58 protein-coding genes and 1 tRNA gene (1 of these 59 only partly in view) are annotated in these 54,999 nt (G+C 63.2%); 26 read left to right on the plus strand and 33 right to left on the minus strand.

Annotation, left to right across the window (positions count from 1 at the left end; translation table 11 throughout):
* From IVA75_RS25395 to IVA75_RS25410, 4 genes are all read right to left on the minus strand, one after another.
* A protein-coding gene (locus IVA75_RS25395) for an AAA family ATPase (protein WP_247289378.1) crosses the window boundary here: on the minus strand, positions 1-178 show its start. Its footprint begins 1,556 nt before the window's first position; the window shows 178 of its 1,734 coding nt (coding positions 1-178); it begins with the start codon at positions 176-178; its stop codon lies off the left edge, out of view.
* A gap of 109 nt (positions 179-287) precedes the next feature.
* Positions 288-902: a hypothetical protein gene (locus IVA75_RS25400; protein ID WP_247289380.1), complete on the minus strand. Its 615-nt coding sequence runs from the start codon at positions 900-902 to the stop codon at positions 288-290.
* A 62-nt stretch (positions 903-964) separates the two neighbouring features.
* On the minus strand, positions 965-1,135 hold the full coding sequence (locus IVA75_RS25405; RefSeq protein ID WP_247289382.1) for a hypothetical protein: 171 nt from the start codon (positions 1,133-1,135) through the stop codon (positions 965-967).
* Positions 1,136-1,343: 208 nt separating this feature from the next.
* Complete coding sequence (locus IVA75_RS25410) at positions 1,344-1,559, minus strand: hypothetical protein (protein WP_247289384.1); 216 nt, start codon at positions 1,557-1,559, stop codon at positions 1,344-1,346.
* 655 nt (positions 1,560-2,214) lie between these two features.
* Here IVA75_RS25410 and IVA75_RS25415 point away from each other — a divergent pair.
* Complete coding sequence (locus tag IVA75_RS25415) at positions 2,215-2,976, plus strand: phosphatidylserine/phosphatidylglycerophosphate/cardiolipin synthase family protein (protein ID WP_247289386.1); 762 nt, start codon at positions 2,215-2,217, stop codon at positions 2,974-2,976.
* A gap of 291 nt (positions 2,977-3,267) precedes the next feature.
* Here the strand turns inward: IVA75_RS25415 and IVA75_RS25420 are convergent, their stop codons facing one another.
* The 9 genes from IVA75_RS25420 to IVA75_RS25460 form a co-directional block, all read right to left on the minus strand.
* Positions 3,268-3,684, minus strand: coding sequence for a hypothetical protein (locus tag IVA75_RS25420; RefSeq protein ID WP_247289387.1), 417 nt, complete (start codon positions 3,682-3,684; stop codon positions 3,268-3,270).
* Positions 3,685-3,877: 193 nt separating this feature from the next.
* A complete protein-coding gene (locus tag IVA75_RS25425; RefSeq protein WP_247289389.1) occupies positions 3,878-4,363 on the minus strand; it encodes a hypothetical protein in 486 nt (161 codons plus the stop codon).
* Between the two features lie 706 nt (positions 4,364-5,069).
* Positions 5,070-5,411 (minus strand): hypothetical protein, encoded by a 342-nt coding sequence (locus IVA75_RS25430; protein WP_247289391.1) that lies wholly within the window; start codon positions 5,409-5,411, stop codon positions 5,070-5,072.
* Positions 5,408-5,704: a hypothetical protein gene (locus IVA75_RS25435; RefSeq protein ID WP_247289393.1), complete on the minus strand. Its 297-nt coding sequence runs from the start codon at positions 5,702-5,704 to the stop codon at positions 5,408-5,410. Before IVA75_RS25435 ends, IVA75_RS25430 begins: the two co-directional genes overlap by 4 nt.
* Entirely contained in the window at positions 5,701-5,868 is a 168-nt protein-coding gene (locus IVA75_RS25440; RefSeq protein ID WP_247289395.1) for a hypothetical protein, read from the minus strand. Before IVA75_RS25440 ends, IVA75_RS25435 begins: the two co-directional genes overlap by 4 nt.
* A 27-nt stretch (positions 5,869-5,895) precedes the next feature.
* A complete protein-coding gene (locus IVA75_RS25445) occupies positions 5,896-6,570 on the minus strand; it encodes a hypothetical protein (protein ID WP_247289397.1) in 675 nt (224 codons plus the stop codon).
* Positions 6,571-6,620: 50 nt separating this feature from the next.
* A complete protein-coding gene (locus IVA75_RS25450) occupies positions 6,621-6,833 on the minus strand; it encodes a hypothetical protein (protein WP_247289398.1) in 213 nt (70 codons plus the stop codon).
* 79 nt (positions 6,834-6,912) lie between these two features.
* The gene (locus IVA75_RS25455; protein WP_247289400.1) at positions 6,913-7,188 is read right to left on the minus strand and encodes a hypothetical protein; all 276 of its coding nucleotides are present in this window, start codon (positions 7,186-7,188) and stop codon (positions 6,913-6,915) included.
* Positions 7,185-8,606 carry a site-specific integrase gene (locus tag IVA75_RS25460; protein ID WP_247289402.1) on the minus strand — a complete coding sequence of 474 codons (1,422 nt, stop codon included), beginning with the start codon at positions 8,604-8,606 and terminating at the stop codon, positions 7,185-7,187. Before IVA75_RS25460 ends, IVA75_RS25455 begins: the two co-directional genes overlap by 4 nt.
* 334 nt (positions 8,607-8,940) lie before the next feature.
* Between IVA75_RS25460 and IVA75_RS25465 the strand changes: the two genes are divergently transcribed.
* Positions 8,941-9,633, plus strand: coding sequence for a hypothetical protein (locus IVA75_RS25465; protein ID WP_027567252.1), 693 nt, complete (start codon positions 8,941-8,943; stop codon positions 9,631-9,633).
* Between the two features lie 6 nt (positions 9,634-9,639).
* On the opposite strand, the gene IVA75_RS25470 is transcribed toward IVA75_RS25465, so the two are convergent.
* Both IVA75_RS25470 and IVA75_RS25475 read right to left on the minus strand, forming a co-directional pair.
* Positions 9,640-10,440, minus strand: a complete 801-nt coding sequence (locus IVA75_RS25470) for a tetratricopeptide repeat protein (RefSeq protein ID WP_249799462.1) — start codon at positions 10,438-10,440, stop codon at positions 9,640-9,642.
* Between the two features lie 330 nt (positions 10,441-10,770).
* On the minus strand, positions 10,771-11,010 hold the full coding sequence (locus IVA75_RS25475) for a hypothetical protein (RefSeq protein WP_007611067.1): 240 nt from the start codon (positions 11,008-11,010) through the stop codon (positions 10,771-10,773).
* A gap of 331 nt (positions 11,011-11,341) precedes the next feature.
* Between IVA75_RS25475 and IVA75_RS25480 the strand changes: the two genes are divergently transcribed.
* From IVA75_RS25480 to IVA75_RS25490, 3 genes are all read left to right on the plus strand, one after another.
* On the plus strand, positions 11,342-12,250 hold the full coding sequence (locus IVA75_RS25480) for a dihydrodipicolinate synthase family protein (protein ID WP_247289405.1): 909 nt from the start codon (positions 11,342-11,344) through the stop codon (positions 12,248-12,250).
* 146 nt (positions 12,251-12,396) lie between these two features.
* Positions 12,397-13,368 carry an SDR family NAD(P)-dependent oxidoreductase gene (locus IVA75_RS25485; protein ID WP_247289408.1) on the plus strand — a complete coding sequence of 324 codons (972 nt, stop codon included), beginning with the start codon at positions 12,397-12,399 and terminating at the stop codon, positions 13,366-13,368.
* A gap of 264 nt (positions 13,369-13,632) precedes the next feature.
* Entirely contained in the window at positions 13,633-14,745 is a 1,113-nt protein-coding gene (locus IVA75_RS25490; protein WP_027567248.1) for an alpha/beta hydrolase, read from the plus strand.
* 10 nt (positions 14,746-14,755) lie between these two features.
* On the opposite strand, the gene IVA75_RS25495 is transcribed toward IVA75_RS25490, so the two are convergent.
* On the minus strand, positions 14,756-15,262 hold the full coding sequence (locus IVA75_RS25495) for a MarR family transcriptional regulator (RefSeq protein WP_027567247.1): 507 nt from the start codon (positions 15,260-15,262) through the stop codon (positions 14,756-14,758).
* 403 nt (positions 15,263-15,665) lie between these two features.
* Here IVA75_RS25495 and IVA75_RS25500 point away from each other — a divergent pair, with 403 nt between their 5' ends.
* Positions 15,666-17,222, plus strand: a complete 1,557-nt coding sequence (locus IVA75_RS25500; RefSeq protein WP_247289410.1) for a porin — start codon at positions 15,666-15,668, stop codon at positions 17,220-17,222.
* 343 nt (positions 17,223-17,565) lie between these two features.
* Here the strand turns inward: IVA75_RS25500 and IVA75_RS25505 are convergent, their stop codons facing one another.
* The 3 genes from IVA75_RS25505 to IVA75_RS25515 all read right to left on the minus strand — a co-directional run bounded on the left by IVA75_RS25505 (position 17,566) and on the right by IVA75_RS25515 (position 19,457).
* Entirely contained in the window at positions 17,566-18,045 is a 480-nt protein-coding gene (locus IVA75_RS25505; RefSeq protein ID WP_027567245.1) for a GcrA family cell cycle regulator, read from the minus strand.
* A gap of 72 nt (positions 18,046-18,117) precedes the next feature.
* Complete coding sequence (locus IVA75_RS25510; RefSeq protein ID WP_007603456.1) at positions 18,118-18,315, minus strand: hypothetical protein; 198 nt, start codon at positions 18,313-18,315, stop codon at positions 18,118-18,120.
* A 200-nt stretch (positions 18,316-18,515) separates the two neighbouring features.
* A complete protein-coding gene (locus IVA75_RS25515; RefSeq protein ID WP_247289412.1) occupies positions 18,516-19,457 on the minus strand; it encodes an acetamidase/formamidase family protein in 942 nt (313 codons plus the stop codon).
* A 183-nt stretch (positions 19,458-19,640) separates the two neighbouring features.
* Between IVA75_RS25515 and IVA75_RS25520 the strand changes: the two genes are divergently transcribed.
* The 3 genes from IVA75_RS25520 to IVA75_RS25530 are packed head-to-tail and all read left to right on the plus strand — an operon-like array spanning position 19,641 to position 22,429.
* Entirely contained in the window at positions 19,641-20,390 is a 750-nt protein-coding gene (locus IVA75_RS25520) for a YdcF family protein (protein ID WP_247289414.1), read from the plus strand.
* Between the two features lie 57 nt (positions 20,391-20,447).
* Positions 20,448-21,230: a DUF169 domain-containing protein gene (locus IVA75_RS25525; RefSeq protein ID WP_027567242.1), complete on the plus strand. Its 783-nt coding sequence runs from the start codon at positions 20,448-20,450 to the stop codon at positions 21,228-21,230.
* Positions 21,231-21,244: 14 nt separating this feature from the next.
* Complete coding sequence (locus IVA75_RS25530; protein WP_247289416.1) at positions 21,245-22,429, plus strand: saccharopine dehydrogenase NADP-binding domain-containing protein; 1,185 nt, start codon at positions 21,245-21,247, stop codon at positions 22,427-22,429.
* A 96-nt stretch (positions 22,430-22,525) separates the two neighbouring features.
* Here IVA75_RS25530 and IVA75_RS25535 read toward each other — a convergent pair whose 3' ends face one another.
* A complete protein-coding gene (locus tag IVA75_RS25535) occupies positions 22,526-23,722 on the minus strand; it encodes an FAD-dependent monooxygenase (RefSeq protein ID WP_247289418.1) in 1,197 nt (398 codons plus the stop codon).
* A gap of 146 nt (positions 23,723-23,868) precedes the next feature.
* On the opposite strand from IVA75_RS25535, the gene IVA75_RS25540 reads away from it, so the two are divergent.
* A complete protein-coding gene (locus IVA75_RS25540; protein ID WP_051462695.1) occupies positions 23,869-24,345 on the plus strand; it encodes a MarR family transcriptional regulator in 477 nt (158 codons plus the stop codon).
* Here the strand turns inward: IVA75_RS25540 and IVA75_RS25545 are convergent.
* The 3 genes from IVA75_RS25545 to IVA75_RS25555 all read right to left on the minus strand — a co-directional run bounded on the left by IVA75_RS25545 (position 24,314) and on the right by IVA75_RS25555 (position 28,541).
* On the minus strand, positions 24,314-25,570 hold the full coding sequence (locus IVA75_RS25545) for an O-antigen ligase family protein (RefSeq protein WP_027567238.1): 1,257 nt from the start codon (positions 25,568-25,570) through the stop codon (positions 24,314-24,316). The two genes, IVA75_RS25540 and IVA75_RS25545, sit on opposite strands and share 32 nt — an antisense overlap.
* A gap of 166 nt (positions 25,571-25,736) precedes the next feature.
* Positions 25,737-27,287 (minus strand): undecaprenyl-phosphate glucose phosphotransferase, encoded by a 1,551-nt coding sequence (locus IVA75_RS25550; RefSeq protein ID WP_247289420.1) that lies wholly within the window; start codon positions 27,285-27,287, stop codon positions 25,737-25,739.
* 120 nt (positions 27,288-27,407) lie between these two features.
* Positions 27,408-28,541: a glycosyltransferase family 4 protein gene (locus tag IVA75_RS25555; protein WP_247289422.1), complete on the minus strand. Its 1,134-nt coding sequence runs from the start codon at positions 28,539-28,541 to the stop codon at positions 27,408-27,410.
* 203 nt (positions 28,542-28,744) lie between these two features.
* Between IVA75_RS25555 and IVA75_RS25560 the strand changes: the two genes are divergently transcribed.
* Positions 28,745-31,009 (plus strand): exopolysaccharide transport family protein, encoded by a 2,265-nt coding sequence (locus IVA75_RS25560; protein WP_247289424.1) that lies wholly within the window; start codon positions 28,745-28,747, stop codon positions 31,007-31,009.
* Positions 31,010-31,191: 182 nt separating this feature from the next.
* Here IVA75_RS25560 and IVA75_RS25565 read toward each other — a convergent pair whose 3' ends face one another.
* A complete protein-coding gene (locus tag IVA75_RS25565) occupies positions 31,192-32,373 on the minus strand; it encodes a GNAT family N-acetyltransferase (protein ID WP_247289426.1) in 1,182 nt (393 codons plus the stop codon).
* Between the two features lie 127 nt (positions 32,374-32,500).
* On the opposite strand from IVA75_RS25565, the gene IVA75_RS25570 reads away from it, so the two are divergent.
* Entirely contained in the window at positions 32,501-33,544 is a 1,044-nt protein-coding gene (locus IVA75_RS25570) for a polysaccharide deacetylase family protein (RefSeq protein WP_247289428.1), read from the plus strand.
* 21 nt (positions 33,545-33,565) lie between these two features.
* On the opposite strand, the gene IVA75_RS25575 is transcribed toward IVA75_RS25570, so the two are convergent.
* Positions 33,566-33,787, minus strand: a complete 222-nt coding sequence (locus IVA75_RS25575) for a DUF2842 domain-containing protein (RefSeq protein WP_247289430.1) — start codon at positions 33,785-33,787, stop codon at positions 33,566-33,568.
* 93 nt (positions 33,788-33,880) lie between these two features.
* Between IVA75_RS25575 and IVA75_RS25580 the strand changes: the two genes are divergently transcribed.
* Positions 33,881-34,963, plus strand: coding sequence for a COX15/CtaA family protein (locus IVA75_RS25580; RefSeq protein WP_247289432.1), 1,083 nt, complete (start codon positions 33,881-33,883; stop codon positions 34,961-34,963).
* Between the two features lie 13 nt (positions 34,964-34,976).
* On the opposite strand, the gene IVA75_RS25585 is transcribed toward IVA75_RS25580, so the two are convergent.
* From IVA75_RS25585 to IVA75_RS25600, 4 genes are all read right to left on the minus strand, one after another.
* Positions 34,977-35,321 (minus strand): hypothetical protein, encoded by a 345-nt coding sequence (locus IVA75_RS25585; RefSeq protein ID WP_247289433.1) that lies wholly within the window; start codon positions 35,319-35,321, stop codon positions 34,977-34,979.
* 120 nt (positions 35,322-35,441) lie between these two features.
* A complete protein-coding gene (locus tag IVA75_RS25590; protein WP_027567230.1) occupies positions 35,442-36,722 on the minus strand; it encodes an O-acetylhomoserine aminocarboxypropyltransferase in 1,281 nt (426 codons plus the stop codon).
* Positions 36,723-36,860: 138 nt separating this feature from the next.
* Entirely contained in the window at positions 36,861-37,445 is a 585-nt protein-coding gene (locus IVA75_RS25595; RefSeq protein WP_247289435.1) for a CoA-binding protein, read from the minus strand.
* A 104-nt stretch (positions 37,446-37,549) separates the two neighbouring features.
* The gene (locus IVA75_RS25600; protein ID WP_247289437.1) at positions 37,550-38,374 is read right to left on the minus strand and encodes an enoyl-CoA hydratase; all 825 of its coding nucleotides are present in this window, start codon (positions 38,372-38,374) and stop codon (positions 37,550-37,552) included.
* Positions 38,375-38,460: 86 nt separating this feature from the next.
* On the opposite strand from IVA75_RS25600, the gene IVA75_RS25605 reads away from it, so the two are divergent.
* The 6 genes from IVA75_RS25605 (at position 38,461) to IVA75_RS25630 (ending at position 42,148) form a co-directional block, all read left to right on the plus strand.
* Entirely contained in the window at positions 38,461-38,889 is a 429-nt protein-coding gene (locus IVA75_RS25605) for a PaaI family thioesterase (RefSeq protein ID WP_007603483.1), read from the plus strand.
* A 158-nt stretch (positions 38,890-39,047) separates the two neighbouring features.
* Positions 39,048-39,512 carry a 50S ribosomal protein L13 gene (rplM, locus tag IVA75_RS25610; RefSeq protein WP_007603484.1) on the plus strand — a complete coding sequence of 155 codons (465 nt, stop codon included), beginning with the start codon at positions 39,048-39,050 and terminating at the stop codon, positions 39,510-39,512.
* Between the two features lies 1 nt (position 39,513).
* Positions 39,514-39,993 carry a 30S ribosomal protein S9 gene (rpsI, locus tag IVA75_RS25615; protein WP_007603485.1) on the plus strand — a complete coding sequence of 160 codons (480 nt, stop codon included), beginning with the start codon at positions 39,514-39,516 and terminating at the stop codon, positions 39,991-39,993.
* A 229-nt stretch (positions 39,994-40,222) separates the two neighbouring features.
* A complete protein-coding gene (locus tag IVA75_RS25620; RefSeq protein ID WP_247289439.1) occupies positions 40,223-41,455 on the plus strand; it encodes a GGDEF domain-containing protein in 1,233 nt (410 codons plus the stop codon).
* A gap of 57 nt (positions 41,456-41,512) precedes the next feature.
* The gene (locus IVA75_RS25625) at positions 41,513-41,749 is read left to right on the plus strand and encodes a hypothetical protein (protein WP_027567226.1); all 237 of its coding nucleotides are present in this window, start codon (positions 41,513-41,515) and stop codon (positions 41,747-41,749) included.
* 102 nt (positions 41,750-41,851) lie between these two features.
* On the plus strand, positions 41,852-42,148 hold the full coding sequence (locus tag IVA75_RS25630; RefSeq protein WP_027518288.1) for an antibiotic biosynthesis monooxygenase family protein: 297 nt from the start codon (positions 41,852-41,854) through the stop codon (positions 42,146-42,148).
* Positions 42,149-42,154: 6 nt separating this feature from the next.
* On the opposite strand, the gene IVA75_RS25635 is transcribed toward IVA75_RS25630, so the two are convergent.
* A complete protein-coding gene (locus IVA75_RS25635) occupies positions 42,155-43,291 on the minus strand; it encodes an AI-2E family transporter (protein WP_247289986.1) in 1,137 nt (378 codons plus the stop codon).
* 136 nt (positions 43,292-43,427) lie between these two features.
* Here IVA75_RS25635 and IVA75_RS25640 point away from each other — a divergent pair, with 136 nt between their 5' ends.
* Both IVA75_RS25640 and IVA75_RS25645 read left to right on the plus strand, forming a co-directional pair.
* Positions 43,428-44,132 (plus strand): hypothetical protein, encoded by a 705-nt coding sequence (locus IVA75_RS25640; protein ID WP_247289441.1) that lies wholly within the window; start codon positions 43,428-43,430, stop codon positions 44,130-44,132.
* A gap of 91 nt (positions 44,133-44,223) precedes the next feature.
* Complete coding sequence (locus IVA75_RS25645) at positions 44,224-44,997, plus strand: gamma-glutamyl-gamma-aminobutyrate hydrolase family protein (protein WP_247289442.1); 774 nt, start codon at positions 44,224-44,226, stop codon at positions 44,995-44,997.
* Between the two features lie 318 nt (positions 44,998-45,315).
* On the opposite strand, the gene glnA is transcribed toward IVA75_RS25645, so the two are convergent.
* Positions 45,316-46,725 carry a type I glutamate--ammonia ligase gene (gene glnA, locus IVA75_RS25650; RefSeq protein ID WP_007603494.1) on the minus strand — a complete coding sequence of 470 codons (1,410 nt, stop codon included), beginning with the start codon at positions 46,723-46,725 and terminating at the stop codon, positions 45,316-45,318.
* A gap of 149 nt (positions 46,726-46,874) precedes the next feature.
* Positions 46,875-47,213, minus strand: coding sequence for a P-II family nitrogen regulator (locus IVA75_RS25655; protein ID WP_007603495.1), 339 nt, complete (start codon positions 47,211-47,213; stop codon positions 46,875-46,877).
* Positions 47,214-47,594: 381 nt separating this feature from the next.
* Between IVA75_RS25655 and IVA75_RS25660 the strand changes: the two genes are divergently transcribed.
* Positions 47,595-49,094 carry a bifunctional ADP-dependent NAD(P)H-hydrate dehydratase/NAD(P)H-hydrate epimerase gene (locus tag IVA75_RS25660; RefSeq protein WP_027567221.1) on the plus strand — a complete coding sequence of 500 codons (1,500 nt, stop codon included), beginning with the start codon at positions 47,595-47,597 and terminating at the stop codon, positions 49,092-49,094.
* A 4-nt stretch (positions 49,095-49,098) separates the two neighbouring features.
* Here the strand turns inward: IVA75_RS25660 and IVA75_RS25665 are convergent, their stop codons facing one another.
* Positions 49,099-50,415, minus strand: a complete 1,317-nt coding sequence (locus tag IVA75_RS25665; protein ID WP_247289444.1) for a multicopper oxidase domain-containing protein — start codon at positions 50,413-50,415, stop codon at positions 49,099-49,101.
* Positions 50,416-50,567: 152 nt separating this feature from the next.
* Here IVA75_RS25665 and IVA75_RS25670 point away from each other — a divergent pair.
* The 4 genes from IVA75_RS25670 to clpX all read left to right on the plus strand — a co-directional run bounded on the left by IVA75_RS25670 (position 50,568) and on the right by clpX (position 54,854).
* A tRNA-Leu gene (locus tag IVA75_RS25670) sits at positions 50,568-50,652 on the plus strand.
* Positions 50,653-50,825: 173 nt separating this feature from the next.
* Positions 50,826-52,187, plus strand: coding sequence for a trigger factor (tig, locus tag IVA75_RS25675; protein ID WP_247289446.1), 1,362 nt, complete (start codon positions 50,826-50,828; stop codon positions 52,185-52,187).
* Between the two features lie 318 nt (positions 52,188-52,505).
* On the plus strand, positions 52,506-53,141 hold the full coding sequence (locus IVA75_RS25680) for an ATP-dependent Clp protease proteolytic subunit (RefSeq protein WP_007603501.1): 636 nt from the start codon (positions 52,506-52,508) through the stop codon (positions 53,139-53,141).
* 441 nt (positions 53,142-53,582) lie between these two features.
* The gene (clpX, locus tag IVA75_RS25685; protein ID WP_007603503.1) at positions 53,583-54,854 is read left to right on the plus strand and encodes an ATP-dependent Clp protease ATP-binding subunit ClpX; all 1,272 of its coding nucleotides are present in this window, start codon (positions 53,583-53,585) and stop codon (positions 54,852-54,854) included.
* Positions 54,855-54,999 lie beyond the last annotated feature (145 nt).

The raw sequence follows: 54,999 nt of genomic DNA on the forward strand, positions 1-54,999 counted from the left end.
CGAAGCCTTCCGAGTTGGGCCACTGGCGATGGATGTCCCATCCAAGAGCTAGTGGAGGCGACATTTCCGGCTCGTACTTGCCACCGCACCACCAGTAGGTGAGATCGTGAAGCGCATCGATGCTAAGGCTGGCGGAAAGGCGTTCGGCCTCGTCGATTTCCAACAGACTCAAACTCATGGGTACTCCTTTACTATGGAGCCCCGAACCAAGTTCTGATTGCAAAAATCGCGGATTGTGCTAGGTAAAGGCCGCCAAGCTATTTACCGAGACGTCCGCGGCCCTGCGATCAGTCCTGATCCGGGGCCGTTTCGTTTGCTGCCAATTTTTCGAACACGGCGCGATGAAGGCGCGTGATCCGCTCGATTGCGGCGATACCTGCTGCCTTGTTGGGTTCAAAGATGAACACCGCCGAATTGTTCGTTCGCGGTCGATCGATCATCATCGTGACCGATCTGTCCCCGTGGAAGTCGACTACGATGTCCGCGGGGTTCTCGCCTTCCCAATCTGCAAAAGCGCTTGTGCGGATGCTACCGACTAGTCCGTCCAGCGCTGTACCTAGGTCATCGAACTTAGTGAGCCCTTTCACGAATTGGAATGCGGCCCGTGCGCTGTCCTCCGCGACCAGTTTTGACCGCAGCGGACTGTAAGTCGCGCTCGAAAGTTCAAATCGCCTGACCCGCTGCACGTGTGCCACGCGTGACTCGCCTCGGGGCGGATCGAACGCGAACCCGAGCAGCGTGTTGACGCGGTCGGTGTCGGTCATGACTACGCCGCCGTAGCGGCCGGGCGCGCCCTTCGAGACCAACTTGCCGGATTGAAGATCTCGAAAGTGGTCGGCGGCGGTGCCGGCGGCAAGCGATGTCAGTTCGGCGGCTGTTGCCTTGAGGAGACTGGCTTTCATGTTGCCGACAATAGCTGGTTAAATATTGAAAGTCAACATTTAGACTAATCCGAGCTGCCGGGCTACGACCAGAGTCGACGAGTAATGTTGAACAGCGCCGCCACCGGCACGCCGACCAAGATACCGACAGTGCCGTAGGCAACCATCAGCATTGTCGCCGACCATTGTCCCGAACTCGTCGCGAAGCCATAGAAGGTGCCCAATGCGCAGAGCGTGCCGGCGATCAAGAACACGTTGCGATCGTTGCGCGCCTCGACGTTATGGATGGGCGTTCGCCTTGGACCAAGCTTTGGAAGGCCGAAGGGATGCCGTGACCCGCAACTGGGGCATGCGGCCGCGTTCCCCGAGATTGGATGTGCGCAGTCGTGGCAATTGATTAGCTTTTTGATCGAGACCATTGTGGCCATCGTGAGTGTCGGGTCGCCGTCCCGCAAGCGAAGATCATTCCGCGCACATCGCCGGCAACTTCCGGCCGGGATAGCTCGCCAAGATCCGAATCTGATCCGCCGGAATCCCGAGCCCCATCAGAGACGTCATTAATTGGACGCGGCTTCCACCGCCGGCGAATGTCTCGATCGCGGCCTCGTACTGGTCGAGGTCGCCGAGAGTGCGCAGCGCAATGAACCCGGGATAGTTAGAACGGATCGTGTCGAGCATGGTGATGCAAGCCCCTGTTTTGATTCCCAGGGGCAAGGAACCACATTGGCGGCCGCGCGTCAAACAGAAATTCGGATTTACGGAATTTGTCAACATGCAGTGCTGCTGACACGATCGCAAAAGACGTCGGGCTGAGAATTCATTCGCAGACCCTGCGGGAAACATGGTATCAATTCATCTTTTGGATGTGGGAGAAGAATTTGCATGCTAAGAATCATTTCAAGTTTGGTCATCATCACCGTTTGTTTTACCGGTAGCGCTACCGCAGCTGATCTGCGTGCAAAACTAAAAGGGCGAATGTCATGCGTGGAGTTCTTCCCTGGAAAATACTACTGTCATCAGCAAGACATTAGTTTAAGCTGCGACAAGCCAGGATTTCCTCCGATCCCGCCGACTCCTCCGCTACCTACGCCAAGGGACTCTTTTGCAGTGCTCCTGCCACCGCCCGGCGCTAAATTTATTCTTGGCACGGGGTTCTGCAGAATTACAGAGCAACGAGGCGAATCGCACCTGAATCTGACTCAGTTCAATGAGAGACAGATGACGGTCGATTGGGGTTGCAAAGCTAGTGTTCAGAATGACGCGTTTGTCTACGGCTACTGCGACGCTAGGGCAGAGAAGCCTTGACGGCAAAACTTACGTGTTAAGAGGGGCTTTGAAAAATCCATTACGCAAAATGCCTGCTAACGCGCTTTACGCGCAGTTGGGTAGGATCATAGAGAGCACGCCCGCTCTGGCGCAGAAGTATCCGCCACCACTTACCGGGTACTTGCCCTTCGGAGCCATGGAGCACCAGTGGCTCGGACGCGCTGAAGCGTTGGTCAGTGAGGCGCTGGGTGCAGAGGGCGCTATCGAGTTCAAGTCAGCCTTAAACAACTCCGCCCAGTACCGGAATTGGTTCCCTGGCGAAGTGCAGCGTATCCTATATCGAGCCTTGGCCGTGGTCGAAATGGAGCTACCCGCGCCTGCTACCGGGGCCTTTATTCCGGCTGGCAATTCGTTCGATGCCCTCAAGGCTATTCAACGCATTTTTGAGTTAGCCCGGATCGATGTTCTGGTCGTTGATCCCTACATGGACGAAAAGATGCTGACCGAGTTTGCGCACTTCATTGGAGAAAACGTGCAAATCAGACTCCTGGCGGATGCGTCCGCCGTAAAAGCAGGCTTGGCTCCAGCAGTGAACGCGTGGCAGAAGCAGTACGGTGCATCGCGGCCGGTCGCAGCCAGGCTTGCGCCAAAGCGAAGTCTCCATGATCGCCTGATTGCGATTGATTCATCGAGGATCTGGACGGTCGGCCAATCGTTCAGAGACCTTGCCGCTCGCGCTCCAACGACTTTTGTCGAGGTCGACAAAGAGACGGCAGCGCTAAAGATGCAGTCCTACGCGGACACCTGGACTTCAGCGTCTCCCCTGTAAACCCCGGTTCTTTGAACGAAGGCTTGACGCAACGCTGTGTAAATCCGATGCGGTGCACGTGGTGAGTTGCTACCTGAGCGGCCGACAAGCTTAAAGCCGAGCGTTTGAAGGAAGAAGCTGAGGCGGCTGGATTCTCGATTCGAGTCCGCCGACTCCGGTTAAACTACAAAGGTGGACTTGCAGAGTTCATCCAAGGCGCCTACGAACAGAAAGAGGTTCGGCGCAAACATCGGAATGACGTCTGAGCCCGAGTTGAGTGAGCTGCTCTATGCCGCGCGACGATCGCTCTCGCTAATATGCGGCGCGACATACACATTCGCCGCACTGGCCGGCTAACGCGCCTGCAATAGAGCCACCCACAATGCCGCCCAGACGGCCCGCATCGCGGGCGATTTCCTCGCATTCGCCCTGGTCGCGAAATGCTCCTCTATCTTTGGCAGCCTTTACGAGCGGCAGTGCAGCCGCCATCACTGGGGCTGAAACAGTATTTGACCAACAAACGCCAGCGGCAACAAAACCACAAGCTGGTCCTCCTAATAACATCTCGCGCTTGGGCTCGATGCAGACGGTTATCTTCTGATCGTCCAGCTCGATGGCTTGACAAGGAAGCGTTCTCACCGACGTGCCGCCAATCTGCGTTTGCTGTGCATATGCTGAGGCCGCGGTGAGCGTGCTGAGAAACAAAATCAGTTGAGCCAAACGATGCATGAGAAGCTCCTGTAGAAGTGTCAGGTCTAACGGGCGGAACCGGTACCCAGCTATAAAATGGGGGAATAGCAGGCGCACGGTGCTCCTACAAAAGCGGGCGCAAGTGCAAAAACTCCCAAAGGGGGAGCAAAGCAGCGGCGGCCCGTTCTATCTGTATAACTCGTCGGAGCACCTGCAACAGGCGCCGCTGTCGTCACAAGAAGCGCAACGCCGTCTCCAGTTGCGTCTTCAGATTATTTCTGAAGGCTACATACGCGCCATAGCTCTGAGGATCTTCTCCGTGCGCGCCTCCAGAGCAATTTTCGTGCAGACCGTTGATTAAGGAGTCGTACTGACCCAGGCCAGAATTGAGCTGTTGAATTGCGGCCTCTGTCTTGCCCGTCGCCAAGGACGTTCTTGCTTGGCTGAATGCATTCACGGCCGTGTGACCATGCACCTGCAACGCGCCCCAGCTCTCTGGGGGCCTGCCGTGGCTACCACCTGAGCATCCTTCGCTCATCGAGCCCATCTGACTTTGGATCGCCGGGATTGCCTCTCCCAGTATCTTGTCCACGACGACCTTGGCGTCGGCAGCGGAGGCCATGTTGGCGACCGGAGTAAAAAGCAGAATCCCATAAACAATCGCGGCAGTTTTAGACCGGAGCGAGCGAGCGACTGAGTTTTTGAAGTAGGACATCATCGAGGTATCCTCCTAGACTATGATTTCCTCATAGAACCGCCAGCCCAGGCTGGAGAACTTAGGAGCGAATTCTCAATCCAAAAACTAATAGGTTAGGGCTGACGGCAGCGACAATTTCCTAAGGGAATAATATCGCGATTACGACCTTGAGTAAATTGCTGATTTAAATGGATACATTAACTTTATAAAACCCATTCACTAATACAGATCCAAGTTCCTCCTTTTATGCACGCTCATAGTTCCCGCCTTTTCTTGGCGCTCTGAACGATGCGAATGGTGTCCGCATAGCGAGCGGCCTTGTCCCGCGCCAATTCTTCGCGCAGTTGCAACACGGTGTCAGCGGATGCGCCCTGGCCGATAGCTGATCGAATGCTTTGTCGCGGATCTTTACCAGGCCGGCTTCATCGGCACCGCCGCGAACGCCGATCAGCAGAGCAGCTTCGAAGTTGAGGACGATCGTTTGGAGTTGGCTGGCCACTACACCAGCCTCACGTTCGCGGCCATTGGCTTTTCGGTGCGCTCGTTTAAGCCAATCTCGAAGCCAACGTGCTGCCCACTTCCAGCGCTCGCGTGCCGAGCGGAAGCGCCGAGGCATGGCAAAAGACATCGTCCGCGCGAAGGAAGCCGAACCCGCGTTCGCCGTTCCAATTCTTAACCAAGCCAATTTTCATCTCGTGTCCCCGTTGGGAAGCTGCCTGAACGCCGATCAGGCGAAGTCGCCGCCGGTCAGGTACTCAATGTCTGCGGTGAGTCCGAAGTTGCCGCCTGTGCGTTGCATCACCATGAGCGAGCCGGTCTGGTACTGAGTGGAAAGCACCGTCTTGACGGATCGATTGACGACATGCGGGCTCGCAGCAAGGGTGATCGTCCCGGTGCTGTACATCACGAATCCAACGTTGAACCCGATGTGCAGGTCGTTGCTAACGGTCACTGTGACGTTTGAGGTGTCGTCAGAACGAAAGATCTTCCCTTCGTCGTTGCGGGTGATGGTCAGATTCCCAGTGAACGGCACGATAAGACCGCGGTCGGTTGCGTAATTGTAGCTCACGGCTTGAATCCTTCGATCTGCTTGTTGGACAGTTCGACAGCGCGATCGTGCCAGTCGTTGACGATCAATCGCGGTGCAAATTCGATGTGCTGCAGCGCGCGAAGGGCGTCTTCCAACCCGTTGCGGGACTTGAAGTGCCAGGAGCGAATAGTTTCACCTTGCGCTACGTTCGCATTCGAAAGAGTGCGGTCGATCGCCGCGAGGCGTGCCCATGCCTCACGGAAGGCGTTGAGCGCTTCGACGTAGGCCGGGCCGGCGGCATCCCGCTCGGCTGTGAGCTGTTGCCGGTTCATCGCTCGGTCTGCCCCAAGGCGCGCGCGAGGTCGGCTGGGAGCGGCTTCTTGGTCGGCTCCGCCTGGCGCGGGTCACGCGTCGGCGTGATCTTGATGTCGACGACCGGCTGCAAGGCTTCGGTGACCTGCTTCGCCGCGCTGTCGGTGTTCAGTTTCTGGACCATTTTGGAGTTGTCCTTTCGGATTGAGAGTTACGCTGCGAGTTCGGATTCGATCGCGGCCTCGATGTGTCGCTGATCGGGCACGCTTTTGTTCAGGAAATCGCCGAGCGCGTGCACGTTCGGCAGCTCGGCCAGTTCGCGAGCCGCCTCGGACATGGCCGCGGTCGCATTGGCCAGGAGCCGCACCGCGTCTCGCTCCCCGTCTAGCTCGGCCGATTTGCCGGGGTGCACGAGGTCGATCGCCCGACCGCGGGCCGCCTCGACCGTCTCACGATCGCCGCCAACGAGTTCGGGGGCCTCAAGGATGGCCTGCAGATACAGCAGGGACATTGTCGGGATGGTCGCCCGCAGTTCCTTCGCCGACTTCGGCAAGCGATCGCGAACCTGGCCACGCAGAAACGCTCCCGCTGCATCGGTCTTGTCGATCGCGGGCAACTGGATATTGGCGCGCTTCTCGTCGATCCTGGCGCTGAGCCGCTGCACGGCCAGGTTCGCGCGGATCAGCTCATGCGCCTTCTTTTTCAGTTCGTCCCGGCCTTCTTTCGTCTTCCCCTGCGCGCTGAGATCGGCGTTGCCGCGAACTCTGGTTGAGGTGGCCAGAATATCGCGATGCAGTTTTGAGAGGCGGGAGAGTGAGCCGCGCACCGCGACGTCTGACACGCTGGCGGCCTGCGTTTCGATCGTAGCGAAATAGCGTTCATTCATTTTGGGTGTGACCTATGTTGTGGATTTGCTTGCGAGGTTAATTGTCAACATCAGGCCGCAATGGGCTGCCGACGCGCGGCGACGGAGCGCTCCCAAGCGGCAAGCTCTGCAAGGCGCCAAAAGCGGCGTTTGGCGATGTAGAGCGGGCGAGGGAAGTCGGAGTCGTCTTTCAGACGACGCTCGACCCACATATGGCTCACGCCGCCATAACGGGCGCGGAGCTGCGACGTGGGGATCAGGGCGTGGGGATCGTCAGCGGACATCGTGACCTCATGTGTTACGCACATAAGGGCACAGTCGGCGAGTAATGTAGCCAGCAGCTAAATGACGATTTTGCAGCAGTTAATTATCGTCTGGGCCACCTTCGAAATGACCAATGGGGCCGCGCCTGCGAGCGCGTCGCAACCAATCGCTCAGGCTTTGCTCTTGCACCTTGAACTCGTCGGCGGCCTTTGTCAGGGCTTCGGCGCGCGACATCCCCTCGCGCACTAGGATCCAATACCTGTTCGCTGCCGGCCAAGTCTTGTCGTATTTCCCGACCTGCAGCCATTCGTCGCCATTTAGAGGGTGCGGCACGATTATGTTTTGCGAGGGGCGTCCTGCGCGTCGCTTGGTCATGCCGGCTCCCTCTGGAACGCGATCACGTTGCTCGCCGTCCGGCCGTTCACCAGATCGTCGACATATCGAGCCCACGCCGTGAACGCCTGTGTTTTTTCCCGCAGGTATTTGTGGCGAGCGTAGACCTTGGCCACGCCACGGATGCTGCCGGACGAATGGTTGACGCAAGCCTCTGCGACCTCAATTGAGAATCCGAGCGCTTGCAGACCGGAATAAAAGGTCCGGCGCAGGTCATGGAGTGTCCAAGGCTCTATAGTCGCGTCCGGATCGGTATTGCGCAGTTCCGCAAGCATGGCCTCGTCAAAGCGCTTCTTTGCTTTCGACAATCCACTTATCGGCGTTTCGCCGGTCGTCGTGAAGAGAAGGCCCTTTCCCTTGATCGTCGGAAGGGATTTCAACAAGTCGGTGGCCTGTGGGCTCAGCGGGACGAGGTGTTCGCGCCCGTTTTTCGTTCGCTCTTTGGGGATTGTCCACAACGGCTCACACCAGCGTCCACCATCGTCGAGCACGATCTGAGTGCCGCGCAAGTCCAGTTCCGACCGAGGTAGCTCGCGCAGCTCATCCCGGCGCTGGCCGGTCAGGATCAAGGATTGTATGAGGCGCCCGAAAGGGTAGCCCTCGCGATCGGCTACTTTCCACGCTGCCACCAGTTCGGGCGCGCTCAGTTTGCGCTCACGCTCTGTTTCGTGGGCAAACGCGTCTAGCGACACGACCGGCGAGGACTCGCGCAGGTCGCGATCGACGCACCAGTCGAAAAAGGTTTTGAGCACCGTCAGCGTGCGGTTAGCTGTGACGCCGCGTCCGGAATCGACCAGGCCGTCGAGCAGCGTGATTGCATCATATTTGGTGAGTGAGGCCAGGGGGCGCCCCGACCATTTTCCAAGTACGCTGTTCCCCGATTTCACCCAATCGCCCGAGTTCTCCGGATCCGGCTTCAGGCCAAAATAGTGAGCGGTCAGCAGCCGGGTCGAGTCCCGCAGCCCTTGGCGCTTCCGCCCTTTGTACCGCTTAAGGAACTCGACCATGGCAGCGTCGATCGTGTCGTCCCGGACAGCTTCCCGCTTGGCCTCCGCCTTTTCCTGACGGCGCACATGCGTCGGGTCAATCCCGCGCCGGACGTCCTCCGCGGCGGCCGTGGCGAGCATCCTGGCTTGGCTGGGTGTCAGCGGATGACCGATTTGCGGCTGAGCCGGTGAGGGCGTGAGCGCCAGCGGCCCGAGGGTGAGCTTCTTGGGAGCGCGCTGCCCAGCTTGGTCGCATGCCACAGGTGACCGGAACCGAAACACCCACGATTTGAGGCCGGAGGGGTGCACCACCAGAAACAAGCCGGCCGCGCCGCCGTCGGATTTTTCGTATCGCACGGCGCGCGGCTTGAGCTGCTCGATCGCGAGGCTGGATAGCGCCCTAGTCTTAGCCATGCCGTTACCCCAAGGTGCTGCAGGGTAACGTCTCGATGGCGTTAGCGGCTGTTACCCTGCGTTGGTAACATGCCTTATAAAATCTTCAAAAGTCAATGAAAACAAAGCATTTTTTGCAGGTAAGACGTTCAGTCTGGTTACGCTACGTTACGGGATCACCTTCGTCTGGGAGACTAGGGGTCGGAGGTTCAAATCCTCTCGCTCCGACCATTTTGTTGGTAGACTCGGCTGAGTCCACGCGCGAAAGCATCGCGATACGCGCTTTGCCTGTCCGCGATGAGGCTCACGGTGCGCGCGCGGCGACAATGGGAGCACAGAAGTGCCCGACGAGCCGATGACCCTCAAGTTCCGCTGTCCGCCGGGTCTTGAAGACAAATTGCCGCCACCGGTCCCTGCGAGTTTAGGCCTGCCTGCCTGGCTGAAGGCGATGCCGACGCAGGCCTTCAACGCGATCAATCAGCGCGAGGAGGATACGGTCAAGCGGTGTCCTCCGGTCGTCGATGCCATGACGAGCGGCTTCCTGATCCCATTGATGTGCGATGTCAGGTTTGAGAACGGGGAAATTTCCTGGGACAATGACCTGCCAGCCGGTGGTGAGCTCGATTTCCCGCGCTCTCCCGTGGGATTTCACGACTCGAGTCAGGTCACGGGATCGCCGTTGTTCGAGCCGGACCGGCTTCTCATCAAGTTTCGTAACCCATGGCTGATCGAAGCGCCGGAAGGCTATTCGGTTCTGTTCATGCATCCGATCAATCGGTTCGATCTGCCCTTCACGACGCTCACCGGCCTCGTCGATTGCGATCGATATCGTGACAGTTGGATCCATTTCCCGGTGCACTGGCACGACGTGAATTTCAACGGCGTGCTGCAGAAAGGGACGCCGATCGCGCAATGCATGGCGGTGAAGCGGGAAACCTGGGTCGCTCAGACCGCACCACTGACCGCAGAGGAGATGCGGCGGGTGTTCGAGGTGACGAAGTCGGTCGCGCAGGAGCCTGGCGCCTATCGACGGCAGTTCCGTGCGTGAGCCGTATTACGGCACCTCGCCTTGCAGAAACTTCTTGAGCGAGCTCGGGCGGAAGAAGAAGCGGCCGTGCGATGAATGGGCAAGCGTGTAGGCGGCTTGTGCCAGCATTCGAGGGCGGCCTTGTAAGGCCGAACGAAGGCTCGCCTCGCCCGCTTCGCGCTCACCCAACTCGAATAGGCAAGCCGCGAGGTTGGCCCGTGCCATGGCATCGTCAGGGCGCAGCGCCAGCGCGAGCCGGTACATCTCTGCGGCTGCGGCATAATCACCGTCCTGGCGCAGCACGCGTGCAAGTAGGGTCGAGATATCAGGACGCCCAGGCGCGGCCCCGTGAGCCTTGACGAGAATCGCGCGCGCCTCACCGCGCGTATTGCGCTCGAGATACAGGCGCGCAAGATCCAGTTGCAGGTCGATGCTTTCCGGCGCGAGCGCGAGAGCGTTGCCGATCACCGCGATAGACTCATCGAGGCGCCGATCCTTGGCAAGCTGGCCGGCGAGTTCCTGGAACGCCGGCAGGAAAGGCGGGCGACGCGCCGCGGTCCGGCGCAATTGTTCGACGGCTTCCGTGCGACGTCCGGATTCGCCCAAGGCCGCGCCAAGCAGAGTTTCAATGCCCGGATCGCTCGTTCGGCGCGCCGCCTTGTCCAAGGGCAGGATGGCTTCCGCTGCGCGGTTCTGAGCGAGCAAGGCGCGGCCGAGAACCCATGTCGCGACGATATCGTTCCGGCTCATCTTCAAGACTTCGGCTGCAAGCCGCTCAGCCTCGGCGAAATTCTGCATCCGCAGCGCGAGCGTGGCGCGCTCGCGCAATTCGGCCTGTTGAGGTCCGCGGCTGGGGGGAAGAACAGGGCGCTTCGACACCGGGCTCGCAATCGACGACTATCGAGGCGCCAAGTATGGCCTCGGCTCCAACGTCGGGCAACCGCTATTCGCGTTCGCGCGCTGACGCCGGATGGGCGGCGTGCGCGTGTGATCATCTTGCGAGCAGTGGCTTAAGGGAAGATGTGATTGTCACAAAGCGCGCCGCCGCAATGGGGTCTGGCGCTGCCGATGCCCGCACGGAAAGACCAGTCGGCCTCCGGGGCGTTTCCTCGTTTTAGTCTTGGTCCGTCGTCTTGGTATCAGTAGTTTTGCGGGACCTTAGGCGTGGCCCTTGATCTCGTAGTGACCCGGCACGCATTTGTAGCGATCGAGCCGCCAGTTGGCGTGGTAGATCGGATGCTCGCCCATCCATTTCGCCAGGGGGGCCTGTGCGCCGATCGCACACTGCATCATCGACATCTCGGGCGTCATGTTGCTGTCGGTCACGATTTCCTCGATGCAACTGCCTGAGCTGGCTGCACTCAGCCGGCAGAGCACGGCAACGACGGTCACGAACATTCCAGTCACCTCATCGGTAGTTTCTGACCACGAAGAGGATGCAAGCGGAGTGCCAGAGCCTGTGACGCAAACAACACGCTGGCCTGGCCGACTCGACCCGGCGTCCGGACTCCATTTAGCGATTCGGATTGTAAAAAAATTGCCCCTAAACCGAAGCCGGGCAAATACGGGGAACCGGCAGGGCTGAGTCGCAGGGATGATCGATTGTGGGGGCAGCGCCGCGCCGGTGGCGCTTCACAGGCCGCGCGCAGCCGGTAGGCTCGGAGGGACCGTGGCCACCCGCCAAAAGAGCGGGGCCGCCACAAGGGATATGGAAACGCGAGGGCAGACCATGAAGGCACGACCGACCGGCGTAATTCCGCCGATGACGACGCCGTTCCGGAAGGATGGCGAGATCGACTACACTCTTGTGGCGCCCCAGGTCGACTGGATGATCGGCGCCGGCGCGCACGGCGTCGCAGCCGGCGGCTCGACCGGCGAGGGGCACACGCTCGATCACGAGGAATATCGCGACCTGATGGAAGCGACGGTCGCTGCGGTGAAGGGACGCATTCCCGTGATCGCCGGCATCATCGTCGATTCCACGCGCGATGCGATCCGCCGCGGCAAGCTGGTGCGTGACATGAATGTCGCCGCGCTCCAGGTCACGCCGGTGCATTACCTGTTCAAGCCGGACGACGAGGCGATGGTGGCGCATTTCCGCGCCATGGCTGATGAGACCGGCATGCCCATCATCATTTACAACGTGGTGCCGTGGTCGTATCTGTCGCCGGCGCTGCTGACGCGGATCATGACCGAGGTGCCGCTGGTGGTCGGCGTCAAGCAGAGCGCGGGCGACCTGAAGCTGTTCGCGGACCTCATGATGATGGCACCGGACAAGCTGATCTACAGCGCGGTCGATGCGCTGATGTATCCATCCTACACGTTGGGGGCGCATGGTTCGATCGCCGCGATCCTGACCGCGGCGCCGCATGCCTCCGTCGCGCTGTGGGATGCGGTGAAGGCGGGTGACCATCCGCGCGCGCTCGACCTGCACAAGAAGCTGCTGACGCTGTGGAACGCTGTGATCGCCGACAATCTGCCGGCCTGCACGCGCTATGCGCAGACGCTGCAGGGCCTGCCCAGGACTCATCCGCGCGCGCCGATGCCGGAGGCATCGCCCGTGCAGCAGGCGGCGATCCGCAAGGCGCTGGACGGGCTCGGCGCGTTGAACGGGCGGCGCGTCGAGGCGGCCGAATAGTCCGCGCGCCGAAATTCCTGATGAACATGGCAGCGCCGATCCGCTTTTACCTGCGGATGCGGCGCTGCTACATTTCGTGCGCGCTCCGATACGCGCGGCGCTAGCTGTGAAGAAACATACCGACAAGGGGAGGGGCCGAAAGTCCCATGAAGGATTTTGCAGGAAAGATCGCCGTCATCACCGGCGGTGGCACGGGAATGGGACGCGAGCTCGCGCGGCAGCTCGTCGCCGAGGGCTGCAATGTCGCGATGTGCGACGTCTCGGAAGCCGCGATGGCCGAGACCAAGCGGCTGTGCGAGGTCGAGAAGCTGCCGCAGGGCCTGCGCGTCACGACCCATGTCGCCGACGTCTCGATCGAGGATCATCTGAAGCGATTCCGCGACGAGCTTGCCGAGCAGCAGAAGACCGACCGGATCCATCTTCTGTTCAACAACGCCGGCATCGGTGGCGGCGGCAGCGTGTTCACCAACACCCGCGAGCAGTGGGAGCGCACCTTCAACATCTGCTGGGGCGGTGTCTATCTCGGCGTCCGCACCTTCCTGCCGATGCTGGTCGCAGCGGACGAGGCCCACATCGTCAACACCGCGAGCGTCAACGGCTTCTGGGCCTCGATCGGCATGGACCAGTCGCACACCGCCTACAGCTCGGCGAAGTTCGCCGTGAAGGGGTTTACCGAAGCGCTGATCAACGACCTCCGCCTGCACGCGCCGCATGTCAAATGCTCGGTGGTGATGCCCGGCCATATCGGCACATCGATCGTCTCCAATTCGCGCAAGGTGCAGAGCGCCGACGGTTCGGAGCGGCTCAATGCAGACGAGGTCGCGCTGACCCGCAAGCGCATGGTCGCGGCCGGTGTGCCGGATGCCGACAAGATGTCGGATGAGGACATCCAGGCGGTGTTCACCGAGCGCGCCCGCAGCTTTCTCGAGGATGCGCCGACGACGGCGGCGCAAGCCGCCAGGATCATCCTCGACGGGGTCAAGGCGGAGCAATGGCGCATTCTCGTGGGCGAGGATGCAAGGCGCCTTGACGAGCGCGTGCGCGCCACACCGGAGCAGGCCTACGACCGCGCCTTCTACGAAAGTTTTACGCAGGAGGTCGGTTGGCGGCTCGGCTGAAGCGGGCGCCGAGCGCGCGCGGATATAGGTATGATGCTCATCATGGCAAGAGGCGCGCAGGCAATTTCGCGTGCCACCTCTTGCCAGCCTTCTTGCAGGTGTTCGGTCACTCATGACGAACAGGAATGTCACGCATGCGACACGTCCTTGCGTTCAAGCGATGGTGATCTCCAACGGCTCTCATTCGGCGCACGGCAGCTTGGTCAGGGAACCAAAATAGTTTAGTCAGTCATGTGTAAGGCGATGACCAGAGCGTAGCTCCCGATGATACCCGCATGCCTCTCCGACGACTGGACCCTTTGCCCGGAGCGAGAGGACATCTCCGCTGAGTTCACGCGGCTCCTCACCGCGGCCCAGGAGGGCGGCGCCACGATCGCCGAATGCCTGATGATCGCGCGGCAGCTGAAGCGGGGCGAAGACCAGTCCTGGCATCGCGAGTGGAAGAATCTGGCGCAGGCCAATCGGCTTCGTGCCGAGGCCGCGTTCGCGGAAGGTCACAGGGCGACCGCGCAGCGCAACTGGCTCCGCGCCATGAATTACTACAGCGCGGCCGCGATGCCGCTCGATCAAGCGGACGAGCGCCGCTGGGTCGCGGTCCTCGCGATGCAGGATTGCGCCCGCCGCTTCCTCGCCGCGCGCGATCCGGCCGGCGAAGTCATGACGATACCCTGGCTCGACGGCCATTCGTTGCAGGGCTATTTCCTGCCCGCGCCGTCGGGACGCGTGCGAGCTCCGACCGTGATCTGCATCGGCGAGCCCGGCCACCGCAAGGAGGAGTTTCTGTTCAAGCTCGCGCCGCATGCGCGCGAGCGCGGCTTCTCGCTGCTGGCGCTGGACCTGTTCGGCGACCAGCGCGACGATCATCTCGACGCGCTGTTGCGGCGCCGGGATCTCGAGAGCGCGATTCCATGCGTGATGGACTATCTGGAGACGTGCAGCGAGCTCGATTTCGCACGTGTCGCGATCGTCGCCGATGGCTGGGGTTCTTCCTTCGTGGCGCGCGCGGTGCTGCAGGAGCCGCGGCTTGCCGCCGCCGTCTGCGATGGCGGCCTGTGGGACCTGCACGAGCGGGCCTTCTTTGCCAGCCGATTCGCGATGAGCGACGTCAGCATCGTTCCGGTGCCGCATGCGCCGCTGATGGCCTCCAGCGCCGACTGTCCCGTGCTGATCACGCTCGGCGAGGACGGTTGGCTCAAGGCCGATCGGGCGCGTCAGATCGTCCAGACGTCCCGGCTCGGCAGTTCGGATGTCATGTTGAAGGTATTCACCGCGGCCGAAACCGGCGCGGCGCAGGCCCATGCTGACAATCCGAGCCTTGCCAATGAATACATCTTCGACTGGCTCGAATCCCGGCTCGGCGCCGCGGGGCGCATTTAAGGAGGTCGCCTCAGAAGTCGAGGGTCAGGCGGACGCAGGCCTTTTCGAGACGGGTCTTCAGCATCGCGAGCTTGGTGGTGAATTCCGTCAGCTCTTTCTCGTCGAACTCCTGGAAGACGAATTCCTTGATCGTCTTGTACTGCTCGTTGAGGCTCGCCAGGTGCTTCTGCGTCTTCTCGGTCAGGGACAGCCGGACCACCCTTGCGTCGGTCGGCGACGGGCGACGGCGCAACAGGGCCTTCTTCTCGAGCAGCTTGGACTGTGTGGTGACGAACGACGGATCGACGTGGAGGAGTTTCGAGACGACGTTGACCGGAATGCCGTCGTCCTTGTCGAGGTCGGAGATCGCCATCAGGATCAGCCATTGCGGGCCGCTAATGCCGAGCGTTCTCGCCCAGAACTGACGCAGCTCCTCCAGATACATGTTGATCGACGATATCTCCCAGGTGAAGCGCCTGATGATATCCAGATTGCCGATGGAGCGGAGGCGCGCCCCTTCTTTCCTCGTCGCTGACACAGCGTCACTCCCGTGATCTGATTTGTATGCGGCCGGTGTCGTGCAAGCCATAGTCCACGCAAGCCTGCTCTGACGCAAGTGCAGAGCAGGGTAATTTTGTCAGTAAAACTACAAAGATGATCAGCTCATGGAATCGCTCAGCAATGGTGTTGCGAACGGGGCACAGGTTTAGCGAAACCATAAAGCTTACCAAATAAGGTATTTTGATTAGTGAACGGCGCAGGCATATTGCTTGTGACGGTGGGGGGTACTCGATCGTCCCGTTGCAGGTGGTTTGCTCACGTCCCTCGCGTGGAAAGAGGGTGTGTCCGAAAGCGCAAAGCGGCCGAGCGGATTTGAAAGACGGGGATTGGGGGGCCTCACGGTCCGGTCTTCGTAACATGAGCAACTTGGAGGTTTTAATATGAAAGTGGTGAAGAGCCTTTTGCTCGGCACTGCGGCGGGTCTGATCGCCGTCGGTGGAGCTCAGGCGGCTGATCTTCCGGTCAAGGCCAAGGCGGTCGAGTACGTGAAGGTCTGCTCGCTCTACGGCGCGGGTTTCTACTACATCCCGGGCAGCGACACCTGCATCAAGCTGGGCGGCTATCTGCGTGCCGAAGTGGCGCTCAATGCCGGCGGCAATTACAGCGCGCAGTACAACAACGTTTTCGCGGCCAACAACCGCCTGACGAACTATTATTCGATGCGCGCTCGTGAAGATCTCAACATCGACACGCGCACCGCGACCGAGTACGGCGTTGTCCGCACCTATTTCGATGCGGTCTTCACTTGGACGACCGGCAATTATGTCGGTGCCGGCTCAGGAACGGGTGCCACCCAGTACAGCAGCACGCTCGGCCTCAATGCCGCGGGCACTGGCCTGATCGGGTCCAGCGGCGGCGCCATCAACGGCACCGACGGCGGCATTTCGGGCGGCGCGCTCGGCGTCTACTACGCATTCATCCAGTTCGCTGGCTTCACCATGGGTAAGGCCGTGTCGCAGTTCGACGCGCCCTGGATCAATTATCCCGGCAACAACTTCGACCAGCTCGTGGGCGGCAGCGGCACCACCAACGGTGTTGCCCAGTTCACCTACACCGCCGATCTCGGCCAGGGCGTGACGGCGATCGTCTCGGCCCAGGACCAGACACAGGTGTTCCAGACCGCCCTCTGGAATACGGCCGGCATGTCCACCACCGGCGTCCTCGGCGGTGCCTACGGCTCCAACGATCTCGGCGGCACCCGCGCCCCCGATCTCGTCGGCACGCTCCGTGTCGACCAGGCCTGGGGCCTGTTCCAGGCCTCGGTCGCCGCGCACGACAACCACGTCGGCTATTACGGCGCCAGCGAAACTACCGGTCATCCTGAAGACAAGTGGGGCTGGGCGGTCCAGCTGGCTCTGTCAATCAAGAACATCCCGACCGGTGCAGGCGACCTGATCAACATCTCGGGCGTCTACACCGACGGCGCAAGCCGGTACAACTTCCAGGAGCTGGCGGCGACGAACTACTCAATGTTCGGCGGGTCGGGCGGCGCGTATCAGAGCATCGGCTTCGCCGGCGTGTCTGACGCGGTGTTCGCACCCGGCAGCGGCCTCGAGCTGACCAAGACCTACGGCTTCCGTGGTGCCTACACCCACAACTGGAGCCCGTACTGGAACTCGGCGCTCTATGGTGCGTGGGCTGCCGTTAATTACAGCGGCACGGCCAAGGGCATGATCTGCGGCAGCGCCGCGTTCGCGACCCTGACCGGCACCTGCAACCCGGACTTCAACATCGGCCAGATCGGTGTCATCACCCGCTGGACCCCGGTCAAGAACCTGACCTTCTCGGCTGACTTCACCTACAGCCACCTTGACCAGAAGTACTCGGGCGTGATCACGACGCCGGCGCTCACGAGCGTTGCCAAGCCTGCCGCAACCTATGAGCTGAAGGACCAGGACACCTACAGCCTGCTCGTTCGCGCCCAGCGCAACTGGTAAGCCTTGATCTTCGGACTTGGTCTTCGGACTGGGTCTTCGGATATGACGCAGCCCCGGCGGGACACCGCCGGGGCTTTTTACGAGCGGGGCCTTTTGCGAGATGGGCTTTCGGAAAATCCGGCGGCCCGTGCGGGCGACGAAGACGAGCCATGCGATTCGGTCGGCCCAAATTTATTTACTTACCTGAGTTACTAAGCTATATAGTTCTCAGCCGATGACGAAAGTTGCGGCTCTGACTTGATGCTAAACCTCCAGAAACCTCCGGCAATGCCCTGCCGGAGGTTTTTCGTTTTGGTCCATGGCTCCAGGACTTGGCTCCAGGACTTGGCTCTAAGACTTGGCTCTAGCCGCGCATGACGCGCGCGCGGGAATTCGGCCGGTAGGCGAGGCGGCTGTGGCCGGCGCAATAGGACTGGCCGTCGGGTGCGGAGTTGCCGCAGAAGCAGAAATCGTCGGCGCCGGGCGTCGAGATCGGCCAGCGGCAGCGGTTCTCGGCAAGCTCCAGCAGCGAGCAGCGATTGGCGTCGTCGATCGGACCGGCGACCATCGGCACACCGGTTTCCCCATAGATCGTGGCGAGCATCTCGTATTGCAGCCGCGGGACGGTCCGCGGCGCGCGCGCCGGCGCCAGGCCCCTGTCGTGAACCTTGCGATCGTCGACGGTCCGGCCGCGCGTCAGATTGAGGCGGGACAGCTTGCCGATCACGGCATTGCGACTGACGCCGATGTCGGCGGCGATCTCGCGGCAGGAGAGGCCAGCCTCGAAATGCTGCTTCAAAAGTTCAATTCGTTCGTCGGTCCAGGTGGGTGAGAGAACAGGCATTGGTGCGGTCCCAGGTTGCAGATGTCGGCCATCCGCCTCTCGAGATCCGTCCGCCTCACGTTCGGCGCGCGCTCACGTTCTGCCATTGTCGCGAATCGACAAAAGCCCGTCCTTGATGGCGAGACGGATGCCTTCCTCGATCAAGGTACGTGCGACGCCGGGAACGCTGGTGCCGTGGGTGCCCTGTCTCACCAGCTTCTCCAGATAGGTGATGGTCGAGAGCGCCAAGGTTACGGGAATGCGGTCAGTCTCGGCTTTTTCGGTGGCCATGCCTAAACGCTAGCCTCATACGCGGGTACATAAAAGTTACGATTAAGACTCTATTTAGGTTTGGCGGCGGAAGTCAAATGCAGGCTGCGACGCTCGGTCAGCTCGTTGGAATCGCGAGGGAAATCAGGCATGGCAGGACACGCCGCGCGAGAAGGCAGGCGGCGGCGTGGCCTAGAGAGGTCAGGAGAGGGCGGGTCGGCTCAGCCGTGCACGATCGCCTTTTCGATCATGCAATGGATGCCCTTGGAGCCGTTGACGGTCTGGGTCACCCGCAGATCGGCCGCCAGGCTGCACAGCGTATAGGCGTCCTCGCGGGACAAATTGCGCCTCTCGCCCAGCAGCACGATCATGTCGCGCAGCGCCCGCACCACGCACTGGTCGAGGTCGGGATCCATCGCCATGGTCATGTAATGCGTCTCCGTCTCGCCGCGGGGATAGTCGAGCCTGAGATCCTTGCGCAGCGTCAGACGGAAGCGGCCCTGGAGTGCGGTCTCGATCGCGGTGACGCAGACCTCGCCGTCGCCCTGCACGCCGTGGCCGTCACCGCAGGAGAACAGCGCGCCCGGGACGAACACGGGCAGGTACAGCGTCGCACCAGCGCCAAGCTCCTTGTTGTCGAGGTTGCCGCCCATGGCGCGAGGAACGAGCGAGGAGATGCGGCCCCAGGCCGGAGGCGGCGAAACGCCCATCACGCCGAAGAACGGCTTGAGCGGCAGGTCGAGCCCCCACGGCATGCGGGCGACCATCCGCGACCGGTCGAGCGGGATATTCAGGATGCGCGTCTCGTGGAAATCGTCGGGCAGGGTGCCGGACAGCGGCTTGATCATGTTCCAGCCCCAATCCTGCCGGAGCTGGACGTCGAGGATCTCGACCGCGAGCACGTCGCCGGGCTCGGCCCCCTCGACCGCGATCGGGCCGGTGAGGATGTGGCCAGGCAGCATGCGCTCGTTTTCGGCGTGAACCTTGTGCATCTCGGGCGGAATGTGAAACTTGCTGGGGTCGGGTAGCATGTCCGGACCGCCGCTGATGGTGTCGATCGTGACCTCGTCGCCGCTCGCGATGGTGAGGACGGGCTTGAGCGCGGCTTCGAAGAAGCCCCAATGACAGGTCTCGGGGCTGGAATGCAGGTGGTGATGGGTCATGTGGTATCCGTCCATTTCACAGGCCCGGGCTTGACCAGGCAATCGATCCTCTTCCAAGAAGCTTTCTGAAGATCGACGGGCGGGTCAAGCCCGCGCGCACCAGGCACGATCATTCCAGCGAGGCTCCCCCTGCTTTTTGTCCTGTCCAAGACCCTCGGCGCCGCGGTGCTGCCGATCAACTTCATGATCGAGCTTGGGATCGTCTCGGTCGTGCTGATGGCGACGCGCTTTGCCGCATTCGGCCGCAAGCTCGCCGCGGCCACGCTGATCCTGCTGGCGCTCGCCGCGTTTTCGCCGCTCGGCAACCTTTTGCTCTATCCGCTGGAGTCGCGTTTCCCGCCGTGGGATCCGTCGCGCGGCGCGCCCGACGGCATCATCGTGCTCGGCGGCTCGGTCGACACCGATCTGTCGGCGGCGCACCGCACGCCGGTCGTCGCACACGCGGCCGATCGCCTGTTTGCGCCGGCCGAGCTCGCGCGCCGCTATCCGAACACGCGCGTTGTTTTCACCGGGGGCACCGCGAACCTGGTTTCGACGGACTCCCGGGAGGCCGACTACTCCGCGCCGATCCTGGAAAATTTGGGCATCGCGAAGCAGCGCCTGATCCTCGAGCGGGACTCTCGCAACACCTACGAGAATGCCATCTTCACCAAACAATTGGTGGCGCCCAAGCCGGGCGAGCGCTGGCTCCTGGTCACCTCGGCCTTTCACATGCCGCGTTCGATGGGGATCTTTCGCAAGGCGGGATTTGACGTGGAAGCCTATCCCGTGGACTGGCGAATGGGCGGGCGTGACGATCTCTTCTCTTTCACCAATGTCGGCACGGACGGGCTCGGCCGAACCGAGGTCGCCGTGCGCGAATGGATCGGGCTCGTCGCCTACCGCCTGATGGGCCGGACTGGCGAGTTGCTCCCGGGACCGGCGAAGGACTAGAACCGTTCAAGAAGCAATAACAGCGCCGGTGCGCGAACGCCCGGCCGGGAGGACGCCATGCAACAGCAGAGTGCAGACAGCATCGATCTTGCCGGCCTCGTCGCCGATCTCAACAGCCTGCTGCGGCTGAAGACCACGGTGATCGGCATGAAGTTGTTCGCGCGGACCGCGGACATGGAGGCAATTCCGAAAATCCGGCGGCCGAACGCGGTCCACACCACCGACCAGATCGTCAGCATGGCGGCGCGTCTGGGCTGGACAGTGGGCATCACGGCCGACGATCTCGTCGGCGCGCAATGCCGCGCGGTGATCGGCCTTGCACCGCAGGACGAGAAATGGCTCGCCGGCGAAAACTATGTCGGGGTCTGGCATGGCACCGCGGAGGACGCACGCAAGCGTCAGGAGGCGCTGGACGTGGTTCCGTTCGGGCAATATCAGGCGCTCGCAGTCAGCCCGCTGTCGAGCGGCCGGCTCGACCCGCCGGACATCTGTCTCGTCTATGCGACGCCGGGGCAGATGATCATCCTGATCAATGGGCTGCAATATACCGGATACAAGAAGTTCGAATGGGGCGTGGTCGGCGAGACCGCTTGCGCCGATTCCTGGGGCAGGGCGCTCAAGAGCGGTGAGCCCAGCCTGTCCTTGCCATGCTATGCCGAACGGCGCTATGGCGGCGTACCGGACGAGGAGATGCTGATGGCCCTGAAGCCGGAACATCTCGCCAAGGCGGTTGTGGGCATGAAGGCGCTGGCGAAGAACGGCCTGCGTTATCCGATCCCGCCCTATGGTATTCAAAGCGATGTCCGTGCCGGCATGGGCGTGAGCTACGCGAAGAAGTAAAGTAAAGGCCGACCATGAGCTCTGCGAAATTCGACATCGTCGTCTATGGCGCGACCGGTTTTACCGGCCAGCTCGTCGCCGAATATCTGACCCAGCATTACAAGAGCGACCATTCGCTCAAATGGGCGATGGCGGGCCGCAGCCTCGGCAAGCTGAAATCGGTGCGCGATGCGATCGGCGCACCCGGGAATACGGAGCTTATTGTCGCGGATGCGTCGGACCCGGCCTCGCTGAAGGCGATGGCGGAACGGACGATGTCGGTGATCACCACCGTCGGCCCGTATCAGCTCTATGGTGAGGAACTGCTCGCCGCCTGCGTCGCCACCGGCACGGATTATTTCGATCTCTGCGGCGAGCCGATCTGGATGCGCCAGATGATCGACAAGTACGAGGCGGCTGCGAAAGAGAGCGGCGCGCGGATCGTGTTTTCGTGCGGCTACGATTCCGTGCCGTTCGAGCTCGGTACGCTCTTCGTCCAGGAAGAGGCCAAACGTGTCTTCGGCGCGCCGGCCCCGCGGGTGAAAGGGCGTGTGCGCGACATGCGGGGCACGCTCTCGGGCGGCACCGCCGCGAGCGCGAAGGCGACCTTCGATGCGGTGGCCAGGGATCTCAGCCTTGTCGCCATTCTCAACGATCATTTTGCGCTGACGCCCGGCTTCACCGGCCCGAAGCAGCCGAAAGGCAACAGGGCCGCCTTCGAGGAGGACCTGCAATCCTGGGCGGCGCCGTTCATGATGGCGCTGATCAACACGCGCAACGTTCACCGCTCCAACATGCTGATGGGATTCCCCTACGGCCAGGACTTCGTCTATGACGAGATGGTCCTGACCGGTCCCGGCGAGAAGGGCGAAGCCAACGCCAAGCTCGTGATGGCTGCCAATGCGGGCAAGACCGGCCCCGACGCACCGAAGCCGGGCGAGGGGCCGTCGAAGGAAGAGCGCGAAAACGGCCTGTTCGATCTGCTCTATGTCGCGATCGCACCTGATGGCCGCATGGTCCGCGCCGGCGTCACCGGCGACCGCGATCCCGGCTACGGCTCGACCTCGAAGATGATCTCCGAATGCGCGATCTGCATGCTGCGCGACACGACCGACGTCACAGCCGGCTTCTGGACCCCGGGCGCGGCGATGCAGCACAAGCTGATCAAGCGGCTGCAGGAGCATGCGGGGCTGACGTTCGAGGTCGAAGCCCGGGCCTAGCTTACCATGTCTATCGCGATTGCGGAGAGATGATGGGCACGGCGCTTTGCGCCTTTGCCATCCTACGGCCCTTCGCGGGCATGACAGCGTTCGCCACTACACCGCCCGCGCGTCGTACGCGTACATGAAATCCATGCCTTTCGCGCCCAGCGGCAGCAGCCATTTCATCATCTGATTGCGGATCCACGCGCCGGTGGCGCTGAACTCGCGCTTGCTGTTGCCGTTGCGGCGGGCCATGGCGACAATTTTTTCCGTGCGCGGGCGCCGTTCGGCCTCGAAGGCCTGGAAGGTGGCGCCGAGCTCCTGGCCTTGCTGCATCAACCGGGCGAGGCGCATCGCATCCTCCAGCGCGAGCGAGGCGCCCTGGCCGGCATGGGGGCTGGTCGCATGGGCGGCATCGCCGATCAGCAGCGAGCGCTTGCGCGACCAGGTCGGCAGGGTGGCGACGTCGAGCGTGTCGGTGATCACGATGTTCTCGGCTGCCTCGATGATGCCAGGGATCGGATCGTGCCAGCCGCGGTGGAAGCCGCGCAGGTGCTGCTTCAGCGTTGCACGGTCGAGCGCGCGGAACATCGCCGCGTCCATGCCGTGCGCCGGCTGCGTGCTCCACCACATCACGCCGTCGTTCGGATCGGGACTGCAATAGCCGTAGCCGAAGAAGCCGCTTTGCCCGAACGTGGTCTCGACGTGCCGGCCGATCGGCCGGCCGTCGAGGACGGCGTGCGGCACGAAGCCGCCGAAGCTGATCAGTCCGGTGTCGAACGGTTGCGGCCCGTCCGGCACCACCTGGCGCCGCGTCACCGAGTGCACGCCGTCGGCGCCAATCAGGAAATCGCCTTCGGCCGTGGTGCCGTCGGCGAAGTAGGCGATGATCGGCTGGTCGCCGCGATCCTCGATCTTGATCAGGCGCTTCTCGAAAAAGAGTGAAACGCACGCGCACCAGGCCTTGTCGATCAGCATCTCGTTCAGCGTGGCGCGGCAGACATTGACCGCGGGCTGGCCGAAGCGCCGTGCCATGTCGCGGTTGATCGAGCCGAGCCTCTCTCCGCCTTGCGAATAAAAGTCGAACGATTCCGCGACCGAGCCGCGGCTGATCAGCTCGTTCGAAAGGCCGATCTCGTCCATGACCTGCATGCCGTTCGGTGCGATCTGAAGGCCGCCGCCGATGCCTTTCGAATAGGGCCAGGCCTCGTAGATCGCGGACTCGATGCCGGCGCGGCGCAGCAGGATCGCCGTCACGGGGCCGGCGATGCCGGCGCCGATGATGAGGGCCTTGCGGGGACGATAGGACATGGCTTGCTCCCGACGTTTCCGTGGTGCTATGAGAATTACGGTTGCTAAATCTCTTAGTTACTAAGATATCTACCCACTAAGATACGAGGTCTGCCTTGTCAAGGACGAAGGCGCGCGCCGCGCTGCTGCAGGAGCTCGAGGAGGCGATGCGCAGGTCGTCCGCGCAGGGCGTGCTTTATGGCCAGACCGTTGCGAACGTTGCCGGAATTGCCAATTCCGACCTCGAATGCATGGACATCCTGTATCTCGAAGGCCGTGTCACCGCCGGCCGGCTCGCCGAAGTCACGGGGCTCACGACCGGCGCCATCACGGGCGTGGTCGACCGGCTCGAAAAGGCGGGCCTGGTGCGTCGTGAGCGCGACGATGCCGATCGTCGCAAGGTCTTCATTGCCGTCGTGCCGGAGGCGATAGAACGGCTAGGGCAGTTCTACGTGCCGATGCAGCAGGCGATGGAGAAGGTTTTTGGCGGCTATTCCGACCAGGAATTGCGCCTGCTGCTGCGCTTCGCCAATGAGGGCTACAAGGGCGTGCTCGCGGCGACCGCGGCGCTGAAGGGCCTGCTCGATACGCCGCCGGAGAAACGCCCCGATCTCAAGCTGAAGAAGCTTCGTCGCCAGCCCTAGCCTTGTAGATCTGCGCAGCCGCGATCATGCCCCACATCGCGCCCAGCATCATCCAGAAGTGGCGCCAGTGGTCGGTGTCGATCACGAAGCTTTCGCCGACGGTGCCGACGAAGGCGGAGAACACCGCCAGATAAGCGCGCTGCCAGGGCACGGGCACGAAGATGTGCCTGACACCCATGATGACGGTCGTGAAGACCAGCGCGGGATAGCAGATGCCTGACAGCCAGCCGCCGGACATAAAGGCGTTGAGATAGGAGTTGTGGGTGTCCTCGGGGAAGAAGCGGTGGAATTGCAGAGGGCCGATGCCGAACGGCAGGTCGAGCGCCATCTCCGCTCCCAGAATGTGCCGGCCGAACCGGCCGAACCTGCCTTCGTCATAGCTCTGGTCGAAGCTCGCGCGCTGCTTGAACATCTCGGCGGTGGAATCGAACGACATCAACACCGCGATCAGCGCAAGGCCCAGCACCGCGGCCAGGATCGCCATGACGATGATACGCGAGCGTTGCGCGTTGGTGCGGCTGGTCAGCACCATCAGCGCCAGCATGAAGGCGGATGTCAGCACCAGCCCGCCCCAGGCGGCGCGGGAGAACGCGAGCAGGATCGCCAGCGACATGATGCCGAAGGCGATGACGTTGCGAAACGCCTTGCCGAACTTGTCGGAGACGACGCTCTGCAGGGAGAACAGTGCCGGCAGGATCAGGAAGGCGCCGAGCACGTTCGGGTCCTTGAAGGTGCCGCGCGCGCGTCCGTACAGTGTGAGGAGGTCGTCGCCGCCGGGAACCAGGTGGAAGTAGCCGGCGACCGCCAATAGCGAGGCGACCATCGCGCCGACCACGAGCCCGCGGCGGAGCATGTCGAGCCGGGCCGCGGTGTCCTCCGACGTGACCATGGCGAAGAACACGACGGTCACCGCCATGTACCAGGAGGTCGCAATCCAGCTGACCACCTCCGACTGTTCGAACAGCGGGATTGCGCTGATCGTGTAGCCGATATTGAGCAGGACCAGCATCAGCACCAGTGGCATCAAAGCGAGCCGCAGACGCAGGCCGGTGGCGAAGAAGGTGACGGTGGCCAGCAGCGTCACGATCTCGTAGGGGCTCGGCTCGATGAAGACGATCGCGCCGGAGGCGCCGACCAGCCATATCAGCGCGCGCTGAAGGGCCAGCACGCCGGGCGCAGCGCGAACCGCTGCATTCATCTCCCCGGCTGTTGCCGCATATGCCATCACACGCTCACGCTACTCATACGCCACAATTACAACTTCCGCCGTCATGCCCCGCGAAGGCGGGGCATCCAGTACTCCGAGCCGTTCGTGGCAGTTTCCGCTGCCGGTGATTACTGGATCGCCCGGTCAAGCCGGGCGATGACAGCGTGGCTCGGGCACACAAAACTCAATACGCATTCTCGTTCTTGGTCAGCAGCGAGATCGGCGTCTTCAGTAGAATCACGAGATCGAACAGCACCGACCAGTTCTCAATGTAATAGAGGTCGAACTCGACGCGTTTCTGAATCTTCTCTTCGTTGTCGATCTCGCCGCGCCAGCCGTTGATCTGGGCCCAGCCGGTGATGCCGGGCTTGACCCGGTGGCGGGCGAAATAGCCGTCGACGGCTTCGTCGAACAGGCGGCTCTGCAGCTTGCCCTGCACCGCATGCGGACGCGGGCCGACCAAAGAGAGATCGCCGGAGAAGACCACATTGAAGAGCTGCGGCAGTTCGTCGAGGCTGGTCTTGCGGATGAAGCGGCCGACCCGGGTGACGCGCGTGTCGTTCTTGGTCACGACCTTCGAGGCCGTCGGATCCGCCTGATGATGGTACATCGAGCGGAACTTGTAGACGTCGATGCGCTCGTTGTTGAAGCCGAAGCGCTTTTGGCGGAATAGCACGGGGCCGGGGCTGTCGAGCTTCACTGCCAGCGCCACCAATCCCATCACCGGCAAGGCCACTAGCAGCGCGAGGGTGCCGACGACGCGGTCGAACAGCCATTTCATCACCAGATCCCAGTCGGTGATCGGCGCCTCGAACACGTCCAGCGTCGGCACTTCGCCGATATAGGAATAGGAGCGCGGACGGAAGCGCAGCTTGTTGGTGTGCGCGGAGAGGCGGATGTCCACCGGCAGCACCCAAAGCTTCTTCAGCATCTCCAGGATGCGCGTCTCGGCGGAGATCGGCAGAGCAAACAGCACGAGATCGACGCGGGTGCGGCGGGCGAACTCGACGATGTCGTCGACCTTGCCGAGCTTGCGCGCGCCGGCACAGGTGTCGAGCGCGCGGCTGTCGTTGCGGTCGTCGAACACGCCGAGCACGTGGATGTCGGAATCCTCCTGCGCTTTCAGCGCCTCGACCAATTGTTCGCCGTTGCGGTCGGAGCCGACGATGATGGTGCGGCGGTCGAGCCGGCCCTCACGCCCCCAGGCGCGCACCAGCGAGCGCAGCACCAGACGCTCGCAGAGGAGCGCGGCGAGCCCGAGGACGTAAAAGGCGGCAAGCCACAACCGCGATATTTCGCTGCCGAACTTGGCGAAGAAGGAGATGCCGATGAACAGCAGGAAGACGAACGACCAGGACGAGATAATCCGCGTCATCTGCCGGAGCTGACCGCGGAACAGCTGCACCTGATAGATGTCGGCGGCCTGGAAGCAGACCACGGCGGAAACCGCGACGGCGATGACCTGCGCGGGATAGATCCAGCTGAAGGAGCCGGCGTGCGGCATGACATAGCCGAGATAGAGGACGATGCCGACGAGGCTCAGCAGCGCGAAATCAGCGAGGCGTACGAAGCCGGTGATCACGATCGGTGAATAGGCGCGGGCGACTTTCTGGTTGACGACGTCGAGCGCGGCGGGCGAGAGCCGTTGACGCCGCTCCACAAAGGGCCGGTCAGCCGGCTTCGCCGCGGCGCTGGTCGCGGCATCGAGCATCGAGCGTGCGTTGAGCGGTTCCACGGGCGTCCACGTCCATTCCAAAAACCCGCGGGGCCGCGTCCTTGCGCCCCGGGCGAGCATCCCCTGGCGCTTGGATTATCGGACAAATCGGAAGATTCTCTAAAGCGGTCTTAAGGGTGGTTAATGATTGGCAAATGCGTTGCGATAGCCCGCGAGCACGCCGTCGACCATCGCCTGCTGGGAGAAATGCGCGGAGATGCGCTCGCGAAGAGACGAGGCGCGCTGCGCTGTTCCCTGCGGATTGTCGAGCGCGGCCGCAATCGCTTCCGCCATGGCCTCCGCGTTGCTCGGCGCAAACAGCGCCGGGTTCTCCGCGCCGAAAATCTCGGGGATGCCGCCGATCTTGGACGCGATCATCGGAATGCCGGCGGCGCCGGCCTCGATCACGACATAGGGCATGGAATCGCCACGCGACGGGACGACCAGCAGCCGCCCCTTGGAGAAGCCGTAGCGTGCCTTGACGTGACCGATGAAGCGGATGGCACCGGAGAGGCCAAGCCTCTCGACTTGCGCTTTGAGCGCCGCGGTCTCCTCGCCGTCGCCGCCGAGCGTCAGTGTGACCTTCTTGCCGCCCTCGTGCAGGCGCGCCACCGCGTCGACCAGCAGATCGGCGCCCTTGATGTGCCTGAACTCACCGACATAAGCGAGGTCGGTGGCGTCGTCGGCCATGACGACAGGTTCGAATTCCTCCGGCGTCACGCCGTTGAAGACGCAATGCACCACGCCCTTCGGCTTGCCGACGATGCGCTGATAGGTGTCGCGGGCAAACGCGCTTTCGAACAGGAACAGGTCGGTCGCGTCCATCAGCGCACGCTCGAGCCGCGCGTAAAATTCGCCCTTGAGGGTGTTGAGGGGATAATGCAACGAGCCGCCATGCGGGGTGTAGATGCGGATGGTGTCGTCGGATCGCCGCCGCATGCGGATGAAAGCGCCGGCCTTGGCGCCGTGGCCGTGCATCACGTCGGGCTTGAGCGTGGCGATCAGGCGCCGCAAGCGGAACCAGACCAGGACATCGTCGGGCGAGGGTTCGCGGCGGATCGCCATCCGGTGCACGCCAAGCTTCAGCCGCGGTGCTAGCTCGGCAAGGGCCTTGTCGGCGCGCTCACCGCCGGTGAGGCTGTCGGCGAGGATGCCGACATGATGGCCACGATCGACCTGGCCGTTGGCGACGTCGAGGATGTGGCGGAAGATGCCGCCGACCGGAGCGCGCACGGCGTGCAGGATGCGAAGCGGCTGGTCGGGAGAGGGGGGCATGATCAAAACCAGCGCTCGACGGCGAATGCTCGAACAATCTCACGAAATATCGAGACGGATTAAGAGCCCCCGTGGTTAACAAACGGTGACGGACGTGCACGCGCGAGCTGCCGCACGCCACGATTAACCCAGCGGCAACCTTAATGGAGTGTAATCGCCCCGGTTGAGGTAGGTTCGTGGCGTTGCGCCTGCGGGAGTGTTCGATGCGTTTAGCGTTCTGGCGTGCCGGCAAGGACAAGGCGGTGGTCGAGCGGGCTGTCTCGAAGGTCGCAGCCAAGCGGGCCGAACTCGAGCCCAGCATTGAAGCGAAGCCTGCGTCCGTTGCTCCGCGGCCGGCGCCAGTCGAATCCGGCGACATCGACCTGCACGCGCTCGGTGCGGCATTGGCGCGCAAGCGCGGCTGGATCATCGTGCCGACGGTGCTGGCGCTGGTCGCATCAGTCGCGATCGTCAATCTCATCACGCCGCGCTACAAGTCCGAATCCCGCATCCTGATCGACGGCCGCGAGAACGTGTTTCTGCGCCCCAACAGTGATCGCGCCGAGGAACGGCAGGCGCTCGACGCCGAGGCCGTCACCAGCCAGGTGCAGCTCGTGCTGTCGCGCGATCTCGCGCGCGAGATCATCAAGAAGAACAAGCTTGCGGAACGGCCCGAGTTCGATCCGGTGCTGCAAGGCATCTCGCCACTGAAGTCGCTTGCGGCGCTGATCGGCATCGGCCGCGATCCGTTCTCGATGACGCCGGAAGAACGCGTGCTGGACGCTTATTACGAGCGCCTCCAGGCCTACGCCGTCGATAAGTCACGCGTGATCGTGATCGAATTCCAGTCTGCCGATCCCGATCTCGCCGTGCGCGTCGCCAATTCGATCGCCGACGGCTATCTCGTGCTCCAGCAGGATGCGCGCCAGGATCAGGCCCGAAACGCCAGCCAGTGGTATGCCGGCAGGATCGACGAGCTGCGACGGAATGTCTCCGAGGCCGAAGCGAAGGCCGAGGACTTCCGCTCCAAGTCGAGCCTGTTCGTCGGCACCAACAACACGACGCTGTCGAACCAGCAGATGGGCGAGGTCAACACCCAGCTCAACAATGCGCGCGCACTCAAGGCCGACGCCGAGTCCAAGGCGCGCCTGATCCGCGAGATGATCCAGAGCGGCAAGCCGATCGAATCGTCCGAAGTGCTGAACTCGGAATCGATGCGTACGCCTTCGCAGCAGCGCGTGGCGTTGCGGGCGCAGTTGGCCGAGCAATCCTCGACCTTACTTGGCAACCATCCGCGCATCAAGGAATTGAAGGCGCAGCTCGCCGACCTCGACACCCAGATCCGCGACGAGGCCGCCAAGCTCGCCCGCACGCTCGAAAACGATGCGCGCGCCGCCAGCGGCCGCGTTCAGGAATTGTCCGCAAGCCTCGAGCAGCTCAAGAAGCAGGCGACGGCCACCAACGGCCAGGACGTGCAGCTCCGCGCCCTCGAGCGTGAGGCCAAGGCCCAGCGCGACCTGCTCGAAACCTATCTCGCGAAGTACCGTGAAGCCAACACCCGCGAGACCATCGACACCGCGCCGACGGATGGCCGCATCATCTCGCGCGCCGTCGTCTCGAACACGCCAGCCTATCCGAAGAAGCTGCCGATCGTGCTGATCGCAACGATCGCGACACTGCTGCTCTCGTCCGGCGTCGTCGTCACCGGAGAATTGTTGCGCCAGACCGCGCCCCGGGCGGTAGCGGTGTTCGCGCCAGCGCTCACGCGGGCGTCGGCTCGCCAGGAACAGATCGTCCAACCGGTGGTGGTCGAGCCCTTCGTCGATCCAGTCATGGCAGAACCCGCGCCGCTTCAGCCCGAGATGACGGCTGACGCCGATGTCACCGAATTCGCGGAGATCCAACAGCTGGCCGACAGCCTGCGCGCCGCCGGGACCATGGCGAAGAAAGTCACGGTGCTCGGCACGGCGAGCGGCGAAGCCATCACGCTGTCGGCGCTGACATTGGCCCGGCACCTGGCGCGCGACGCGCGGGTCGTCGTAGTCGATCTCGCCGCGTCCTCGCCGACCATGGCCGCCGTGTCCGTCGATGCCTCGGCACCCGGCCTTGCCGAGCTGATGCAGGGCGAGGCATCGTTCGCGCAGATCATCACCCGCGACAAGCTCTCGCGGCTGCATCTGGTCATGGCCGGCCGCTCCGGCTTCGATCGCAGCCTGTTGCAGTCGCCGCGCGTGACGCTCGCGATCGACGCGCTGCTGCGCGCCTACGACCACGTGCTGCTCGATGCCGGCAGTGCCTCCGACCTTCCGGCCGAGCTCCTGACGGCGAATGCCCGCGCCGTCGTGGTGCCCGAGGCGTCGATGACGCCGGATGCGCGCGCGCTGATGTGCGAGCAGCTCAGCGCCGTCGGCTTCAGCGAAGTGACGATGCTGAGCAGGTCCGTGCAGCCGTCGGATGCGAGGGACGCGCCACGCGTCGTGGCGGCGTAGGCGTTTCTTACCCTCTCCCCCTGTGGGAGAGGGTGGCTCGCCGCGATAGCGGCGAGACGGGTGAGGGGTCTCTCTCCGCGCATGCCTCTCGCATTTTGATTTGCTGATACAGCCCCTCATCCGGCGCTTCGCGCCACCTTCTCCCACAAGGGGAGAAGGAGGGCAGTCGTGCAATGCGAGAGCTACCCGAACGCTCGCCGTAGCCGCTGCGCCAGGTCGAACAACATCTGGTTCTGTTTCACCAGCCGCTTGCCGTGGCTCAGCGAGGACATCGCCATGGCCGCGAGCTTTCCGCGTGACGTCAGCGGAACAAAACTGTCGAAGATGTCCTGGTCGTCCTTGCAGAACATCCGCTTGTACTCGTCCGAGCCGATGCCGAGGTCGAGCGAGCGGTAGCCGCGCTCGGCGCAGCGGTCGATGATGTAACGCATCAGGATCAGCCCGGGGCTGTAGCGGGCGTGCTCCGACATCGTGTAGGTGTTGAACATCATCGAGAAGCGCTGGCCGTCGGCGACGCCGGCGAAGATCGCGATCACCTCGTCGTCGCATTCGAGCGCATGGATGTCGATGGCGCGGCCGTCACCGCGTGGCGCAAGGCAGGCGCTGCGGACGAATGGCTCGACGCCGGGCTCGGCGAAGACGTTGGGAAGCTTCTGTTCGGCCATCCGCGCCGGCTTGACGCGGAAGAACCAGTCGAGCAGGCGGGTGATGTCCGCATCGGTGGTCGCCAAATGATAGCGATAACCGGCGAGCGCCTGGAGCTTCTTCTCCTTGCTCTTGAGGCGGCGGCGGAAGGAGTTGCTGATCCGCGATGCCGGCGGACCGCACGGTTCCATCGTGAGCAGCGGGCAGCCGTTGATCGCGCTCTGGCGCGGCAAATGCGCGAACGGGTTCTGCTGGTCGTTCCAGTGCAGCGGCTGCTGCGTCAGTGCGAGAACGTCGGCATGCTCGCCGAGCGGCGCAAGCAGCGCGTCGAGATCGCCGATGGTGACCTGCGCTGCAAATTCGGCGTTCCACAGGCCCATGTTGAAGGTCGTGTGCTTGCCGCCCATGAAGCAGGCCGTACGGACGCCGTGGTTTTGGCGCAGCGAGAGCGGCAGCAGCAGCAGTGGCTGATGCTCGGCATCGCGGGCCACGACGATGAAAGGGCGGGCGCGTTCGTGCTCGCCGACCAGACGCTGCCAGGGACTGAGCAGATCAAATCGCTGATAGGGCGTGAAGAGGCGGCCGGGCTGCTCGAAGGCGCGCCAGGCGGCCTCGGCCGCGCCGAGATCGGTCACGATATCGACATGCACGATGCGGCCCGCTTTCGACCGCGCTGGCAATTCTGCCGTCCGGCTTTGCATCGCCGCAGCCATGGTCATTCGCGAACCTGTCGAGAAATCAAAAATATGCGTAATTCGGCCTGTGGCCGACCTTTGCAAAGAAGTGTCAACAAAGAGTAATGACTATAAGAGGGGAAACGACCGCCGACGGGCGCGAGGTGGGACATTGGCATCCGACGACAGATGGCTGGAACGGCTGCGCCTTGAGCTGACCTGGTTCACAGGGCAGGCTGCGCTGCGCAGTCGTGGTGCCGGCGCCATCCTGCGCTTTGCGCATGTGCGGCCGAGGCGGCGCGGCGGGTTTCAGCCGCTGCGCGAGGACGAGATCACACCGCATTTCCTCGATCGCGCCATTCGCGCGCTGAAGCGGTGGAAGTATGATTTTCTCGGCATGGACGAGGTCTGCCGGCGCGCGGTGACACTGTCGGAACAGCGGCGCTTCGTGGCACTCACCTTCGACGGCGCCGGCAAGGACCTGATCGACTTTGCCTATCCGGTGCTGGCGCGCCATGCCGTGCCCTTCACGATCTATGTGCCTACGGCGTTTCCCGACGGCGTCGGTGAGGCCTGGTGGCTCGGACTCGAACAGGTGATCGCGCGCGAGAGCCGTGTCAGCCTGATGATGGGCGACAAGGAGCAGCGCTTCACGGTTACTGATAACGCCGAGAAGCAGGCGCTGTTTTCGTTCGTCCAGGCCTGGCTGCGCTCGCTGCCGCCGGCGGATGTGTCGGCTGCGATCGCAGACCTCTGCACGCGCTACCGGGTCGACCTTGCCGCGCTCTCACGCGAGGCATCGATGAATTGGGAGGATCTGGCGAGGCTTGCGGCCGACCCGCTGGTGACGATCGGCAGTGCGACCGTGAATTATCCCGTTCTCACCAACATGAAGGATGCGGCCGCGCTGCGCGAGATGACGATGGGCAAGGCAGTCGCGGAAGCGGCCTTCGATCGCGACATCCGGCATCTCGCCTTTCCGTTCGGCGATCGCGCCTCGTTCCGGCGCAGCCATGTCATCATGGCGGAGGAGGCCGGCTTTGCCAGCGCGGTGACGACGATCCCGGGTGTCGTGGACGCGGAGGGACGCACCAATCTGCGCGCGCTGCCGCGCATTTCCTGGGATGGCCGGGTGCGCTCGCTGCGCATCATGCGGGTGCTGGTGTCGGGGGTTGCTTTTGCGCCGGTGAAGCCGACCGGCACAGCCGCGACCTAGAAGCGCTACGAACTGGAAGCGCTACGAACTCGACTTGACCCGGTCGGGCCGCTGCATCCAGCTTACGATCGGCATGGCCGGCAGCACCCAGCCCATGCCGACCACCACGTAATAGATTGCCTGCCGCCAGCCGGATTCGGCGATCCAGGGCATCTGCGCCAGCGCCATGCCGAGTAGGGCCCAGACGGTGGCGAGCACCAGGAGCAGGATGGTGCCGAGGAACTTGCGGGTGCGGATCGTCATGACGGAATGTCGCGGCTTTCACGTAACTTGCACTGCGGAAGCGGGGGACTATAAGGGGCACGCAGTCCGGTTCAAGCTCTGGTTTTGCCTCGAATGACGACGATTTCCGCCCCCACCGAGCCGCATCGCGCCGTGCGCTGGTGGCTGATCTCAGTCGCTGCGCTGATCGCGCTGATGGTGCTGGTCGGCGGCGCGACGCGGCTGACGGAATCGGGACTCTCGATCGTCGAATGGAAGCCGGTCACGGGCAGCGTTCCGCCACTCTCGGAAGCGCAGTGGACGGCGGCCTTCGAGGCCTACAAGACGATCCCGCAATATCGCGAGCTCAACGCCGGCATGAGCCTGTCCGAGTTCAAGGAGATCTTCTGGTGGGAATGGAGCCACCGGCTGCTCGGCCGTTTCATCGGCGTCGCTTATCTTTTGCCGTTCCTGTTCTTCCTCTGGCGCGGCGGCCTGTCCGGCGAGTTGAAGCGGCGGTTGTGGCTGTTGTTCGGGCTCGGCGGACTCCAGGGCGCGGTGGGGTGGTGGATGGTGGCCTCGGGGCTGTCTGAGCGCGTCGAGGTGTCGCAATATCGGCTGGCGACACACCTTGTGCTCGCGCTCGTGATCTTCGCCGGCATCGTCTGGACGGTGCGGCGGCTCGCCGAGCGTCCGCCGATCGCAGCATCCTCGCGGCCGCGCTTCACGAGCGCCTTGCTCCTGGTCGTGACCTTCATCCAGATCTATTTTGGTGCGCTGGTTGCGGGCCTACGCGCCGGCCGCGCCTACAACACCTGGCCGCAGATCGACGGCGCGTTCATTCCCTCAGGGGAGCGGCTGTGGTTCGAGACGCCGTGGTGGCGCAACATGTTCGACAATGTGCTGACGGTGCAGTTCGAGCACCGTATGACGGCCTATGCGCTGTTCGCGCTGGCGGCGTTGCACGCGTTCGATGCGGTGCGTTCACGCGCGGGGTCTGCGGCGAGCGGCGCGCTTTTGCTGCTGGGCGCGGTCAGCCTGCAAGGCGTGCTCGGCATCCTCACGCTGCTCAACCAGGTGCCGATTGATCTCGCGCTCGCGCATCAGGCGGTCGCGATCGTGGTGCTGACGCTTGCGGTGATGCAGACCGAACGGCTCGCGACGCGTGGCGCAACCGAAGCGCAGCCGCGCGCCGTTCCCGTCGGTCAGGCCAGCTGATCGGATCTGCTCTTCAGCAATAGCCGTAGATGCCGCACGAATAGGGCAGGCGCCAGAAATAATCGACCTGCTTCCCGCCGTAATACGCGCCTTGGTAATCGTAGTCCCAGGGGCGGCCGTAATAGCCGGGCAGCGTATGCGAGCCCGGCAGTAGTGGCGTACCCGGCAAATTGCGGATGTAGCTGCCGATGCCGTAGGCCGGCGAGATTAGCGCATCCGGATCGGTCTCGACATAAACCTGCGGCGGCTCCTGTGGCGGAGCGGCAGCCCGCCGCCTCGGCGTGGCCGGCAAATCGGCGGCAATCGCAGCTGAGACCGTTAGCATCGCCGCAAGGGCAGGCACCATCCAGCGCAGCATCGTCGGCTCCGAATCAAAAGGGGTGATCCAGTGACGATCTATGCGGCAGATATGGTTAATGACTGTTAACTGGAGCCATTTTCCGGGGCGCACTCAGGCGCCCCGGAATGACCAGAACAGCTACGCGCCCAGCGCCTGTTCCAGATCGGCGATCAAATCTTCCTTGTCCTCGATGCCGATCGAGAGCCGCACCACGTCGGGGCCGGCGCCGGACTTGACCTTGGCGGCGTCGTCGAGCTGGCTGTGCGTGGTCGAGGCCGGATGGATGACCAGCGAGCGGGTGTCGCCGACATTGGCCAGATGCGAGAACAGCTGCAACTTCGACACCAGGCTGACGCCGGCATCGTAGCCGCCCTTCAGGCTGAAAGTGAACACGGCGCCGGCACCCTTCGGCGCGTATTTGCGCGCGAGCTGGTTGTACTTGTCGCTTGCAAGGCCCGCATAGTTCACCGCGGCCACCGCCGGATGGCCGGCGAGGAATTCGGCGACCGCTTTCGCATTGTCGCAGTGCTTCTGCATGCGCAGCGGCAATGTCTCGATGCCGGTGAGGATCATGAAGGCGTTGAACGGCGACAGCGCGGGTCCGAGGTCGCGCAGGCCGAGTACGCGGCAGGCGATCGCGAAGGCGAAATTGCCGAACGTCTCCTGCAGCCGGATGCCGTGATATTCGGGCCGTGGCTCGGAGAGCATCGGATATTTGCCGCCGGTCGACCAGTCGAAGGTGCCGGCATCGACGATGATGCCGCCGATCGAATTGCCATGGCCGCCGAGAAATTTCGTCAGCGAGTGCACGACGATGTCGGCACCGTGGTCGATGGGACGGATCAGATAGGGCGAGGCCAGCGTGTTGTCGACGATCAGCGGTACGCCGGCCTTGCGCGCCACCGTCGAGATCGCCTCGATGTCAGTGATGCTGCCGGCGGGATTGGCGATGGACTCGATGAAGATCGCTTTCGTGCGCGGCGTGACCGCGCGTTCGAAGCTCGCGATGTCGTCGGGATCGGCCCACACCACGTTCCAGCCGAAGCTCTTGAACGCGTGCGTGAACTGGTTGATCGAGCCGCCATAGAGCTTTCGCGCGGCGATGAACTCGTCGCCGGGCTGGAGCAATTGCTGCAGCACCACGACCTGCGCGGCATGGCCCGAGGCCACCGCAAGCGCGGCCGTGCCGCCTTCGAGCGCCGCGACGCGCTCTTCCAGCACCGCATTGGTGGGATTGCCGATGCGGGTATAGATGTTGCCGAACGCCTGCAGGCCGAACAGAGAGGCGGCGTGGTCGGCGTCGTTGAAGACGAACGACGTCGTCTGATAGATCGGAGTCGCGCGCGCACCGGTGGTGGGATCGGGCTGTGCACCGGCATGCACGGCGAGGGTCGAAAATCCCGGAAGGCGATCGCTCATTGAGGGCGTCCTGTTCTCGTGGTCTGAAATCGCGCGGCATGCTGATTGGCGCCGCGGCTGCCGTCAAGGCGCGGCTTCACATCGGAACGATCGTGCTACGCATTGTCGCGTTCGCGAAATGAAACCTTCGCAATTGCGTCAGCTTTGCTCGCTCTTGTTCTTGGCGGCGCGGTCCGATGCCGCGGTGTCGCCGCCGCCGACACTCATCCGATTGAGGGATAAGCGCATGCCCTGCGTCGGCACCGGGGCGCGTTTGGAGCTCAGCGTGCGTGAATTGACGCCCATCCAGGAGATCTCCGACGACAGGCGGCCATATTCGATCTTGGGACAGCGGTTCATCACCACCTTGATACCGACCGATTCCGCCTTCAGCGCCGCCGCATCGTCCCGCGCCCCCAGCTGCATCCAGATCACCATCGGCAGCGGATCGAGGGTGAGGGCTTCCTCGACCACCGGCATGATGTGGCTGGAGTTGCGGAAAATGTCGACCATGTCGACGGGACGGCCGATGTCGGACAGCGAGGCGACGAAGGATTTTCCGAGCAGCTCCTTGCCGACATGGCCGGGGTTGACCGGAATCATGTCGTAGCCGCGCTGGGCCAGATATTTGAACGCGAAATAGCTCGGCCGCACGTTGGCAGGCGAAGCGCCGACCATCGCGATCGACTTCACGTTGTTGAGGATGCCCCGGATGTAATTGTCGGGATAGGCGTCGTGGTTCATTGGCTCATCTTTGTGCTGTCATTGCGAGGAGCGAAGCGACGAAGCAATCCAGTCTGTCTCCGCGGAGGGATTCTGGATTGCTTCGCTTCGCTCGCAATGACGAATTACTCGTCCCGCCATGTCGGCGTGCGCTTCTCGATGAAAGCGCCGATGCCTTCCTCGGCGTCTCGCGCCATCATGTTGTCGGTCATCACCTCTGCCGCATAGCGATAGGCGTCTGCAAGGCTCATCTCGGCCTGGCGATAGAACGCCTCCTTGCCGAGCTTGACGGTATAGGCGGATTTCAGCGCGACCTGTTCGGCGAGCGCAATGGCGGCAGCGCGCTCAGTGCCGGCGGCGACGACACGATTGACCAGTCCGATCTCGCGGGCGCGCGCGGCCGGGATCGGCTCGCCCGTCAGCAGCATCTCCATCGCCTGCTTGCGCGGCACGTTGCGCGACAGCGCCACCATCGGCGTCGAGCAGAACAGGCCGATGTCGACGCCGGGCGTGGCGAAGTGTGCTGCTTCCGAGGCGATGGCGAGATCGCAGCTTGCCACGAGCTGGCAGCCCGCGGCGGTCGCAATGCCCTGGACCGATGCGACCACAGGCTTGGGCAGGTGCACGATTGCCTGCATCATCGCGCTGCAGGCGGTCATCATCTCGGCGAAGAAGGCACGGCCACGGTCCGGGTCGGTGCGGCGCGCGGTCAGCTCCTTCATGTCGTGGCCGGCGGAGAAGGCGGGACCGTTGGCCGCGATCACGACCCCGCGGACGGACTTGTCGTCCCGGATCTCGTTGAGCTCGGCATGCAGGCTTGCGATCAGCGTCGCCGACAGGCTGTTGCGGGCGGCCGGGCGGTTGAGGGTCAGGACCGCGATGGGGCCCACGGTCTCGCGCAGCAGGATCGGTGGTTGCGGGGAGGGGACGCGGGCGGCCTGGACGGACATCAAAGCGTTTCCGGTTGGATTATTGCGATTGGATGACGCAGATAACTTAATGTAACAGGGGACGTGAAGCGAGGGTGAGGGGTAGCATGGCGTTAGCGAAAATGAGCGTGGCGGAGCTCGAGCAGTTCCTCCGCAACGAGTTTCCCCAGGCCTTCAGCGGCGACGACATCACGATCGAGAGCGCGGACGGTCAGGCCTGCCTTTTGCGTCAGCGCTATAGCGAAAAGATGCTGCGGCCGGGCGGAACCGTGTCCGGCCCGACCCTGATGGCGCTCGCCGATTTCGCGATGTACGTGGTGCTGTTGTCCGCGATCGGGCCGATCGGGCTCGCCGTCACCACCAATCTCAACATCAACTTCCTGCGCAAGGGGCAACCCGGGCAGGACGTGCTGGCGGAGGCGCGGCTGCTCAAGCTCGGCAAGCGCCTTGCCGTCGGCGAGGTGAAGCTGTTGTCCGGTACCTCGCCCGATCCGATTGCCCATGTCACCTCGACCTATTCCATTCCAAACGTTTGAGCTTTTTGCGGGTACCTTAATACCATATTTCTAAGCAATTGATATTGCACATGTAAATTACGCCTTTGGGCATTGACCGCGGCGCCCCCGTTCTCTAGAAAACCGCCCAGTCCGGTGCGGTGTTCGCGCCGATGCTCCCCGTCCACGGAAACTCTGACATGAAAACCTTTTCGGCAAAGCCGGCTGAGGTGACGAAGAAGTGGGTATTGATCGACGCCAAGGGTCTGGTCGTCGGCCGTCTCGCCACCATCGTCGCCATGCGCCTGCGCGGCAAGCACCTCCCGACCTACACCCCGCACGTTGATTGCGGCGACAACATCATCATCATCAACGCGCAGTATGCGGTTCTCACCGGCCGCAAGCGCGAGCAGAAGACCTATTACAAGCACACCGGTTATGTCGGCCACATCAAGGAGCGCACCGCGCGCCAGATCCTCGAGGGCAAGCATCCCGAGCGCGTGCTCGAGAAGGCCGTCGAGCGCATGATCCCGCGTGGTCCGCTCGGTCGCGTCCAGATGGGCAATCTCCGCGTCTATGGCGGCGCCGATCATCCGCACGAGGCCCAGACGCCCGAGAAGATCGACATCGCCAAGTTGAACCGCAAGAACACGAGGGCCGCATAACATGGCCGAATCCATCCAGTCGCTCGACCAGCTCTCGCAGCTCAAGACGGCGGCCGCGCCCGACGCGCCCAAGCACGAGAAGAAGGTCGACAAGTTCAACCGCGCCTATGCCACCGGCAAGCGAAAGGACGCGGTCGCCCGCGTCTGGATCAAGCCGGGCGCCGGCAAGGTCACGGTCAACGCGCGCGAGGTCGAGGTCTATTTCGCCCGTCCGGTGCTGCGTATGATGATTGAGCAGCCGTTCTCCGTGGCCGCGCGCTCGGGCCAGTATGACGTGATCTGCACCGTCGCCGGCGGCGGTCTGTCCGGCCAGGCCGGTGCCGTCCGTCACGGCATCTCGAAGGCGCTGACCTATTTCGAGCCGGAGCTGCGCACCGTGCTCAAGAAGGGCGGCTTCCTCACCCGCGACTCCCGCGTGGTCGAGCGCAAGAAGTACGGCAAGGCCAAGGCCCGCCGGTCCTTCCAGTTCTCGAAGCGTTAATCGCTTCGGTCGCATTCGCTGCGAAAGCGGCTTCAATGAGATGCAAAAGGGCGCTGATTTCAGCGCCCTTTTTGCTGTTCGTTTGTATGCAAATTGATGGCGTGTTTCCTGAAAACTTGGGCTCGCATGAAAACCTGAATGGAACCCGCGAGACATAGCGTCGCCTTTGGAAGGGCGCGCAAATCGGTGGAGCCGATCGCGTAACTGCTATGTCTAGAAGGGGGCCGACATGACGTCGCTCGATAGCATCACGCTCTATTTGGTCGCCACCATGGTCGCCGCACTGCTCGGCGCCATGATGGTATTTTTCGGAAGGCAGGAGAACAGCCCTGCGCTGAAATGGTGGGGCACCGCCTATCTCCTCGGCGCCGCATCGGTCGCGCTCTGGACGGCGGCCGGCGACAAGCTGGGCCCGCATCTTTACCTTGCGCTGAACGCAGTCGGCTTCGTCGCCTGCGGCATGGTGTGGAATGCGGCGCGCGTCTTTCATGGCCGCAAGCCGAACTGGCCGGGTCTCCTGGTCGGCGCGCTCGCCTGGACCGCTGCCGCCACGCTGCTCGATCCCGCGGCGTCCATGCCGCGCATGATCGTCGGCGCCGGCATCGTCTCGGTCTATGCGGCGCTGACGGCGAGCGAGCTCTGGGTCGAGCGGCGCAAGAGCCTGCAACGGCGCTGGCCGGCCTTCGTGGTCCCGGTGATGCACGGCTGCGTCTTGATGCTGCCGATCCTGCTCGGCAGTTTCCTGCGCCCGAACGATGCCGGCTTCTCCAACAGCATCTGGGTCACCGTGTTCGCGGTCGAACTCGTGCTCTATGCCGTCGGCACCGTGTTCGTGATCTTCATGCTGGTGTCCGAGCGCACGGTCACTGCGCACCGGACCGCCGCGTCCACCGATCCGCTGACCGGCATGCTCAACCGCCGCGGCTTCTCGGAAGCCTGCGGACGCGTGATCGAGCGCGAGGCCAAGGCCGGCCGTCCCGTGACCGTGATGATCTTCGATATCGATCATTTCAAGTCGATCAACGACCGCTTCGGCCATCCCGCCGGCGACGAGATGCTGAAACTGTTCTCGACCGTCGTCGTCAGCAACCTGCGCATCAGCGACATGTCGGGTCGCATCGGCGGCGAGGAGTTCGCCGCCCTCCTGCCGTGTTCGCTGGAGGAGGGCGTGCTGGTCGCCGAGCGCGTGCGCGAAGCCTTCGAGACCTCCGGGGTCGTTGTCGATGAGGGCCCGGTCGACACCACCGTCAGTATCGGCGTCGCGGGCGGTCCGGCCGGCACCGAACTCGAAGTGCTGCTGGCCTCGGCTGACACCGCGCTTTACCAGGCCAAGCGCGGCGGCCGTAACCGCGTCGAGGCGGCGGAGGAGCTGCCATTGTCGCTGGAGAACTGGCGCCGCCAGAGCGCCGCACGGATCGGCGTCTCCAACACGCAGTCCAAGGCGCAGACGGCGACAGCCTAGGCAAAGGAGGCCTTGCGGTAATCCCCTGTTTACCATTCGATCCCTACCATTGCGGTCATGGAATCGATCCGTCGACAGAACCCGCAGACCGCCCTGATGTCGCTCGAAGCCGCGGCGACTTCGGCACGCGGCGGCTTCGCCTGCCTGTTCTCGACCGCGGACGAATATGAGAGCGCGCTGATCACCGAGCGCCGCGCCCAAGGGCATTACACGCAAGGCCGCAATTACTGGCCGCTTGCGCTGTTCGCCGGTTGTGCGCTGATCGTGGCGGGCACCGCTCTGCTGCTTGCCTGAGTGATCTGCATTCTCGGACCGGGCAGGGCGCCGTTTCGGCGCCTTTTTCTTTGTCGCGGGCTGCGGTAGACACGCCCATCGAACAAAAATGGGTGGAAACAGATGATCACCGAGATCGCGCAAATCGACGTCAAGCCGGGCAGCGAGAAGGACTTTGAGGCCGCCGTCGCCAAGGCCAAGGCCGCTTTCGGCCGCTCCAAGGGTTTCCATGGTTTCGAGCTGCACAAGTCGATCGAGAAGCCGCAGCGCTATCGTCTGATGGTGAAGTGGGAAACGCTCGAGAACCATACCGTCGATTTCCGCGGCTCCGAGAATTTCACCGAATGGCGCGGCCTCGTCGGCCAGTATTTTGCGGCACCCCCTGAGGTCGAGCACACCGAAACCGTGCTCACCACCTGAGGCGGCTCAGGCTGCCTCCGCCAGAGGCGGCGCTTCGTACGTCTTGAAGTGGTCGATCACGACCTTGGCGATGGCGACCAGTGGCAGCGCCAGCGCCAGACCCCAGATCCCGAAGACGACGCCGAGCAGGATCTGGAACGCGAACAGCGTGGCCGGCGGGATGTCCAGTGCCTGCCGCTGCAGCAGGGGCGTCAGCACGTAGCTCTCCATGGCGTGGACGCCCATGAAGAGGAGAAAGGCCGACAGCGCCGGAATCCATCCTGAGGCGAGGCTCGCCAGCACGACCACAACGCCGGCGATGATGGCGCCGACGGTCGGAATGAAGCCGAGCAGTCCCGCCTGAATCCCGAGGATGAAGGAGCCCGGGATGCCGATGATGAGAAGCCCGATCCAGGTTACCGCCCCGACCGCGAGCATGACGATCATCTGTGCGATCAGCCATCGTTCAAGTGTCTCGCTGACGCGGTCGATGATGACGGCCGCGCGCGCGCGATGTTTTGCAGGCGCGATGAACAGCAATCCCTCGCGATAGACGCTGGGTTGGGCGGCGAAGGCGACTCCCAGAAACAGCACGATGAAGATGTTTCCCACGCCGTGGATGGTGCCAAGCAGCAGCTTGAACGTCTGGCTCACGATCGCCCCGCCGCTGGAGGCAAGGGCGCCTGCGCCGGGTATTGCCCCGCGCGACGTCGTGCCGGCCGACGGCGTCGGCTCCGGTTGCGCGTCGGGAGACGAATCGGGTCCGGAGCTCCCGAAATCGAAGAAGCTGGTGTCGATGCCGTGATTGTCCAGGAATGATTTGACGTTGCCGATCTGGGATTTGATGGTTTTGCTGAGTCCCGCCGCCTGATCGGCGATGGTGGCGCCGCCGAGATATGCGATGCCCGCGAGCATGAGCGCGAGGGCCAAGCAGACGATTGCGAGCCGCAGCGCATGCGGCAGACGCGCATGCCGGCCAAGCGCGTTGGTCAGCGCGTTGAGCCCAAGGCCCAGCAGCACCCCGGCGAAGATCAGGAGCAGGGTCGTCGCGAAGTACCAGGAGAACGCGAGCAGCACGGCGAACAGCACCACGCCGATGCCGCCGACCGAAATGCCCCAAGCCAGATCAAAACGGGTCGGGGGTCGTTCATCCGGGAATGTGATCACGCAATGTCCTTTGGGTGGACCGGGGGGCAGTCTTTCGGCAAACACGCTTTTGATCAAGACCGCGTCAACGCGCTGGTTTGACGCTGCCGTGTGAACGGTGCAGACGGACGAGGAGAGAACAGGTGGGGCGCGCTTGAGTTTCATCAGCAAATGGGTGGGTCTGCTCGGGCTTTTGGCCGTGCTCGTGATTGGCGACCAGATCCGGATCAACCGGCCCGGCCACAAATATCGCCTCACGGTCGAGGTGACGACGCCCGAAGGCGTCAAGTCCGGCTCCGGTGTTCTGGCCGTCGTGCCCGATCGCGGCTATAGCCGGGGCGGCCGCACCACGATGCGCGGCGAGGCTGTGTTCGTCGACCTCGGCCGGGGAAAGAATGTGGTGGCATTGCTGGCGCATCAGCAGGGCGCGAAGCTCGATCTCGACGACATCAACTATGTCGCGCCCCGCGCTTATGGCGCCGCGCGAGGCAACCGTGTCTCGTTCAACGAGCTCAACCGGCAGACCGGCGTCGTCGCGGTGCAGGGGGACCTACTGCCCGTGCTGGTGAGCTTTGGCGATCCCATGGACCCTGCGACGGCGCGCCTTGTCGCCGGCGACCATGCGGAGGCGGTCCTGGGCGACGGCTATGCACTCCGTGGTCTTACCGCCGAAATGGTGCCCAACGGGCTTTGGCCGATCGATTTCGGTGGCGCGCTCGGGGAGTCCGTGACGCGCGGAATCGAAACGAAACTGCCCTGGTTGGCTGCGCCGGGGGACCCGGCGGCGACCGCACTGAAGACCGCCGGCCTGCCCCTTGGCGGCGCGATCGTGGCCCGGGAGGCATTTGCGCGAAAATAGCATTGCCGTCCCGCGTACCCTTCTGTTGAATTTGTTCCACCCAGGGGGCATGTTTGGAGAATCTTCTTCGGCGGGGAGGTCTGAGCGGGAGATGAGAAAGCCGGTCGTCGGCGTGATCGGGAATGCCCATCGCGTTGAAAATCGATTTCAGGTCCAGATGGTCGGCGAGCGTAATCTGCGCGCCGTGGCCGAGGTTTCAGGCGGCCTGCCGGTGATGTTCGCGGGCTCGCCCGACATCACCGATATCGGCGCGCTCCTTGACACTGTCGACGGCATCGTGCTGACCGGCGCCCGGGCCAACGTCCACCCGACCCGTTTCAACGTCGATCCGTGTGAGGCGCACGAGCCCTACGACATCCACCGCGACGAGGTGGCGCTGGCGCTCTCGGTCGCCTGCGTTGCCCGCGGTATCCCGCTGTTCGGCATCTGCCGGGGCCTCCAGGAGATGAACGTCGCCTTCGGCGGCTCGCTGCATCCCGAGATCCGCAAGATCCCGGGCCGCATGAACCATCGCATGCCGAGGCTCGAGAACGGTGAGATCCACCCCGATCCGACAGTGGTGTTCGCCGATCGCCACGACGTCGATCTGACGCCGGGCGGCGCGTTCGCAGAATTGCTCGGCTGTGACAAGATCAGGGTCAATTCGCTGCACGGCCAGGGCATCCTCGATCCCGGCAAGCGCGTGCTGATCGAGGGCATTGCCGAGGACGGCACCATCGAGGCAATCCGCATCGCGGAAGCCAGGGCTTTTGCGCTCGGGGTGCAATGGCACGCCGAATACGACCCGCAGCACAATCCGATCAACCGAAAACTGTTCGAGGCGTTCGGTCAGGCCATGGTGGCGAAGCAGCGCGCGGCGGCGTAGCTGCGGGGTTGCGCCGAGGCCGATAAGGCTCTCGATCGTTGCGACCGGCGGCGGAGGATTGGCGATTTTCGCAAACAGGCACGAGAACTAGTCTCCAGGATGGATTTCGCGGCGCTGAACGCATCCTGCGATTACCAACAGCGCTCGCGATCTCTCGGGCGCAATAAACCAGATATCAAGAATTGATGCGCGCCAGTTTTCTCGATTCCGATTCGTTCTTTGAGAACGAAGTGGAGTCAGACGCAGAACAAAACTCGAGGACCACAAAAAAAGGCGCCCCGAGGGGCGCCTTTCGTGCGTCGTAGTCGTTCCGGCGGCTTAGCCCGAATAGTACATTTCGAACTCGACCGGGTGCGGGGTCATTTCGAAGCGGGCGACTTCGGTCATCTTCAGCTCGATATAAGCGTCGATGAAGTCGTCGTCGAACACGCCGCCGTTCTTCAGGAAGCCGCGATCCTTGTCGAGGTTTTCCAGCGCCTCGCGCAAGCTGCCGCACACCGTCGGGATCTGCTTCAGCTCTTCCTTCGGCAGATCGTAGAGGTCCTTGTCCATCGCCGGACCCGGATCGATCTTGTTCTTGATGCCGTCGAGGCCCGCCATCAGCATCGCGGCGAAGCCGAGATAGGGATTGGCGAGCGGATCGGGGAAGCGCACCTCGACGCGCTTGGCCTTCGGCGAAGCGGTGTAGGGGATGCGGCAGGAGGCGGAGCGGTTGCGGGCGGAATAGGCGAGCAGCACGGGAGCCTCATAGCCCGGGACCAGACGCTTGTAGGAGTTGGTCGACGGGTTGGTGAAGGCATTGATCGCCTTGGCGTGCTTGATGATGCCGCCGATGTAATGGAGGCAGGTCTCCGACAGGTCGGCGTATTTGTTGCCGGCGAACACCGGCTTGCCGTCCTTCCAGATCGACTGGTGCACGTGCATGCCCGAGCCGTTGTCGCCGAAGACCGGCTTCGGCATGAAGGTGGCGGTCTTGCCGTAGATGTGCGCAACCTGGTGGATGCAGTATTTGTAGATCTGCATGTGGTCGGCCATCAAGGTCAGCGTGTCGAACTTCATGCCGAGCTCGTGCTGGGCGGAAGCGACCTCGTGATGGTGCTTCTCGACCTTCACGCCCATCTTGGCCATGGCGCCGAGCATCTCCGAGCGCATGTCCTGCACGGAGTCCTGCGGCGGCACCGGGAAGTAGCCGCCCTTGGTACGGACACGATGGCCGAGATTGCCGCCTTCATATTCGGTGTCGGAGTTGGTCGGCAGCTCGGAAGAGTCGAGGCGGAAGCCGGTGCTGTAGGGGTTGGCGGAGAAGCGCACGTCGTCGAACACGAAGAACTCGGCTTCGGGGCCGACGAACACGGTGTCGCCAACGCCCATCGACTTGACCATCGCCTCGGCCTTCTTGGCGATGCCGCGGGGATCGCGGTTGTAGGGCTCGCCGGTGGTCGGCTCGAGCACGTCGCAGGTGATGACCATGGTGGTCTCGGCGAAGAACGGATCGATCGTCGCGGTCACCGGATCGGGCATCAGGCACATGTCGGACTCGTTGATCGCCTTCCAGCCGGCGATCGAGGAGCCGTCAAACATCGTCCCTTCGGCGAAAATGTCCTCATCGATCATGCTGATGTCGAAGGTGACGTGCTGCCACTTGCCGCGCGGATCGGTGAAGCGCAGGTCGACGTATTTGACGTCGTTGTCCTTGATCGATTTCAGGACGTCTTTGGCGGTCTTCATGCATACCCCTTATGGCTCTGCGGGTCGGTTTCCAAGCTTCAAGCGACCGTGTTCACGCTTCTTGAGGCGCGCGAGGCACAAACAAAATGAGGCCGCCGAAGCAGCCTATTTCTTGTCAGAATGTCGCAAAATGCGGGATAGCACCCGGCTCAGATAGCGTCCAGCCCGGATTCGCCGGTTCGGATGCGGATCGCCTCTTCGATATTGGAGACGAAGATCTTGCCGTCGCCGATGCGCCCGGTTTGCGCGGCGCGGCGGATTGCGTCGATGGCGCGCTCGACCAGATCGTCGCCGATCACGATCTCGATCTTCACCTTGGGCAGGAAGTCGACGATGTATTCTGCGCCGCGGTACAGCTCGGCGTGACCCTTCTGCCGGCCGAAGCCCTTGGCTTCAGTGACGGTGATGCCCTGAAGGCCGACTTCCTGAAGCGCTTCCTTCACCTCGTCGAGCTTGAATGGCTTGATGATGGCTTCGATTTTCTTCACTGCGCGCCTCCCGGCCTTTCGAACAAATAGCAACGTCTTCGTCAGGATGCGCTTTTCTTAACGCACGATCTTGTCTTCGCTATGCCGGGATCCCTGACCAGTCCGGCAACAACGGCCGGCCACACCCTGATAAATGCCAGTGAGCACGACGAACCGAAGCGACTTCCGCGAAAGCAGGGTCTATGCCAAGTTGCAAATGCCCTGATTATTGGAGCGTTATCAGCCTTTTAACGTGCAGCTCTGATAGGTGGCGCCGACCCGCACAAAATACCGCAGACTACGAAATAGGCAAACGGTTCAATATCTGTGCAGATCGTCGTTCCGTCGGATGGCCTGGTGCGGAACGTGCCTCTTGAAAAGGCTTTTGGACAGGGAAGTGGCATGGAAGTTCTGACCAACGCCGAAATGCAGCGCGCCGACCAGCTCAGCATTGCGGCAGGCACCCCCGGCTTCAAGCTGATGCTCAGCGCCGGTCAGGCGGTCGCCGAGGCCGCCCACGCGCTGGTGGAGGAGGGGCCGATCCTGATCGTGGCCGGCCCGGGCAACAACGGCGGGGACGGTTTTGTCGCAGCCGCCGAGCTCGCCGCGCAGGGCCGCGAGGTCTCGGTGATCCTGATGTGCGAGCGCGACCAGCTCCAGGGCGATGCGGCCTCGGCCGCGCGGGGCTGGAAGCACCCGGTGCTCCCGTTCAACCCGCAGGCGATCGGGCGACCGGCGCTGATCATCGATGCGCTGTTCGGCGCGGGCCTCAGCCGTCCCGCCGAGGGCGAGGCGCGTGCGATGATCGAGGCGATCAACGCCAACGGTGCGCCGGTGCTCGCGGTCGACCTGCCGAGCGGCATCAACGGCACCAGCGCAGCCGTGCTGGGCGTGGCGGTGAACGCCACCGAGACCCTTACCTTCTTCCGGAAGAAGCCGGCGCATCTGCTGCTGCCGGGGCGGATGCATTGCGGCCACGTGCGTGTCGCCGATATCGGTATCGACGCGCAAGTGCTGGACGAGATCGCGCCGCAAATATTCGAAAACGATCCGGACTTCTGGGGCGCGGCCTTTCCGGTGCCGCGCATCGACGGCCACAAATACGCGCGCGGCCATGTGCTGGCGGTCTCGGGCGATGCGGCGGCGACCGGTGCCGCGCGGCTCGCCGCGCGCGGGGCGCTGCGGGCAGGTGCGGGCCTGGTGACTCTGGCCACGCCGCGTGATGCGCTCGCGATCAATGCGGCTGCGCTCACCGCGGTCATGGTTCGCCCCGTCGATACCGCCATCGAGTTCGGCGAGCTGCTCGGCGACAAGCGTTACAACACCTGCATCATCGGCCCCGGCGCGGGTGTCGGCGAGCGCACCTGCGATCTCGTCCACACGGCGCTTAACGCGCAGCGGCATCTGGTGCTCGACGCGGATGCGCTGACGAGCTTTGCCGCGAATCCCGAGCGCCTGTTCGAATCGATCAAGACGTCGCAGGACAAGGCGGTGGTGCTGACGCCGCACGAGGGCGAGTTCCCACGGCTGTTCTCCGACCTCAGCAATAAATATCCGGGCCGCTCGAAGATCGAGCGCGTGCGCGCCGCCGCCGAGCGCTCCGGCGCGGTCGTGCTGCTGAAGGGCGCGGACACCACGATCGCCGCGCCCGACGGCCGCGCCACCATCGCCGCCAACGCACCGCCCTGGCTCGCCACCGCGGGTGCCGGCGACGTGCTCGCCGGCATCATCGCAGGGCTGCTGGCGCAAGGCGTGCCGGCATTCGAAGCCGCCAGCATCGCCGTCTGGATGCATGGCGAAGCGGCGAGCGAGGCGGGGCCGGGGCTGATCGCGGAGGATCTCACCGAGACGCTGCCGGCCGTGCACCGGCGAATCTATGGTGCGCTGGGGGTGGAATACTGAGCTCTCACTCCACCGCGTACCAGCGCACCAGCCGCGGTGCGGCCCAGTCGGTTACGACGGATTCGATCAGCCATCGGCCGGGGGAGGCCGCAGCGAATGCGATGCGCTGGGTCTGGCCGGGTTCGATCGCGAGCGTGTCGAGCCAATAGGGCTTCCAGCCGTCGTCGAGCTTGTCGAGCAGGCGGAAAGGGTGGCCATGGAGATGGAAGACGGTGGCGACGGGGGCGGGGTTCTTGAGCGCCAGCACGACGGGGCGGCCGGCCCTGGTGCGAAAGGTAGGGGCGGAGGACGTCGAGAAATTTGCGGGCCGTACCCACCCGACGTCGGCTGCCCCGAGCGTGACATCGAATCGCAGGGCGCCTCTCAGATCGAGGCGGTCGGGGAGGTCATTCGGAGGGAGCGGCTGCGGCGGCAACAGCGGCACGCGCCGGTCAAGCTTGCCGGAGACCGTCAGGCGGCCGACCTGGCGCGCCTCCTTGCCGTCATGCAGCAGGAATGGGGCCGATGTGGCCGCATCCACGAAGGCGTCGGCGCGTGCGCCGGGAGCCAGCACCAGCGCGCCGTTGCGAGCCGGGAACGGCTCGGCCGGCTGTCCGTCCAGGGCCACCACCTGGACTTCGTGGCTTTCCAATTTGATCGCCAGAACAGAACGTTGCGAGCCGTTGATAAAGCGCAGCCGCAGCCGCTCATTCGCCGCAGCTGAGAGTTCGAATGAAGTCATGCCGTTGATTGTATAGAGCGGGGACGTGTCCCTAGGGTCCCGGCCCGGGGCAAGCGCGGTCCCATCCGGCCGTAGCCGCCATTCCTCGATCAAGAGAACCACGTCGCGATCGGCGGCGACCGGGTTTGTCTCGGCGGCAATGATCGGAAGCGGGCGCGCGGGCTGCTTCAGGCCGTCCTCGAACAGGCGAAAGTCGGCCAGCAGGGTTCCCGCATTTGGTACTGAAATGATTGATGTTTCTGTCGCGTCCGGGGCCGTCGGGGCGCGTCCTCGAAGCGGGTCGGCCGCGGCCGGGCCGCCAAGGCCGTACCAGACTGGTGCAAGCGGCACAGGCAGGTCGTTGCGGAAGACCACCTCGCAGCGGTCGCCACGTTTGAGACGGACATCCCCGAGGTGGCTGACGGCGGCCAGCTCCCAGATGGGTGTAGGCGCCTGATCCCGCCTCAGAGCCAGCGTCGCCGGCCTTGCCTGAAGTGCGAGCTGGGCGGTCACGGCCGGGACTGCGCCGCCCGCCATCAGCCCGGCCACAGAGGCGCCAAGTCCGGCTCCAAGTCCGGCCAAAACCTCGCGCCTCGTCGGGTCGAAGATCCGCGTTTTCATGGCCGATCCGGACCACGGCGTGCTGGATAAGTCCAGCCGTCGTGCCTAGTTGAAGCCTGCCTCTATCGGGCCATTTTTTTGCTGCGAACAGGCGGGCACATGCTATAAGCCCGCCGCCCGCGGCATCGCGGCCGGTCTTGATGCAAATTTACGCGGGCGTGGCGGAACTGGTAGACGCGCTGGATTTAGGTTCCAGTGACGAAAGTTGTGGGGGTTCGAGTCCCTCCGCCCGCACCAAGCGCTTTCAGCGTTTGCACGGATTACGCGATCTGCTCCTGCGCGGATGTTTGTCCGCCGGAAGCCGGTCCGATGAACCACCGGCGTTGAGGCGTTCGCCTCGCGCCGGATCGATTAATGACAGCGTCCCGACGCATGCGCGCCGGGACCGAACGAGAAGAAGATTGGACACCATGCAGGTCACAGAAACCCTCTCGGAAGGTTTGAAGCGCGAGTTCAAGATCAGCGTTCCCGCGTCTGATCTCGACGCCAAGGCCGGTGCCAAGCTCGTCGATCTCAAGGACAAGGTCCGCATCAACGGCTTCCGTCCTGGCAAGGTGCCGGTCACGCACCTCAAGAAGGTCTATGGCCGCTCGGTGATGGCCGAGACCATCGACCAGACCATCCGCGACACCAACACGCAGCTGTTCTCCGAGCGCGGCTTCCGCCTTGCGACCGAACCGAAGATCACCATGCCGACCGAGCAGGCCGAGGTCGAGGAGCTGCTCAACGGCAAAACCGATCTGACCTACACGGTTGCGATCGAGGTGGTGCCGTCGATCGCGCTCGCCGACTTCAAGACCTTCGAGGTCGAGAAGCCCGTCGCCGAAGTCACCGACGCCGACGTCGATGAGGCGATCAAGCGCATCGCCGATTCGAACCGCGGCTATGCCGCGAAGGGCGAGGGCGCCAAGGCCGAGTCGGGTGATCGCGTCACCGTCGCCTTCAAGGGCACCATCAACGGCGAACCTTTCGAGGGCGGCGCCGGTGAGGGCATCCAGGTCGTGATCGGATCCAACACCTTCATCCCCGGCTTCGAAGAGCAGCTCACCGGCATCGCCACGAACGAGACCCGCACGCTGAAGGTGGCGTTTCCCAAGAACTACATGAACGACAAGCTCGCGGGCCAGCCGGCCGAATTCGAGACCACCGCGACGCTGATCGAGGCGCCGCAGGACCTCGCGATCGACGACGAGTTCGCCAAGACGCTCGGCCTCGAATCGCTGGACAAGCTGAAGGAAGCGGCGCGCGAACGGCTGGTCGCCGAGTTCGCGACCGCGACGCGCCAGCGCGTCAAGCGCGCGCTGCTCGACCGCCTCGACGAGGCCCATCGCTTCGAGGCTCCGCCCTCGCTGGTCGACGAGGAGTTCAATCTGATGTGGAACTCGGTGAAGGCCGAGATGGACTCCGCCGGCAAGACCTTCGCCGACGAGGACACCACTGAAGAGGCCGCCAAGGAAGAGTACCGCAAGATCGCCGATCGCCGCGTGCGGCTCGGCCTCGTGCTTTCCGAGATCGGCGAGAAGAACAAGATCTCGGTGACCGACGACGAGGTCGGCCGCGCCGTGATCGAGCGGGCGCGCTCGATGCCGGGCCGCGAGAAGGAGGTCTGGGACTATTACCGCAGCAACGCCCAAGCGTTGGCCCAGCTTCGTGCACCGATCTATGAGGACAAGGTCGTCGACTTCATCCTCGAGCTCGCCAACGTGACCGAAAAGAAGGTTTCGCGTGACGATCTCTACAAGGACGACGAGGCGGAAAAGACCGCCGCCTGAGGGCTCCAGAAGAGCCTTTAGGAGAGCCTCCAGGATAGCCTTGCATTAAGGATGATCAGCAAAGAGGTCGAGCTAGCCAGGTGGCCGGCTGGGCCTCTTTGTACGAATCAGCTTCAACTGCCTCACGGATTAAGCCTTAATTCGCTCCGCACTTGTCAGGCGCGAATTGGGCTATATCTGTCGCTACGCCTTCCGCTTCTACCAAGTTCGTCTATCAAGTTCCTGCATCACGGGACGTCCATCGGCCCTCCGGCAGATCCAGCCCCGACTGGCAGCCGGGCCTGGCGATGTCCGCCTCTTCAAAACCCTAGGTGACTCATGCGCGATCCGGTTGAAACCTACATGAACCTCGTGCCCATGGTGGTCGAGCAGACCAACCGTGGCGAGCGCGCCTACGACATTTTCTCGCGCCTTCTGAAAGAGCGCATCATCTTCCTGACCGGGCCGGTCGAGGACGGCATGTCGACGCTCATTGTCGCGCAGCTGTTGTTCCTTGAGGCGGAAAATCCGAAGAAGGAAATCTCGATGTACATCAACTCGCCGGGCGGCGTGGTGACGTCGGGCCTCGCGATCTACGACACCATGCAGTTCATTCGCCCGCCGGTCTCGACGCTGTGCACGGGCCAGGCCGCCTCGATGGGCTCGCTGCTGCTCTGCGCCGGCGAGAAGGACATGCGCTTCTCGCTGCCGAACGCTCGCATCATGGTGCATCAGCCCTCCGGCGGCTTCCAGGGCCAGGCCACCGACATCATGCTGCACGCCCAGGAAATCCTGAACCTGAAGAAGCGGCTGAACGAGATCTACGTGAAGCACACCGGTCAGACCTACAAGGCGATCGAGGACGCGCTGGAACGCGACAAGTTCCTGACCGCGAGCGACGCCAAGGAGTTCGGCCTGGTCGACAGGGTCATCGACAAGCGCGCCGAGGAAACCGCGGCGCCGAAGACCCCGTAGCACTACTGCGGCGGCGAACCCTCCGGGCTCGCCGGCGCCATTAGGGAGCGTTCACGTTAAGGACACGTGCGCGCGTCGCAAAACGTAGTTTTGCGCCCTGCGACAGGCAGAAAGTTCCGCTTTCGTGCTTGTTTTTCGTGGCAATCCAGCAACGCCGGGGTGATTTCGATCACTTCGCCCGTGCCAAGACCGGAAATCACGGTATTGTCACGGGTAGCCGGCGACCCCCGATTAGCGAATTCTTGATAGTCGGGTGACAGCATGGTTCGCTACGACTGATCGGCTATGATCGCGGGGAATCGAGTGACCGTGATTCGCACGGCATGTAACGCGTAGGGTCTTTTTTGGTACGGAATTTGCTCTATTTGAAGGACTGTACCGGCTGTCGTGCCGGAATAGGGCGATCGAGCGGACGGGATCGAACCGCGGACGGAGACATGAATGAGTAAGGTCGGCACGAGCGACTCCAAAAACACGCTGTATTGCTCGTTCTGCGGCAAGAGCCAGCACGAAGTGCGCAAACTGATCGCGGGTCCCACGGTCTTCATTTGCGACGAGTGCGTCGAGCTCTGCATGGACATCATTCGCGAGGAGAACAAATCCTCGCTGGTGAAGTCGCGCGACGGGATTCCGACGCCGAAGGAAATCTGCAAGGTGCTGGACGATTACGTGATCGGCCAGAACCATGCGAAGAAGGTCCTCTCGGTCGCGGTGCACAATCACTACAAGCGCCTCAACCACCAGACCAAGCACAACGACGTCGAGCTTGCGAAGTCGAACATCCTGCTGATCGGTCCGACCGGCTCGGGCAAGACGCTGCTCGCGCAGACGCTCGCCCGCATCCTGGACGTGCCGTTCACGATGGCGGATGCGACGACGCTGACGGAAGCCGGCTATGTCGGCGAGGACGTCGAGAACATCATCCTGAAGCTGCTCCAGGCCGCCGACTACAACGTCGAGCGTGCCCAGCGCGGCATCGTCTATATCGACGAAATCGACAAGATCAGCCGCAAGTCCGACAATCCTTCGATCACGCGCGACGTGTCGGGTGAGGGCGTGCAGCAGGCACTGCTCAAGATCATGGAAGGCACGGTGGCTTCGGTCCCGCCGCAGGGCGGCCGCAAGCATCCGCAGCAGGAATTCCTGCAGGTGGACACCACCAACATCCTGTTCATCTGCGGTGGTGCGTTCTCGGGCCTTGAGAAGATCATTTCGGCACGCGGACGTTCGACCTCGATCGGTTTCGCCGCCCAGGTGCTCGCGCCGGAAGACCGCCGCACCGGCGAAATCTTCCGTCACGTCGAGCCGGAGGATCTCCTGAAGTATGGCCTGATCCCGGAATTCGTCGGCCGTCTGCCCGTCGTGGCGACGCTGGAAGATCTGGACGAGGCTTCGCTCAAGAAGATCCTGGTCGAGCCGAAGAACGCGCTGGTGAAGCAGTACCAGCGGCTGTTCGAGATGGAGAACATCGAGCTGACCTTCGCCGACGAGGCGCTTGGCGCGGTTGCCCGCAGGGCGATCGAGCGCAAGACCGGTGCGCGCGGACTGCGCTCGATCCTCGAGGCGATCCTGCTCGAGACCATGTTCGACCTGCCGGGCCTCGAAGGTGTGGAAGAAGTCGTGATTTCCCGCGAAGTCGTGGAAGGAACGGCGCGTCCGCTCTACATTTACGCCGATCGGTCCGATCGCGCCGTCGAGAACGCCAGCGCCTGATTTGCGGCGCTGGAACGCTCCAATCGTCTCCTCAAGCAAGGGCTGCGGAAAGTATCTCCGCAGCCGGTGTTGCGTCGCTTATTTGCGTGCGTAAGCGCCTGATGGCACGCGTCTTCAATGACTTGACACCCCCCGGGTCGATAGC

The organism is Bradyrhizobium sp. 134, assembly GCF_023074155.1.
Classification (GTDB): Bacteria; Pseudomonadota; Alphaproteobacteria; order Rhizobiales; family Xanthobacteraceae; genus Bradyrhizobium.

Excerpts from the sequence above, each read along its gene's own strand:
- IVA75_RS25400 (WP_247289380.1), bottom strand. The coding sequence starts at position 902 with ATGAAAGCCAGTCTCCTCAAGGCAACAGCCGCCGAACTGACATCGCTT.
- IVA75_RS25410 (WP_247289384.1), bottom strand. The coding sequence starts at position 1,559 with ATGCTCGACACGATCCGTTCTAACTATCCCGGGTTCATTGCGCTGCGC.
- IVA75_RS25420 (WP_247289387.1), bottom strand. The coding sequence starts at position 3,684 with ATGCATCGTTTGGCTCAACTGATTTTGTTTCTCAGCACGCTCACCGCG.
- IVA75_RS25425 (WP_247289389.1), bottom strand. The coding sequence starts at position 4,363 with ATGATGTCCTACTTCAAAAACTCAGTCGCTCGCTCGCTCCGGTCTAAA.
- IVA75_RS25435 (WP_247289393.1), bottom strand. The coding sequence starts at position 5,704 with ATGAACCGGCAACAGCTCACAGCCGAGCGGGATGCCGCCGGCCCGGCC.
- IVA75_RS25440 (WP_247289395.1), bottom strand. The coding sequence starts at position 5,868 with ATGGTCCAGAAACTGAACACCGACAGCGCGGCGAAGCAGGTCACCGAA.
- IVA75_RS25445 (WP_247289397.1), bottom strand. The coding sequence starts at position 6,570 with ATGAATGAACGCTATTTCGCTACGATCGAAACGCAGGCCGCCAGCGTG.
- IVA75_RS25450 (WP_247289398.1), bottom strand. The coding sequence starts at position 6,833 with ATGTCCGCTGACGATCCCCACGCCCTGATCCCCACGTCGCAGCTCCGC.
- IVA75_RS25455 (WP_247289400.1), bottom strand. The coding sequence starts at position 7,188 with ATGACCAAGCGACGCGCAGGACGCCCCTCGCAAAACATAATCGTGCCG.
- IVA75_RS25460 (WP_247289402.1), bottom strand. The coding sequence starts at position 8,606 with ATGGCTAAGACTAGGGCGCTATCCAGCCTCGCGATCGAGCAGCTCAAG.
- IVA75_RS25465 (WP_027567252.1), top strand. The coding sequence starts at position 8,941 with ATGACCCTCAAGTTCCGCTGTCCGCCGGGTCTTGAAGACAAATTGCCG.
- IVA75_RS25475 (WP_007611067.1), bottom strand. The coding sequence starts at position 11,010 with ATGTTCGTGACCGTCGTTGCCGTGCTCTGCCGGCTGAGTGCAGCCAGC.
- IVA75_RS25480 (WP_247289405.1), top strand. The coding sequence starts at position 11,342 with ATGAAGGCACGACCGACCGGCGTAATTCCGCCGATGACGACGCCGTTC.
- IVA75_RS25485 (WP_247289408.1), top strand. The coding sequence starts at position 12,397 with ATGAAGGATTTTGCAGGAAAGATCGCCGTCATCACCGGCGGTGGCACG.
- IVA75_RS25490 (WP_027567248.1), top strand. The coding sequence starts at position 13,633 with ATGATACCCGCATGCCTCTCCGACGACTGGACCCTTTGCCCGGAGCGA.
- IVA75_RS25500 (WP_247289410.1), top strand. The coding sequence starts at position 15,666 with ATGAAAGTGGTGAAGAGCCTTTTGCTCGGCACTGCGGCGGGTCTGATC.
- IVA75_RS25505 (WP_027567245.1), bottom strand. The coding sequence starts at position 18,045 with ATGCCTGTTCTCTCACCCACCTGGACCGACGAACGAATTGAACTTTTG.
- IVA75_RS25510 (WP_007603456.1), bottom strand. The coding sequence starts at position 18,315 with ATGGCCACCGAAAAAGCCGAGACTGACCGCATTCCCGTAACCTTGGCG.
- IVA75_RS25515 (WP_247289412.1), bottom strand. The coding sequence starts at position 19,457 with ATGACCCATCACCACCTGCATTCCAGCCCCGAGACCTGTCATTGGGGC.
- IVA75_RS25520 (WP_247289414.1), top strand. The coding sequence starts at position 19,641 with ATGATCGAGCTTGGGATCGTCTCGGTCGTGCTGATGGCGACGCGCTTT.
- IVA75_RS25525 (WP_027567242.1), top strand. The coding sequence starts at position 20,448 with ATGCAACAGCAGAGTGCAGACAGCATCGATCTTGCCGGCCTCGTCGCC.
- IVA75_RS25530 (WP_247289416.1), top strand. The coding sequence starts at position 21,245 with ATGAGCTCTGCGAAATTCGACATCGTCGTCTATGGCGCGACCGGTTTT.
- IVA75_RS25535 (WP_247289418.1), bottom strand. The coding sequence starts at position 23,722 with ATGTCCTATCGTCCCCGCAAGGCCCTCATCATCGGCGCCGGCATCGCC.
- IVA75_RS25540 (WP_051462695.1), top strand. The coding sequence starts at position 23,869 with ATGCGCAGGTCGTCCGCGCAGGGCGTGCTTTATGGCCAGACCGTTGCG.
- IVA75_RS25545 (WP_027567238.1), bottom strand. The coding sequence starts at position 25,570 with ATGGCATATGCGGCAACAGCCGGGGAGATGAATGCAGCGGTTCGCGCT.
- IVA75_RS25555 (WP_247289422.1), bottom strand. The coding sequence starts at position 28,541 with ATGCCCCCCTCTCCCGACCAGCCGCTTCGCATCCTGCACGCCGTGCGC.
- IVA75_RS25560 (WP_247289424.1), top strand. The coding sequence starts at position 28,745 with ATGCGTTTAGCGTTCTGGCGTGCCGGCAAGGACAAGGCGGTGGTCGAG.
- IVA75_RS25565 (WP_247289426.1), bottom strand. The coding sequence starts at position 32,373 with ATGACCATGGCTGCGGCGATGCAAAGCCGGACGGCAGAATTGCCAGCG.
- IVA75_RS25575 (WP_247289430.1), bottom strand. The coding sequence starts at position 33,787 with ATGACGATCCGCACCCGCAAGTTCCTCGGCACCATCCTGCTCCTGGTG.
- IVA75_RS25580 (WP_247289432.1), top strand. The coding sequence starts at position 33,881 with ATGACGACGATTTCCGCCCCCACCGAGCCGCATCGCGCCGTGCGCTGG.
- IVA75_RS25585 (WP_247289433.1), bottom strand. The coding sequence starts at position 35,321 with ATGCTGCGCTGGATGGTGCCTGCCCTTGCGGCGATGCTAACGGTCTCA.
- IVA75_RS25590 (WP_027567230.1), bottom strand. The coding sequence starts at position 36,722 with ATGAGCGATCGCCTTCCGGGATTTTCGACCCTCGCCGTGCATGCCGGT.
- IVA75_RS25595 (WP_247289435.1), bottom strand. The coding sequence starts at position 37,445 with ATGAACCACGACGCCTATCCCGACAATTACATCCGGGGCATCCTCAAC.
- IVA75_RS25600 (WP_247289437.1), bottom strand. The coding sequence starts at position 38,374 with ATGTCCGTCCAGGCCGCCCGCGTCCCCTCCCCGCAACCACCGATCCTG.
- IVA75_RS25605 (WP_007603483.1), top strand. The coding sequence starts at position 38,461 with ATGGCGTTAGCGAAAATGAGCGTGGCGGAGCTCGAGCAGTTCCTCCGC.
- rplM (WP_007603484.1), top strand. The coding sequence starts at position 39,048 with ATGAAAACCTTTTCGGCAAAGCCGGCTGAGGTGACGAAGAAGTGGGTA.
- rpsI (WP_007603485.1), top strand. The coding sequence starts at position 39,514 with ATGGCCGAATCCATCCAGTCGCTCGACCAGCTCTCGCAGCTCAAGACG.
- IVA75_RS25620 (WP_247289439.1), top strand. The coding sequence starts at position 40,223 with ATGACGTCGCTCGATAGCATCACGCTCTATTTGGTCGCCACCATGGTC.
- IVA75_RS25625 (WP_027567226.1), top strand. The coding sequence starts at position 41,513 with ATGGAATCGATCCGTCGACAGAACCCGCAGACCGCCCTGATGTCGCTC.
- IVA75_RS25630 (WP_027518288.1), top strand. The coding sequence starts at position 41,852 with ATGATCACCGAGATCGCGCAAATCGACGTCAAGCCGGGCAGCGAGAAG.
- IVA75_RS25645 (WP_247289442.1), top strand. The coding sequence starts at position 44,224 with ATGAGAAAGCCGGTCGTCGGCGTGATCGGGAATGCCCATCGCGTTGAA.
- glnA (WP_007603494.1), bottom strand. The coding sequence starts at position 46,725 with ATGAAGACCGCCAAAGACGTCCTGAAATCGATCAAGGACAACGACGTC.
- IVA75_RS25660 (WP_027567221.1), top strand. The coding sequence starts at position 47,595 with ATGGAAGTTCTGACCAACGCCGAAATGCAGCGCGCCGACCAGCTCAGC.
- IVA75_RS25665 (WP_247289444.1), bottom strand. The coding sequence starts at position 50,415 with ATGAAAACGCGGATCTTCGACCCGACGAGGCGCGAGGTTTTGGCCGGA.
- tig (WP_247289446.1), top strand. The coding sequence starts at position 50,826 with ATGCAGGTCACAGAAACCCTCTCGGAAGGTTTGAAGCGCGAGTTCAAG.
- IVA75_RS25680 (WP_007603501.1), top strand. The coding sequence starts at position 52,506 with ATGCGCGATCCGGTTGAAACCTACATGAACCTCGTGCCCATGGTGGTC.
- clpX (WP_007603503.1), top strand. The coding sequence starts at position 53,583 with ATGAGTAAGGTCGGCACGAGCGACTCCAAAAACACGCTGTATTGCTCG.